Genomic DNA, 55,743 nt, shown 5'->3' with positions numbered 1-55,743 from the left:
CACGAGATCAATGGGCCAACCTATGCCCATTCGATTGTCACGACGCAGGAGTTGCTGGCGCTGCTTGGTTAAGCGATGCGGTCTATGTGATGAAGGAGCTTCTGTGGCGAGGGGGCTTGCCCCCGTACGGCTGCGAAGCAGTCGCAAGTCAGGCACCGCGGTTTGTCAGCCAGACGGTGTGCGCAGGTTTTGGGGCCGCTTCGCAGCCCAACGGGGGCAAGCCCCCTCGCCACAAAATGCTCTCTTTACCAAAAGGTTGTGTCTGGTCTTTGTTACCGGCTCACACCCGACGCCGCACAAACTTGCGCCACAACCAGACCCACAGCATCAACAGCGGGAAAGCCAGGATCAGGAACGGCAGCGCGTAACTGCCTTTCTCCAGCGCATCGACGGCGCCATCGGCCAGGTTATCCAGCAAGTTGCTGAACGCCTGGCTCAGGTGTGACGAGCGGCTGCTGGCGCCGGTCGGTTGGAACGACAGCGTGACCCGATTGGTGTCGAGTCGGCGCTGGTGCCCGGCGGCGACCTGGGCCAGGGCTTGCAGGTCGTTTTCGATGCCGGCCTGTTCTTTGCTCAGGGCGATCAGGTCGGTGACGCTGATGTCCCGGCGGCTTGCCAATTGGTCCAGGCGCTGTTGCTGGGCCTTGAGGCGTTCCTGGCGGCGGCGAGTGTCGTCCACCGCATCGGCGAGGTCTTCGGCGCTGGTGACGCGTTGGCCCATTTCCCCGCCCTCGGCGGCCATGGCGACCAACGGCTCCACACCGGCCGGAGCAATGCGCAAGGTGATCTCGGCGCGACCGGCGCCTTGCTCGATGCGCAACACGTTACAAGCGCCGAAACGCGCGGTTTCGCAGGCTTCGCGGGTGGCCTGCAAACGCGGCACGATTTGCGCCTGGGGCAGCAATAACTGCACATCATGCTCATAGGCGAGCATCGCGCCACCACGTCCTTGTTCACCGGCTAGACTGGCCGATGATGACCGGTCGCTCGGCGAGCAGCCGCTCAGGGCCAGGCAGGCCAGTACAAACCAATAGACGCGAGGCAGTGAGGCAGGTTTGCCATCCGGTTGGCGCATGTTCTTTCCTTGAAGTGTGCAGCGGGACGTCGGCAGTGCGCCCCGGGATGGCGCATCTTACCTGCATCAATCGGCCAAATGGCAGGGAACATGCTCCCGTGGCCGGCCGTCTACCGACTGACTGTTTGTTCGCCGGGAGGGCGCGACATGTATCAGCTTTACGGACACCCGAATTCCGGCGCGGCGGCGATCGAAGCGGCCCTTGAACTCTGCGCGATTCCTTATCGCTTCATCGATGTGGCCGCGTCCGCCGAAGCCGCCCACGCTTTGGAAAAACTCAACCCGCTGAAGCAGATTCCGGCCCTGGAATTGCCCGACGGCAGCCTTCTCACTGAAAGCGCGGCGATCCTGATTCACCTGGGCCTGACCTTTCCCTCGTCGGGCCTGTTGCCGGACGATCCGATAGAGCGGGACCAGGCCATTCGCGGCCTGGTGTACATCGTCAGCAATTGCTATTCGGCCATCGGCATCATCGACTACCCCGAGCGTTGGTTGATCACAGCGGACGAGGCGTCCAGGGAAAATCTCATGGCCGGCACCCGCAAGCGATTGCACTGGAGTTGGGAGGTGTTTGCCGATGAGTTTTCCGGCGAGCTGTACCTGGGCGAAGAGACGCCGGGGGCGCTGGATGTGCTGGCGGCGGTGGTGTCGCGCTGGGCCGGCAGCCGCGAGCATCTGCGCAATGCCCGGCCCGGGTTTTATGCGTGGCTGACGCGAATTGACCGGCATCCGACATTGGCGCCGGTCTTCGCGCGGCATTGGCCAACCTGAGCAACACCGCCGAACAACTGTCCTGATTGCCCTTGTGACCACTGAAGATTCAAATGTGGGAGCGGGCTTGCTCGCGAAGGCGGTGTGTCAGTCAACATCCTCATGGACTGACACACCGCCTTCGCGAGCAAGCCCGCTCCCACAGGGGATTTTCAGTGTCAGGGATTATTCCCCGCGAATGTACTGCTCCAACTGCCGAATCAATTCCGCCTGTTCGGCAATCGCTTCCTTGACCAGGTCACCAATCGACAGCAACCCCAGCAGCTTGCCGTTCTCCACCACCGGCAAGTGGCGCAGGCGTTTGTCGGACATGATGCCCATGCAGGTTTCGACGCTTTGATGGGTGTCCACGGTAATCACCGGCGACACCATGATTTCGCTGACCGGCGTGCCGACCGAGGAGCGGCCCTTGAGCACCAGTTTGCGCGCGTAATCCCGCTCACTGATGATGCCCACGACCTCGCCATTTGCCAGCACCGGCAGCGCACCGACGTTTTTCGCGGCCATGACCATCAGCGCTTCCAGCACCATTTGATGTGGCGCGATGGTATGGACTTCCTGGTTTTCGTTGGCCTTTAACTTGAGCAGTTGGGCGACGGTTTTCATGGCGGCTTCTCTGGTGTTGTCGTTGTCCTTGAAGAATCGTAGACGCAAGCGTTCAGGGCAAGGGAGAAAGCGGCAGATAACACGCAAAAAACGTCATTCGGCGGTTTTTCCGCCGTAAACCTCGCGAACCAGGTCGATAAACCCGCGCAAACCGGCGGGAACGTGGCGGTTGGCCGGGTAATACAGGCACAGGCCGGGGTAGGGCGGCAGCCAGTCTTGCAGCACCGGAATCAGCCGGCCGGCGGCCAAGTGCCCGGCAATCGAATGTTCGCTGGTACAGGCCAGCCCAATGCCTTGAAGTGCTGCGTCGACGATCAGTTGATGGCTGTCGAGGGTCAACGGGCCGTTGACGTCGATGATCTGCTGATGCCCGCGCTTTTCGAATTCCCAACGGTACAACGTGCCGCTGGCGAACCGCGTGCGAATGCAGTTGTGCGTGGCCAGGTCTGCGGGTGAACGGGGTTTGCCATGGCGGGCGAAATAGTCGGGTGAACCGACCACCGCAAATTGCAACGGCGGACTGCAGGGCACGGCAATCATGTCCAGAGGCACGCTGTCGGCCAGGCGGATGCCGGCGTCGAAGCCGTCGGCGACGATGTCCACCAGCGCGGTGTCGGTGACAATCTCCAGGCGCATGTCCGGGTAACGCTTGAGGAATTCCACCACCACCGGGGTCATGATCATCTGCACCGCGCCTTCGGTGGCGTTGAGGCGCAGGGTGCCGCTCGGGGTGTCGCGAAACTGGTTCACCGCTTCCATCGCCGCCGAGATCTCGTGCAGTGCCGGCCGCACCCGGGCCAGAAACTGCTCGCCGGCCTCGGACAGCGACACGCTGCGGGTGGTGCGATTGAACAGCCGCACGCCCATGCGTTGTTCCAGCGCGGCGATGGCATGGCTCATGGCCGAGGGCGATATGCCCAGCTCATCCGCTGCGCGGCGGAAACTGCGGTGGGTTGAAACGGCGACCACGGCGTTGAGTTCCAGCAAGCCCATCTTTTGCATTGTGCCGATTCCTGCATCAGTTCATCCCATATTAGCCCGATTGTTTGAAGGATGGTGGGGGCTTACTTTGATCCGTGTTCACCACAAAACCCCTGTGGGAGCGGGCTTGCTCGCGAATACGGTGTGTCAGTCGCCGCATGTATTGACTGACTCACCGTATTCGCGAGCAAGCCCGCTCCCACAGGGGGGATCTCCATTTAATCGGGAATATCGCAATGACCCAGACTGTTTTGATCACCGGCGCCTCTACCGGCTTCGGCCAATCCGCCGCGCAACGGTTCGCCGCCCTTGGCTGGAACGTCATCGCCACCATGCGCAACCCCTCGGCTGGCGCAGTGCTGGCGACCCTGGAAAACGTGCTGGTCACCCGCCTCGACGTGCAGGACCCCACCAGCATCGACACCGCGATTGCCGCGGCGATCGAACGTTTCGGGCAGATCGATGTGCTGGTCAACAACGCCGGTTTCGGCCTGTTCGGCGTGTTCGAAGGGACTTCCCGTGAAAAGATCCGCGAGCAGTTCGATGTCAATGTCTTCGGCGTGATGGACGTAACCCGGGCGATCCTGCCGCATTTTCGCCAGCGCCGGGCCGGGGTGATCATCAATGTCAGCTCCGGCGCCGGGGTGTTCGGCTTGCCGATGATTTCCGCCTACAACGCCAGCAAATTTGCGCTGGAAGGGTTTTCCGAGTCGCTGTCCTATGAACTGGCGTCGCAGAACATCACCGTGAAAATCGTCGAACCGGGCGGGGTGGTCAGCACCGGGTTTGGTTCGCGCTCGGCCACTGAGGCCGCGCAACTCTCCACGCCGAAGGATTACGACGGGTTTGTCGGCGCGGCGATGAAGGCTTTTGAAGGATTGCGCGGGGAACGCCTGGCGACTTCCGAGGACGTGGCGCAGGTGATTGTCGATGCGGCCAGCGACGGGACTGACCGCTTGCGCTATGTGGCGACGCAGGATATCGAGCCGTTGGTGAAGGCGCGGCGGGAAACCTCGGAAGTGGAATATATGGCGATGATGCGCGGGAAGTTCGGCGGTCTGTGACATCACACGGACCCTTGTGGGAGCGAGCCTGCTCGCGAAGAGGCCCTCACATTCAGCATCTTTGTTGACGGGTACACCGCTTTCGCGAGCAGGCTCGCTCCCACAGGTATGAGTCGGTCAGATCATTCTGCGCCTTGCCTCATTAATGACGCGTAGAATTGCGCCCTGAATCAGTTTCGAGGTTGCAGTGGTGGATTTACAGCAGGGCTTCGTCCTGACCCGGCATTGGCGCGATACCCCGGCCGGCACGGAAGTCGAGTTCTGGCTGGCGACCGATGCCGGTCCCCGGCGCATCCGCCTGCCTTATCAACCGTCGGTAGCGTTCATCCCGGCCGAGCAGCGCGAGCAGGCCGAAGGCGTGTTGCGCGGGGAAAAGAACGTCGAGTTGCGGCCGCTGGCTCTGCTGGACTTCGAACATCGTCCGGTACTCGGCCTGTATTGCCAGCAGCACGGTCAGTTGATGCGTCTGGAAACCGCGCTGCGCAAGGCCGGCGTCGAGATGTTCGAGGCCGACGTGCGCCCGCCGGAGCGCTACATGATGGAGCGCTTCATCACCGCCCCCGTGCAATTTGGTGGCACGCCCGGTGATGAAGGCCTGCTGCTCGACGCGCAAATGAAACCCGCCCCCGGTTACCGGCCCAACCTGCGGCTGGTGTCCCTCGACATCGAAACCACCGCCCAAGGCGAACTGTATTCCATCGCGCTGGAAGGCTGCGGCGAGCGGCAGGTGTATATGCTCGGTCCGCCCAACGGTGATGCCAGTGCCGTGGATTTCCAGCTCGAATACTGCGATTCCCGAACCCTGCTGCTGAAAAAACTCAACGAGTGGTTCGCCCGCCACGACCCCGACGCGATCATCGGCTGGAACGTCGTGCAGTTCGACCTGCGCGTCCTCCACGAACACGCCCGGCGCCTCGCGGTGCCGCTGAAACTCGGGCGTGGCGGCGAAGAGATGCAGTGGCGCGAACACGGCAGCCGCAACCATTATTTCGCCGCAGCCGCCGGGCGCCTGATCATCGACGGCATTGAATCCTTGCGCTCGGCGACCTGGAGTTTTCCGTCGTTCAGCCTGGAAAACGTCGCGCAAACCTTGCTCGGTGAAGGCAAGGCGATCAGCACGCCGTACCAGCGCATGGACGAAATCAACCGCATGTTCGCCGAGGACAAACCGGCCCTTGCCACGTACAACCTCAAGGACTGCGAACTGGTGACGCGGATCTTCGCCAAGACCGAGTTGCTGACCTTCCTGCTGGAACGTGCCAGCGTCACCGGTTTGCCGGCGGATCGCAGCGGCGGCTCGGTGGCGGCGTTCACGCATTTGTATATGCCGCTGATGCACCGCCAGGGTTTCGTCGCGCCGAACCTCGGCGGCAAGCCACCGGAGGCCAGCCCCGGCGGATTTGTCATGGATTCTCAACCGGGGCTCTACGAGTCGGTGCTGGTGCTCGACTACAAGAGTCTTTACCCGTCGATCATCCGCACCTTCCTGATCGACCCGGTGGGGCTGATCGAGGGCCTCAAACACCCCGACCACAGTGAATCAGTGCCGGGCTTCCGTGGCGCTCGGTTTTCCCGCACAAAGCATTGCCTTCCGGCCATCGTCGCCCGGGTCGCCGACGGCCGCGAAACTGCCAAACGTGAACACAACGCGCCGCTGTCCCAGGCGCTGAAAATCATCATGAACGCCTTCTACGGCGTGCTTGGCTCCAGCGGTTGCCGGTTTTTCGATACGCGGCTGGCGTCATCGATCACCCTGCGCGGCCACGAAATCATGTTGCGCACCCGGCAGTTGATCGAAGCCCAGGGCCACGCGGTGATTTACGGCGACACTGATTCGACCTTCGTCTGGCTGCGTCGCGCCCACGGTCAGGAAGAGGCGGCACAGATCGGCCGCGCCCTGGTGGATCACGTCAACCAGTGGTGGCGCGAGCATGTGCAGCAGCAATACGGTCTGGAAAGTGCGCTGGAGTTGCAGTTCGAAACCCACTACAAGCGCTTTCTGATGCCGACCATTCGCGGGGCCGAGGAGGGCAGCAAGAAGCGTTACGCCGGGCTGGTCAGCCGCGCCGATGGTACGGACGAAATGATCTACAAGGGCCTGGAAACCGTGCGTACCGACTGGTCGCTGCTGGCCCGGCAATTCCAGCAGGAGTTGTACTCGCGGATTTTCCATCGCCAGCCGTATCAAGACTATGTACGCGACTACGTACGCAAGACATTGGCCGGGGAGTTCGATGATCGGCTGGTCTACCGCAAGCGCCTGCGCCGCACCCTCGATGACTATGAACGCAACGTGCCGCCCCATGTGCGGGCGGCGCGGATGGCCGATGCCTACAACGATCAGCAGGGCCGGCCCCGGCAGTACCAGAACGGTGGCTGGATCAGCTACGTGATCACCGTTTCCGGACCCGAGCCACTGGAAATCCGCAGTGCGCCGATTGACTACGACCACTACGTCACCCGACAGCTGCAACCGGTGGCCGATGCGATCCTGCCGTTTGTCGATGACGACTTTTCAACCCTGATTGGTGGGCAACTGGGCCTGTTTTAAGTCCAGCAGCGACAGCGTCCAGTCATCCTGTATGCCATGGAAATAGTGGTCCAGCGCTTGATGGAACAGGCTGCCGTCAGGGGCGACCTGGGCGAACAAGGTCATGGAGGAGTGAAACTTGAGGTCATCGGGATGGCCGAAAATCTCGGCGATGGAGCGCTTTTTCAGGTTCAAGACCAATTGGGTGCAGGTGCGCAAACGTGGACCCAAGAGTGGGTGATTCAGGTACGCCGTCGCTTCTTCGGCGCAACTGATGGCGAAGTGACGGGACATCTCGCTGCCGCCGAGCCCGGCAATCTGCGGAAAGATGAACCACATCCAGTGCCGGCGCTTCTGGCCGGCGCGCAATTCCTCCTGGACCCTGTCGAACACGGGGTCTTGTGCCTGGACAAAGCGTGGCAGATTGAACGAATCGAGCGGATCGGTGCTTCTCATTCCGAAGCCCTCTACGGGCGCGATGGCTCAGACCATGGCCAGTCGCTGCTTTCGTTGTGGCGCGCGAAACGCTTGGTCCAGCGCCTCCAGATCCGTAGCTTCCAGCTGCAATTGCGCGGCTTGCGCATTGAGCGTCACGTGCTCGGGTCGGACCGCTTTGGGGATGGCGATGACACTGCCCTGACGCAGTATCCATGCCAGTGCTACTTGAGCCGGTGTCACCCCGTGACGGGCGGCCACCTGCTTGAGCGTCGAGTTGACCAGCATATGCCCACCTTGACCGATGGGACAGTAGGCCATGACCGGCATTTGCTGTTGCTGGCACCAGGGCAGCAGATCGAATTCGATGCCGCGTTCTTCCAGGTTATACAGCACCTGGTTGGTGGCGCAGGCCGGTGCAGCCAGTTCATGCAGGTCATCGACGTCGAAATTGGACACGCCCCAACGGCCGATCTTGCCCTCTGCGCGCAGGCGTTCGAAGGCTTCGACGGTTTCTTCCAGGGGATATTGGCCGCGCCAGTGCAGCAGGTACAAATCGATGTAATCGGTGTTCAAGCGCCGCAGGCTGCGCTCGCAGGCCTGGGGGATGCCTTTGCGGCTGGCGTTGTGCGGGTAGACCTTGCTGACCAGGAAGACCTGATCGCGCAGACCGGCGATGGCTTCCCCCACCACCTCTTCGGCCCCGCCCTCGGCGTACATTTCGGCGGTGTCGATCAGGGTCATGCCCAGCTCGACGCCCTGGCGCAGGGCCGCGACTTCATTACGGTGCGCCGAGCGATCCTCGCCCATGCGCCAAGTGCCCTGGCCGATGATCGGTACCTCAACGCCAGCCAGTTCAAGAGTCCGCATAAAACCTCCTTTCTTCAACGCGATCGATACTACTGTGGGCAGCAGAATAGCCGTTGGGTTCCCCTGTGGGAGCGAGCCGGGAATTTGTAAACGACGCGATCCCTTGTGGGAGCGGGCTTGCTCGCGAAAGCGGCCTGTCAGTCACCACATGCATGGGCTGACACACCGCCTTCGCGAGCAAGCCCGCTCCCACAGGGTTTTGCGTCAACCGGTTACTTGGCGGAGAACTTGAACACGGTGTGTTGGGTGTATGTTTTGCCTGGATCCAGCCGTGCGGAAGGGAAGTTCGGTTGATTCGGCGAATCAGGGTAATGCTGGGTCTCCAGGGTAAATGCGCCCCAGTGCGGGTAAACCTTGCCGCCCTTGCCCTTGACCGTGCCATCGAGGAAGTTGCTGGTGTAGAACTGCACGCCCGGCTCGGTGGTGTAGAGCTGCAAGCGGCGGCCGGACTGCGGATCGCTGACATCGGCGGCGAGTTTTTTCACGTCACCCTTGGCGTCCAGCGCCCAGTTGAAATCGAAACCACCTTGTTTCGGCTCGGCGAACTTCAACTGCGGGTGATCGACCTTGATGTTTTTGCCGATGGCGGTGGGTTGGGTGAAGTCCATCGGCGTGCCGGTGACCGGCGCCAGTTCACCGGTGGGGATCAACGTGCCGTCGATTGGCGTGTAATGGCTGGCGTGCAGGGTGGCGAGCTGTTGCAGCACATCGCCATTGCCGGCGCCGGCCAGGTTGAAATAGCTGTGGTTGGTCAGGTTCAGCACCGTGGGTTTGTCGGTGCTGGCCTTGTACTCGATGCGCAGCTCGTTGTTCTCGGTGAGGCTATAGGTGACCTCGGTTTTCATGTTGCCGGGGAAACCCATTTCACCGTCCTTCGACAGGTAGGTCAGGGTCACGCCTACCGAGTCCTTGCCTTTGCTCGGTTCAGCCTTCCACACATGTTTGTCGAAACCCTGGGTGCCGCCGTGCAGCGAGTTGGGGCCGTCATTCTTTGGCACTTGATAGCGTTTGCCGTCCAGTTCAAACGCACCGCCGGCCAGGCGATTGCCGAAGCGGCCGATGGTCGCGCCGAAATACGCGGTGCCGGCCTGATAACCCTGGACGTCATCGAAACCGAGGACGATGTCGTCGACCTTGCCGTTTTTGTCCGGCACTTTCAGCGACTGCAACGTGGCGCCGTAGGTAATGACCGTGGCTTGCAGGCCATGGCTGTTGCGCAGGATGTATTGCTCGACGGGCGTGCCGTCATTGGTCTTGCCAAAGGCTTTGTGTTCGCTGGACAGGCCAGCGGCGTGAGCGGGAAGGGTGGCGATCATCAGGGACAGTCCGAGGCCGGAGAGCAGGTAGCGGGATTGAAGCATGGTTGATCTTCCTTTTTGTTGTTTTGATCAGTAGTCATACTAAATATCGACTGAAATAAAATTTATAGCTGATTAATCGATTAATTCCAAAATAAAGTCCGACTAAATGCCGGCGACAGAAAAGCCGGTGATCGGTCCGGTGTCCTCGGCACTGCACTTTTTCGAATTCACCGGCTCTATCCATGGCCAGGCTGCGGCGACTCCCGCCGCGCAGGAACGTGTCAGCCCGAGAACCCATGGCTCGAGTGTTACCCCACCTCCAAACCCGAATTCGCCTGCTGTTGTGCCTGTCGCTGCTCTTTGCCAGCGGCTGCAGCCAGCAGCAAGGCAGTGACGTGATCAGCCAGTTTCGCGAAGGCAAACCCCAGGAATTCCTCCAGACCAGCGTCGATCGCATGGCCACGTTGTCGATGCACGACAACCTGGAAAGCCTCTATTTGTTGATGAGCAAACTCTACCTGCGCAATCCCCAAGAGCTGAAAAAATCCGGCTTCCTCGACGCCCGCACCGCCGAAAAGCAAGTGCGCGAAGCCATCGAAATGCAGCAACCGCTGCCGACCCTGGGCGGCAAGAAAGACCTGGCGGCGTTGAGCTATGCCATGAGCCCGGAGTTTCTCGGGGACCGGGTCGGCGCCTTCATCTATGCCATCGGCAGCATGCTGGTCACGGCCCACGGCAATCGGCTGGAGTTCTACATGACCGATGCGATCAACCCGGTGTTCGTCAGCAACGCCGCGCGCAACATCGAAAAAGCCACGTGGATCCTCAGCCAACGGCAAAACAAGAACGGCGAGCCGTTGCTGTTTTCCAACGAGATTTCGGAGGAGGGCAGCAACCTGAGTTTCGCGGTGGAGTTCGGCAAGATCGTCGCGCGCCTGGATTTACTGACACAGATGCTGGATGAGCGCTATCGGCGGATCGGGTTGAATTATGCGCAGAGCTTGTTGTTCCTGAATTTCCTGCCCGTCCAGTAACGCGCTCTCAATCTGTACTCCCACAAGGGGAATGTGGTGTGTCAGGGGGTGATCAAGGCATAACGATAGACCGTATCGATATAAGTAGTTATAAGAAAAATCGCTATGCTGCGGGCCAGTTTTTTCATGCGTTTTCTGTGGGCGTGTTAATGGATTTCGGTAATTTCGGGTTAGTCGTTGCTGGGCTGGTAGTGGGCTTTATCGTGGGGATGACCGGCGTAGGCGGCGGCTCGCTGATGACGCCGATCCTGTTGTGGTTCGGGGTCAACCCGGCGACGGCGGTGGGCACGGACCTGCTGTACGCGGCCATTACCAAATCCAGCGGCGTGCTGGTGCACCGCAAGAACAAGAACATCGATTGGGCGATTACCGGTTGGCTGACCCTCGGCAGCGTGCCGGCGGTGGCCATGACCCTGTGGTTCCTGAGCAGCCTGCACACAGCGCCCGAGGCGATGAACGCCATCATCAAACAAGCCCTGGGCTTCGTGTTGTTTGCCACGGCCATGGCGATTTTCTTCAAGAAACGCCTGCTCGACTTCGCGCACAAACGTGCCGGCGGCAACTACAACCCCAGTGGCACGCGTCTGAACGTGATGACCGTCATCACCGGCCTGATCCTCGGCACCATGGTCGCCCTGACGTCCATCGGCGCCGGCGCCTTGGGCACCGTGGCGCTGTTTATCCTTTATCCGCTGCTGCCGACCCGTCGCCTGGTCGGCACGGAAATCGCCCACGCCGTGCCCCTGACCCTGGTCGCCGGCCTTGGCCACGCGAGCATGGGCAACATGGATTGGCACGTGCTGGGTTTCCTGCTGGTCGGTTCGCTGCCGGGGATCTGGCTCGGCAGCCACCTGACCGGGCGCATCTCCGACGAACTGCTGCGCCCGTGCCTGGCGACGATGCTGTTGTTGATCGGCTATAAACTCGCGTTTTGATCCCCCCGATCTATCTGGTTGAAAACTCACCTGTGGGAGCGAGCCTGCTCGCGAAAGCGCTGGGTCAGTCAACATCATCGTTGAATGTGATGGACTCTTCGCGAGCAGGCTCGCTCCCACAGGGATTGTGTTAACACCGCGCCCCCCGCAAACAAACCACTTCTCGCCGTCTATAGATGCTACGGTGAAGAGCCACCCTTTCATTCGTCCGCGAATGACCTGTCGGCATCCCCCTGATGATCGACGACAAAGAGGTGACACGTGCACGGGTTAATCGACGTGGCTGAGCGTCAAATCCACACAGCCGGGTATTGCCTCGACGCCTTGTCGTGACTGTCCCGCCCAAGAGCCTGCCGCTGATTCTCAGTGAGCTGCGCATCGCGACCACTCAGCAACATCAGCTGCTGGAAAAACGCATCCCTTTTTTCACCGCCGATCAGGAACTGTATACGCGCCTGATCGAAGCCTATTTCGGGTTTTACCGGCCACTGGAAAACCTGCTATGCCAGACCGCCATGACGATTTCCGGCCTGGACTGGCTGATCCGCAGCAAAACCCCGTCTCTGGAAGCCGACCTGTATGCGTTGGGCCTGGACTCGGACGAGATTGCAAAGATTCCCCAGTGCCCGTTTTCCCTGAAAATCAACTCTGTTGCCGATGTATTGGGCGTGTTGTACGTCCTTGAGGGCGCGACGCTGGGCGGGCAGTCCTTGCGCAACGGTTTGTACTCGCGCCTGGGCATCGATGAACACCGGGGCGGGCGGTTTTTTGCGGTGTACGGCACCTCGACCCTGATGATGTGGCGCAGTTTTCTGATGTGTCTGTATGAGATGCGCGAGCCGGCGGAACGGGCGCAATCGGTGGTGGCTGCCGAGGCGACCTTCAAGGCTTTCGGAGACTGGCTTGAACGTCGCGGGGTGTTGCAATGATGCGTCTCAGCGCCGAACAACTGGACGCCGCGCTCGCCCAATGCGCCGATGAACCGATCCGCATTCCCGGTTCGATCCAGCCCCATGGCGTGCTGCTGACCCTGAGCGAGCCGGGGTTGATCATCGGCCAGATCAGCAGCAACTGCGCGGCGATGTTCGGGCATTCGGTAGAGGCGTTGTTGCGCCAACCGTTGTCGACGCTGACCGGCGCGACGGCGGTGGAGCAAGTCCGTGAGGCGCTGCTGCCGGCGGAACTGGAAGACGCCAATCCGCTGGTGCTGGAGATCGGCGGTCAACGCTTCAATGGCTCGCTCAGTCGCCATGACGCCGTGATCATTCTTGAGCTGGAACCGTGGCGGGAAGCCGCCCAGGACAACACCGTCATTCTGCTGCGCGCCTTGCGCCGGATGCAGGCGGCCACGACGTTGCAGGACCTGTACACCGTCAGTGTTGAAGAGATCCGCCACCTGACCGGTTTCGACCGCGTGATGATTTACCGCTTCGAACCGGCCGGTCACGGCCAGGTCATCGGTGAAGCCTTGGGCGGTCAGTTGCCGGGTTATCTTGGCCAGTGTTTTCCCGCCTCGGACATTCCGCCTCAGGCCCGAGAGTTGTATCGCCTGAACTGGATCCGGGTGATTCCCGATGCGCGTTATGTGCCGGTGCCGATCCTGCCGGTGCTGCGCCCCGACACCGGACAGTCCCTGGATCTTGGATTTTCGATGTTGCGCAGCGTGTCGCCGGTGCACTGCCAGTACCTCGACAACATGGGCGTGCGCGCGTCCATGAGCCTGTCGCTGCTGGAACAGGATCGGCTCTGGGGCCTGATCACCTGCGCGCATCACGAACCGCTGTTGGTCAGCCATCCGGTACGTACCATGTGCGCCGCGATTGCCCAGTTGCTCAGCGTGCAGATCACGGCCCTGCAAACCCGGGGCTTGCAGACGGAGCGCGAGCAAAAGGCGCTGCTGATCAACGAATTGACGGCGGCGATGCGCCAGGCCAAGCACGATGTGCTGGACGGTCTGGCCAATCATCCGCAACAACTGTTGAGCCTGACCGGGGCCAGTGGTGTGGCGGTGTTGATCGAGGATCGCTTGCAGCTGATCGGCGAGTGCCCGACGGAGGAACAAGTGCGCGCGTTGTACCTGTGGGTGCGCGAGCAATGCCTGGCCAGCGGCGAGTTGCTGGTGACCGATCATCTGCAAAGCCTGCATGGCGTCAGCGCCACGTACAGCGATGTTGCCAGCGGATTGTTGGCGTTCGTCCTGCCCAAACCCGTGGACAACGGGGTGATCTGGTTTGGCGCGCAACTGCGTTCCAGCATGAAATGGAGCGGCAATCCCGACGAGCATTTCGTGGCCGGGACCGACGCCAGCCAACGGCTGCAACCGCGCAAATCTTTCGAGGTGTGGGAGCAACAAGTGGAGGGCAGGGCGCGGCCATGGAGCGCCGCCGATGCCTACGCTGCCCTGCAATTGCGTCGCGGCGCCATCGAGGACGACTTGGCCCGCCAGGTGCGCCACATGAAGCGGTGCGGGTGCGCGATGAGCTGGTGGCAGTGGTGTCCCACGATCTGCGCAACCCGATGACGATCATCATCATGCAGTGCGGCATGATGCAGCGCCTGGTGTCCCGCGACGAAGGCAAGCACGCGTTACGCATGAGTGCCGCGCTGGGCACCATGGAGGAAGCCACTGATCGCATGAACGCGTTGATTGCCGATTTGCTCGACAAGTCGAGGCTGGATGCCGGGCAATACCCGCTGGATTGCAGGCCGCTGGATGTCGTCGAGTTGCTTGAACAAGCCTGCGGGTTGCTGGTGACCCTGACCTCGCACAAGGGCATCGAGCTCAATTGCAGCAGCGCCGCCGGCATGAGCATCGACGCTGACCCGCAGCGGCTGTTCCAGGTGTTGTCGAACCTGCTGGGCAACGCCATCAAATTCACCCCGGCCGGCGGGCGCATCGACCTGAATGCCTGGCAGGAGGGCGACACGGTGATGATTTCGGTGCGGGACAATGGCGGTGGGATTCATGCCGTGCAATTGCCGCATATCTTCGAACGCTACTGGTCGGTGCGCGAAGGCAATCCCAACGGCAGCGGTCTGGGCTTGTACATCTGCCGCAGCATCGTCCAGGCCCATGGCGGCGAGTTGTGGGCGGAAAGCGAGCCGGGTGTCGGCAGCGTATTTACCTTTTCCATCCCGGCGATGGTTGCCTAGGGCCGGGTCATGATTTCCAGCAGGTGACCGTCCGGGTCATCGAAATACACCCGCCGTCCGCCGCCGTAGTCGTTGATCTCATTGGCGCGCTGCTTGCCCGGATCGGCCCACCACGGCTGCTGGCGCGCTTGCAGGCGGGCGAAGGCCTGGTCGAAGTCGTCGTCGCTGATCAGAAACGCATAGTGCTGGGAAGCGATGGGCGGGTCGTTGTCGTAGAAGTCCAGGGACACGTCGTTGTCGAGCTTGACGATCAGCATCGGCCCGAATGGCTCGGGGGCGGGCAGGCCGAGGATCTCGGCGAGGTAATGGGCCGAGACCTGTTTGTCGCGGCACCAGACGATGGTGTGGTTCAGCTGAGCGCTCATTGAGAGGTCCTCATGGCGGATCAGCTGTAAAGACTAGCTCAACCTGTGCCCCGAATCTCCTGTGGGAGCGGGCTTGCTCGCGAAGGCGGTGTGTCAGTCACATTGATGTTGAATGTGCCGCCGCCTTCGCGAGCAAGCCCGCTCCCACAAGGGGTTATGCATTCGCCTGAAAGACTCATCATCTGTTGCGCAATGCCGACCCTGACCTAAGCTTTGGGCTAAGCGAAACATATTCGTGGATCGTCACCCGGAACGATCGTCGCGATGCGCAATCATTAGAGCGTGGATATCAAAAGGAGATGCGCATGCTCATCAGGTCTTTGACCCTGACAACCTTGCTGGCGCTTGCCGGCCCCTTGCTCGCCGCCGACGGCGATTCACCTCTGGATGTCGATAAGGGCAGGGCCCGACCGTTGATCGTGATCACGTCCAGTACCATTGACCCGGTCTGGCTGGGCTTGAAAAAGTCGTTCGAGGATCCCGCCAACAAGCAGGGCGTCGCCCAGCGCAATATCAAGGTCTACAGCGTGCTGAACATGTCCGGCCAACTCGACGGCAAGGACATGGGCCAGCAGGACACCATGGCCCTGATCCGCTCGCTGAAACTCGGCGCCGGTGCGTTGCCCAAAGTCATCTTGCTGGGCAAGGACGGCGAGAAGAAACTCGAAAGTTCGGGGGATGAATCGAAGGCGGTCGACCTGAAGAGAATCTTCGACACCATTGACGCCTTGCCGCCAGAGGAGAAAGAAGCCGCAGCGCCGACCCCTCCGCCAGTGGCCGCAGAGCCTGCACCGACCAAAGGGGCCAAGGGCACCAAACCGGCGAAACCGGCCAAACCACCTGAAATGCCGGATGACTAGGCAATCAAATCCCTGAACACTGCAACCCCTGTGGGAGCGGGCTTGCTCGCGAAGGCGGTGGGTCAGTCAACATTGAAATTGACTGATCCACCGCCTTCGCGAGCAAGCCCGCTCCCACAGGGGATTGGTTTTTAGCCTGGATATTGGGTTGGTTACCAGTTATAGCGATAACCCACCGTCACCGCCCAAGGCTGCTCAATGTCGCGGCCCTTGGTGTATTCCCCTTCGACGTAGATGTTGTGTTTGTCCGCCGTTGTCACGAGCACGCCACCACCGATCTCCGCACGTGAACCCGGCAGGCGACTGTCCAGCCGTGCGCCACTGACCTTCACATGGCTGTCGCCGGCATGCTCGGTCACCCAGGTGGCCGTGGCATACGGTTTCACCGTGACACCGTTATCGAGCGCCAGGTTGCGCCCGAACATCCCGCCGACACGGCTTTGCACCGACAGCATTGCATCCTGTTCGACGCTCAAACCGCTGCTGGCGGTGTAGCGCCCGCCGCTGATCCGCGACACCTGGACGCCCGCCTGAGGTTCGACAAACCAGCCCTTGCCCAGATCGATGGACTGGCCAACTTGCACGTCGGCGCTCACCGCGTGGTTCTTATATTTCGCCTTGACCTTGTCACCGACGTTGCTGGTGATGTTGATCTGGTTGTCCAGGCGGCTGTATTTCAGCGCGCCATCGACGTACACGCCGCTGTGATCCAGATAGCTGGCGTAACCGCCGACGGTGGCGCTGTCGATCGTGCCTTTGCTGGCCTCACCGAAGTGCTGGCGTCCCTGGCCTTTGCCGAGCAAACCACCGACGAACAGCGTGCCGTTGGCGAAGGACAGGGCTGTGTCGGCGCCAATCTCCATGCCGTTGAGTTGTTGCTGGAAACCCCGGCTGCTGCGGGTGTCCAGGTGTTGTTCGGCACCGTAGCCACGAGCCCACAAACCACCCTGATCCTTGCCCGAACGCAGTTCACCAAAATGCCCGGTGGTGGCGTTCATCTGCGCGCTGATCAGCGCTGCGCTGGCGGCTTGCTGGCCGACGGCCGCGTTGGCGCCTTTGCTCAGGGTTTCGGCCTGAGGGAGGCGCGGGGGTTGTACGGGTTTGGTCGGCTGCACAGGTTTGACGGGGTCAACCGGAGCAACTGGATCGGCCGGTACTACTGGATTGACCGGAGCAACTGGATCGGCTGGAACAACTGGATCGACGGGAGCAACTGGAACCACCGGATCAACAGGATCAACAGGATCAACCGGCGGCTGCGGCTCATCCGGTCCATTGGGCTCGTCGATCGGGTCGACCTCAGCGGAATTCGCCAGGTACCAATCCTCGCCGATTTGCTGCAACTGATACCGATACGCCCCGGCATCCACCGTCTCACCGTAAAGCTTGAAATCGCCGCTGCCACCGTTGCCATCCACCAGTGCCAACGCCCGTGCGCTGGTCGGGGTATTGCCCGAATCGGCAACCACCAGTGTGTGAGTGCCGCTGACCGGGCCGAGCACATTGATCAGGTCACCCTGGCGTGCCGCCAGGTCAGTGTTCATCAAAAACGTACCATTGCCGCTCAACGGACCTTTGATCAGCAGGGTATGAAAACCATTGATGGCCGGGTCGGCAAACGCGACCTGACCGTCCACATGGTTCACGCCACCAAGAATCCCATCGCCCTTGAGCTGCAGGAAACCACCCTGGTTGAGGGTGGTGTCACTCGCGTCGGCCCGGTCACCCAGCACCATCATGCCGCCCTGGTTGACGGTGGAGTCATACACGTGAGTGCCGGCCACGATGTCCATCACGCCACCCTGATTGACCTCCGTGTTGGTGGCCGTGGCTTCATCGAAGACCGACAACACACCACCTTCATTAACGGTGGTGCGGTCGGCGTTGCCGTGCTGATAAACCGTCATCTGGCTGTTGTTGACCGTGGTGTTCTTGGCCAATGCATCGAAGTACACGTACATCCTGCCGCCATTGAGCAGCGTGCTGCTGACCGCCGCGTTTTCGACGACCTCCAGGTCGCCACCGGTGACCCTGGTGTGCAGGGCCGTTGCCGAGCCGCTCACCAGCATCACGCCGTTTTCCATGACGGTGTCGTCGGCGTGGCTGTTGTCGTGAAGTGCCAGCCAGCCGTCGTCCTTGAGCGTGGTGCGGACCGCGACGCCCGAGTCCCAGAGGTGCAGTTGTCCGTTGCTGACCGTGCTGTTGGTCAGCCTGCCGCCGGTGCCGACGCCGAACCACGAACCATTGTCCAGCAACAGGTTGTCCTGCGCCGTGGTCAGGCAATTGGCAGGGTCGCACGCGGCATTGGCCAGCAGCGGTGCCGCGCCCAACAGCAACAAAGCGCCCGACATCGAAACTCGAGTTAACCGCACACCAAACGCAAACATAGTGACCCGCCGACTGCATGGAAATGAGTCGCGGATTTTCCGGGTGAAGCCTGGGCGGGTAACGCAGCGGGTTCCGAACTTTTTGTAGGAAGCGTCCTACAAAATCAGCCCTGAAGGCTGCTGCGAAGCTGCTGTTGCAGATGATTCATCTGGGTGACGAAGGCCTCCAGCGAACGGTTCAGTTCACCCATCCCGGCGTTGGCCTGGCAGTGCTGTTCCAGTTGCTCGCAAGCACTGATCAACGCCATCGCATGGATGATGCGCGCACTGCCCAGGATCTTGTGGCAGCGCCGACCCACGCCACTGTAATCGCCCGCGCTGTGCAGGCTTTGCAGGGCATCGAAGTCTTCCTGATTGGTGCGCAACACCGTGGCCAGTAACTGCCGGGTCATCGCCGCGTCGCCGGCGGTGATGGCATTGACCTTGGCAATGTCGAAACAACAGGCGCCGCCCTGGCGTGTCGCTTCCGCCTCGCGCAGATAGTGCTCCAGCACATTGCGAGTCACCGGTTTGAACAGGCAATCATTCATGCCCGCCTCAAGACAGCGCTGGACCTCTCCCGCCTGGGCGTTCGCGGTCAAGCCCAGCACATGGGCAGGTGCGCGTCCTTCGCTGGCTTCCAGCGCGCGCAGTTGGCGGGTCATCTGGTCGCCATTCATCTGCGGCATGTTGCAGTCGGTCAGCACATAGTCGAAGTCTTGCCGACCCCACACCCGCAAACCCTCCAGGCCGTTTTTGGCACAGGTGACCTGCATGCCCAGTGACTCCAGCTGTCGCTGCAAGACTACGCGGTTGAACTCGTGATCTTCGACGATCAACACGTTGCGCGCAGGCAGTGGCGGCAGGTCCTGGGTGTCGAAGGACGGTCCGGCGTCGTCGTCCGGCACGGTGGCAACGTCCAGCGTCAGGGTGAAACAGGAACCGCGTCCCGGCGCACTCTCGCAGGTCAACTGTCCACCCATCAGCTCGGTCAGTTGCTGACAGATCGCCAGGCCCAGGCCGGTGCCGATCTGCAACTCGGTGTCGCTGGCCTCGAACTGCGTGTAGGGCTGGAACAGGCGCTGGCGTTGCTGGTCGTCCATGCCGATGCCGGTGTCGCGAACGCTCAGGCGCAGATGCACGCGATCGCCCTCCGGCACCAGCGCGAGCTCAACCATCACCGTGCCTTCAGGCGTGAACTTGATCCCGTTGCTGATCAGGTTCGACACAATCTGCCGCAAGCGCAGGGAATCCAGGGCGACGGCGATGTCCGCGCCCTGGCTGATGAATTCCAGCGCCACGTTTTTCTGCCGGGCGAGGCTGGCGAACCCCTCGATCACCGTACTCACCAGCCGCTCGGGATGGCAGCGGCCGGTGCGCAGTTCGAACTTGCCGGACTCGATTTTCGACAGGTCGAGAATCTCGCCGATCAGCTCCATCATGCCGCTGGCCGATTTCTGCGCAATGTCCACCAACTCGGCGTCGGGACGGCCATTGCGCATCAGTTCCAGCACGCCGATCAGCGCACTCATGGGCGTGCGGATTTCATGGCTCATCACCGCCAGGAAGTGACTCTTGCCACGGTTAGCCGCTTCCGCCAGGTCTTTCGCCTGATGCAGCGCGTGTTGCAGATTGTGCTGCTCGGTCAGGTCAATCCAGCCGCCGATGACCCCGGTCATAGCGCCGTCGGAATCACGGTAGGGCAGGGCCCAGTGGTAAATCTGCGCGGTCTTGCCGTTGACGGTCATGGCAAAGTTGGCGAAGGACGGTTCGCCGCTTTCGAGGGTGGCGCGGTGGATGCGTTTGTAATGGTGGGCATCGTCGACGGGCAGGATATTCGCCTCGATCAAACCCTTGTTCAGCACCTGCTCGAGCTCGACTTCCATCGCTTGCAAGTAGGCGCGGTTGCAGGTCAGCAGCAGGCCTTTGGGGTCGCGCACGTAGATCGGGTGCGGCGTGCCGTCCACCAACACTTTCATGAACACCAGTTGGTCGTTCAAGGCTTTCTGCGCTTTCAAGCGTTCGGCAATTTGCCGGCGCAGCCCGAGGTTCCACGCCAGAATGGCCAACAGCACCATCAACAGCCCGGCCACGGCGCGGTAGAACCAGTTCTTGTAGACGTTCCAGCCCGCCGGACTCTCTTGCGGGCTCTGCCAGCGGTTGGCGAGGTCGCTGAACTCATCGGGCGGAATGTCCAGCAAGGCCTTGTTGAGGATCGACAGCAACTCGGTATTCTGCCGCCCGGTGGCAAAGCCGATCAGCGCTGGTTGCGAGCCGATCACCGAGTCGATTTGCAGGCGAGCACGGAAAAACCGGTCGATCAGGTAAGCCGCGCCCAGTTGCGGCTGGACAACCCCGTCGACCTTGCCCTCGGCGAGCAATTCATAGGTTTCAATCGGCCTGTCGACTTCCACCCGACGAATATCCGGCCATTCGCGATCCAGCCAGTTGGCCGCAGCCGAGCCTTTGATCAGGGCCACGGACTGCCCTTTAAGCCCGACCAGACCCGCATGCTCGGGTTGTGCACGCGTCACCAGCACAAACGGGTTAACCAGATAGGGCCGGGTAAACCCCAGGTTTTGCTCGCGGTCGGCACTGTAGGTCAGCGCCCCGATCATGCTCACCGGGTCGCGCTGTACGCGGCTGGTCATGGCATCGATCGAGGTCATGTTGGTGGGGCGAAACACCAGTCCGGTACGGTCGTTGATCATCTCCAGCAGGTCCGCCGCCATGCCGCGCAACTGACCTTCGGCATTGAAAAAGCTGTACGGCGAATAGAGGTCGTTGGCCAGCACTTCGACTTCGGGATGGGCCTTGATCCACTGCTGTTCGGCGACGGTCAGTTGCAAGCGGCCGTAACCCAGTTTCGGGTTGGCGCCGATGCCCCAGCGGCGCGCGATCACCGCCCGTTCCTGAGGGGAGATTTTCGCCAGGGTGCTATTGAGCAAGGTCAGCAGCAGCTGATCCTGGCGGCGCAGCGCAAAGCTGAAGCCCAACCCTTCGGAGTCTCGCTGGATCGTTTGTTTCAGGCTCTGCTGATAGCTGCGCTCCAACAGGTATTGCGCCGAAATCGCATCGGTCAGCAGCACCCGGTTTTCGCCATAGGCCACCAGACCCAGGCCCTGTTCCGTGGACAACACCGGCTCCACCGATTGTTCGCGAAACAGCGTGGCCACGCGCTCCTGTTGAATCCAGTCAGGATCAAACAGCACGGTGGTGCCGGGGGGAATCTGATCGTTGGGCCAGTGGGTGCCGAAGCGGCTGATCAGCACGGCCTGATCGTAGGCGTAGGGCGCACTCAGCACGATATCGTTGTAGATCGACTCCAGGTGATTGATGCGCGGCACCACGTCGATGTCCCCGTGTTGCAGGGCAGCCAGTGCCTGTTGCTGGCTGGGATAGCGGTTGACCTGCAAGCGCAGGCCCAGGCCACGGGCCAACACATCGAGGTAATCAGCGGACAGGCCTTCGTAGTCTTTTTGATTGGAGGTCATGTCCAGCGGCGGGCGGTCGGGCAGGTAGACACCAACCTTGACCACGCCTTTGTTTGCCAGCCATTGCCGTTGCGCGGTGCTGAGCGTCGGCGCCACGTTGCTGTCGGCGGCGCGGCTGAGTAGCGTCAGCGGTTCGGCGGATGCCATCAACGACGTCAGCATCAGCACGGCCAACAGGATTCGACGGATCATGATTCAGACCAGATCGTTGCGTTTGGCGAATTCGATCAGTTCCAGCAACGTGGAGGCGTTGAGTTTTTGCAGCAGTCGGGTTTTGTAAGTGCTGACAGTCTTGTTGCTGAGCAGCATGTCTTCGGCAATCTGCTTGTTGCTTTTGCCTTGGGCCAGACCATGCAACACCTTGAGTTCGCGCCGGGTGATGCCGCTCAACAGTTGCGCATCGTTTTGCGCGAAATCGCTTTTGCGCACCGAGGCGAACGTGCCGATGGGGAACCAGGTCTTGCCGCTGGCGACGGCTTTGAGGGCGGTGGCGATCTCCACCGGGTCATCGACTTTCGACAGAAACGCCGCCGCACCCGCCCGCATGCATTGCGCCGCGTAGGCCTGGCTTTTCAGCCCCGTGTGCACCAACACATGGGCCGGGCTGCCGCCGAGGCGCAAGCGGTCGATCACCGCCATGCCGTCGAGTTGCGGGATGTCGAGGTCCAGCACAATCGCATCCGGCTTGAGCTCGAACGCCTTGCTCACCGCATCCACGCCGTTGTCGCACTCACCGACAATCTCATGGCCTTCACGGGCCAGAATCATCCCGATCGCCATGCGCACCACCGCGTGATCATCGACCAACAGCACTTTCATCGATCAGCCCTCATGCCCAGATTCAGCATAGTCCCGGAGTTGAACAGCGGCTCTGTCGGGCTGATGCGTGGCGAGGCACAGTGAAAAAAGAGGGCGATCCTACGCGGTTTGTGGGGGTTAGGTCATCCATGTGGGGGCGAGCAAGTCGAATCGTCGCACCGCCGCTCCCACAGGATCGCGTAGTGCTGATAAAGCGATTGTCAGCGTCGTCACTTCACGCCAGTCTGGTGGCCGCTGATTTGTTACCGAGGCCTTTCATTCCCATGTCAGAAAAAACCGCCGACAGACACTCCACCCGAGCCGCCGCTGTATTGGCCCTGTGTTTACCTGGCGACGTGTTGTTGTACCTGCTCTTGCCGATGCAGCCCCAGGCATTTGGCATCAGTCTGGCCGAGGCGGGGATGTTGCTGGCGGCGAATCGGCTGGTGCGGATTTTCGGTTATCGCTATGTCATGAACTATTACACCCGCAATGGCGATCGCCCGGCGTTGCTGCTGGCCACCGGGACTGCGGCGTTGTGTGCGTTGGGTTATGCGACGTTGTCGGGGTTCTGGTGGTTGTTGATTTTGCGCCTGGGCTGGGGGCTGTCCTATGCGGCGCTGAATTTGTCCACGCAAGTAATGGCGACCGCCGAGCCCTCGGGCGCTGCGCGTCGCACCGGCCGTTCACGGGCGTTGATTGCGGCGGGGCCGATGCTGGCATTGCCGCTGGGGGCGTTGTTGAGTGTGGCGTTTGGGCCGCGGATGATTTTCTTCCTGATGTTCGCAACCTCGTTGATCGCGATGTGGCTGGCGCTGGGAATGCCATCGGCGGCGCATCCGATGTCGGCATCGACACGGCGTTTTCGACTGCCCGACAGCGTGGCGATGTGGTCATTTATCGAAGGGCTGACCCTCGACGGGCTGTTCATCATTGGCCTTTCGCTGTTGGCGCAGCATCTGCTGGAAGGCAACGCAGTGGTGGTCGCCGGGTCGCTGTTGGCGTTGCGTTATGTCTCGGAGTTGTTGCTCAGTCCCTTGGGCGGGATCGCGGCGCAGCGGTGGGGGGCGACGCGGATGTTGATTGTGTTTTCGCTGCTGACATCGATGGCGCTGATCGGCTTTGGCTTCCACTGGCTGATCGTCGGTGGGGCGTTGGTGCTGGTGTTGCGGGCGTTGCAATTGCCATTGGTGGTGACGGTCATTGCGCAACGTCATCCGGACAGCGGGCGTGTCCGGGCGTTGGCGGGGAACGCGGTGTGGCGGGATATCGGCGCGGGTGTGGGGCCGTTGTTGGCGGGGTTTCTACTGCCGGTGGCGCCGTCGGAGTGGGTGTATACGGGGGCGGCGGTGTGTCTGGCGGTGAGTGCGCTGGCGTGTCTGGAGCGGAAGAAGCCTGAGGCGCAAACGCCATAACCCTGTGGGAGCGGGCTTGCTCGCGAAGGCGGCGTGTCAGTCAACACCATTGCCGAATGACACACCGCCTTCGCGAGCAAGCCCGCTCCCACAGGGGAGGGTGGGGTGGCGGGTTACTTGGCCAACGCACTCAATATCTGATGAGCCGCCTTGACCCGCTCCGGGATCGGGTAGTTTTTGTTGGCCAGGATCACGATGCCGATGTCCTTCGCGGGCACGAACGCAACGTAGGCGCCGAAGCCACCGGTGGAGCCGGTTTTGTTGATCAGTACACTTTCCGGCTCAGGCTGCGGCGGGTTCAGCCATTGAACTGTGTGCGCCTCCATGGCCATCGGCGTCGAGTTGCCGCCCAGCAATTTATCGAGGCTGATCGGATAGCTGTAGCGTTCCCAACCCAGGCCTTGAGTCATGTCGCCAACCGTGTAGTAACCGGTGTGAGTCGTCGCGATGGCCTGCTGCAAAGGTTTTTCCAGTGAGGCCGGTTTCAGGTTCGCCTGAACATAGCGAATCATGTCTGCCGTACTGGTTTTAATGCCATAGGCTTCGGAATCCAGCGCCCCCGGATCGACCCGTACCGGCTTGTCGTTCTTGTCGTAGCCCTGGGCGTAAACGCTCATCTGATCTTGCGGCACTCGGAGGAAGGTGTGTGTCAGCCCGAGTTTGGGCAGCAGGGTTTTCTCCATGGCCTCGTCAAACGGCACGCCCAGGTTATGAGCAGCCAGATAACCGAACAACCCGATGCTGGGGTTCGAATACAGCCGATGGGTGCCCGCTGCATAGACAGGTTTCCACTGCTTGAAATAGCCGAGCATCTTGTCCGCGTGATCCGCTTCATCCGGGAACTGCAACGGCAAACCACCGGCGGTGTAGGTACCGAGTTGCAGCACGCTCACGTTGTCGAATGCACTGCCCTGCAAGGCGGGCAGGACTTTACTGGCCTTGTCGCTCAAGGACAGTTTGCCGGTCGCGTTGGCATAGGCGCCGAGGGTCGCGGTGAAGGTTTTACTTACCGAGCCGATTTCGAACAGGGTGTTTTCCGTCACCGCTTGGGCGCTTTCCCTGGAGGCAACGCCGTAGTTAAAGTAATGCGGCTTACCGTTGACGGTGACAGCCACGGCCATGCCGGGAACGCCTTGAGTTTGCAGAATGGGGCGGACGGCGGCGTCGACCGTGCTTTGAATCTGTTGGTCGGTCTGAGCCTGGGCCAGGCACGGGCCGGCGCCGAGCAATGCAACGCAAGCGCCTAAAACGGACAGTCTGGACATGTTGGTTTTGTTGGTCATTGTTTCTATTCCCTGCGAATGGTGGGCGCTACCCGGTAGACTGCCCGCTGAACGGCGAGGCAAATCTAGGCAGTCCGGCGCTGATCGACAACCGATGATATTTCGCATGAGCCATTAGAAAATTTTGGGAGTGGACATGATCCGGCCGCAATTACCGTTGAATGCACTGCGCGCTTTCGAGGCGTCGGCGCGGCATCTGAGCTTCACCCGGGCGGCGGTGGAGCTGTGCGTCACGCAAGCGGCGGTGAGTCACCAGGTCAAAGGCCTTGAAGCTCAGCTTAACGTAACCCTGTTCAAACGCTTGCCCCGTGGCCTGATGCTGACCAGCGAGGGCGAGACCCTGTTGCCGGTGTTGCGCGAATCCTTCGACCGAATCGCCGAAACACTGGAGCGACTCGAAGGCGGGCATTACCGGGAAGTACTGGCGGTGGGTGCCGTCGGCACGTTTGCCGTGGGTTGGCTGTTGCCGCGTCTGGCGGACTTCCAGGCGAAACATCCGTTCATAGATTTGCGCCTGTCGACCAACAACAATCGGGTGGACGTGGCGGCTGAAGGGCTGGATTACGCAATCCGTTTTGGCGCCGGGGCGTGGCACGGGATTGAAGCGGTAAGGCTGATCGAGGCGCCGCTGTCGGTGTTGTGCGTGCCTGAGATTGCCCGGCAGTTGCGCGAACCGGCCGATGTGCTGGGGCAAACCCTGCTGCGTTCCTACCGCTCGGATGAATGGCCGGACTGGTTTCAGGCGTCAGGTCTTTCAACCCACGTCGCACCGCCGCAAAGCATCGTCTTCGACTCGTCGCTGGCGATGATGGAAGCGGCGATGCAAGGCGCGGGCGTGGCGTTGGCACCGCCTCTGATGTTTGCGAGGCAACTGGCGGCGGGGGCGATTGAGCAACCGTTCGCCATCCACATCACCACGGGGAGTTACTGGTTGACGCGGTTGCAGTCGCGGGCGGAAACGGCGGCGATGGTGGCGTTCAAGCAGTGGTTGCTACAGATATCTCAGGGTTAACCACAAAACCTGTGGGAGCGGGCTTGCTCGCGAAGGCGGCGTGTCAGGCAATACAAATATCGACTGACACACCGCCTTCGCGAGCAAGCCCGCTCCCACAGGGGATTGTGGCGAATTGAAGTCAGCGCACCAAACACGGCCGCTTGTTATCGAACTTCCACCCCGGAATCAGAAACTGCATCGCCACGCTGTCATCCCGCGCGCCCAGTCCCATGCCTTTGTACAACTCATGGGCTTTCGCCAACTGATCCAGATCCAGCTCAACCCCCAGCCCCGGCTTCTTCGGCACCTGCACGCAACCACCGACAATTTGCAGCGGCGCTTTAGTCAGGCGCTGGCCGTCCTGCCAGATCCAGTGCGTATCGATGGCGGTGATTTCACCCGGCGCCGCCGCTGCGACATGGGTGAACATCGCCAAGGAAATATCGAAGTGATTGTTGGAATGTGAGCCCCAGGTCAGGCCCCACTCATGGCACATCTGCGCCACGCGCACCGAACCCTGCATGGTCCAGAAGTGTGGGTCGGCCAGTGGAATATCCACCGATTGCAGCTGGATCGCGTGGCCCATTTCCCGCCAGTCGGTGGCGATCATGTTGGTCGCGGTTTTCAGCCCCGTGGCGCGGCGGAATTCAGCCATGACTTCACGGCCCGAATAGCCGTTTTCCGCACCGCACGGGTCTTCGGCGTAGGCCAGCACGCGGTGTTGATCGCGGCATAGGCGGATCGCTTCTTTGAGTGACCACGCGCCATTCGGGTCGAGGGTGATGCGCGCATCGGGGAAGCGTTCGGCCAGGGCGGTGACCGCTTCGATTTCTGCGTCGCCACTGAGCACACCGCCCTTGAGCTTGAAGTCCTTGAAACCGTAGCGGGCGTGGGCGGCTTCGGCGAGGCGTACCACGGCGTCGGCGGTCATGGCTTTTTCGTGCCGGACGCGGAACCAGTCGTTGTCGGCCTCCGGTTCACTGCGATAGGCCAGGTTGGTTTCGTTGCGATCACCCACATAAAACAGATAGCCGAGCATTTTCACTTCATCACGCTGCTGGCCCTCGCCGAGCAGGGCCGCGACCGGCGCGTCCAGATGCTGGCCGAGCAAGTCGAGGAGGGCGGCTTCCAGGCCGGTGACCGCGTGAATGGTGATGCGCAGGTCGAAGGTCTGCAAACCACGGCCACCGGCATCGCGGTCGGCGAAGGTCTGGCGCACTTGGTTGAGGATCTTCTGGTAGGTGCCAATCGGACTGCCGACCACCAGCGAGCGTGCGTCTTCCAGGGTCTGGCGAATGCGCTCGCCGCCCGGTACTTCACCGACGCCGGTGTGCCCGGCGTTGTCGGTGAGGATCACAATGTTGCGGGTGAAAAACGGCCCGTGGGCGCCGCTCAGGTTGAGCAGCATGCCGTCATGCCCAGCCACCGGAACCACTTGCATGCTGGTGATGATCGGTGCTTTTGCGGTGTCATGTGAGTTCATGGTCGTGTCCTTCAAAACAGAAATTCAGGCGTGGCTGGAAGCGGGTTTGCCGACGGCAGCGGCGGGTGCGGTTTTCGGTGTGTTGCGGGCGGCGAAGACGATGATCGCGGCGATGATCGACGTCGCGGCCAAACCGTAGAGCCCGCCCTGGATAGAACCGGTGTGTTCTTCCAGCAGGCCGAACGTGGTCGGCGCGACGAAGCCACCGAGGTTGCCGACGGAGTTGATCAGCGCGATCACGCCCGCAGCGATCCGCGCATCCAGGTATGCCTGGGGAATCGGCCAGAACAGCGACGACGCGGATTTGAAACCCAGCGCCGCAAAGCAGATCGCGACAAAGGCGAAGATCGGCCCGCCCGTGGTGGACATGAACATCCCGGCCGCCGCGATCAGCAGCGCAGCGGCAACCCAGGCTTGCTGATGTTTCCATTTCGCCGAGAACGCGGCGAAGGCGTACATGCCGACAATCGACAGCAACCACGGGATCGAGTTGAACAACCCGACCTGGATGTCGCTGAGGTCGCCCATCTTCTTGATGATGCTCGGCAGCCAGAAGGTCGCGGCGTAAATGGTCAGCTGGATAAAGAAGTAGATCAGGCAGAACAGGATGATCTGGCGATCCTTGAGCAGTTTGCCCAGGGACGGTTTGATCGGCGTCGCAGCTTCGCGGGCCAGTTGTTCGTCGTCGATGGCTTTGACCAGCGCATCTTGCTCGTCGCGGCTCAGCCATTTGGCGTCGTGGGGTTTGGAGTCGAGCCAGAACCAGACAAACACGCACAACCCGACCGAGAACATGCCTTCAATGAAGTACATCCACTGCCAACCGTGCAGGCCGAAACCGTTGAGTTGCAGCAACAGTCCGGACAACGGACCGGAGATCAGCGACGCAACCGCCGAGCCGCTGAGGAAGATCGCAATCGCCTTGCCGCGTTCGACCCCAGGCAACCAACGGGTGAAGTAGTAGATCACCCCGGGAAAGAACCCGGCTTCGGCCACGCCCAAGAGGAAACGCAGGATGTAGAAGTGGGTTTCGTTCTGGATGAACGCCATGCCGGCGGCGACCAGGCCCCAGGTCAGCATGATGCGGGTCAGCCAGATACGCGCGCCGACTTTTTGCAAAAGCATGTTGGAGGGGACTTCGAACAGGGCGTAACCGATGAAGAACAGGCCGGCACCGAGGCCGTAGGCGGCAGCGCCTATTCCCAGGTCCTGCTCCATGTGGGCGCGGACGAAGCCGATGTTCACGCGATCGATGTAGTTGACGATGAACATGATCACGAACAGCGGCAGGACATGGCGTTTGACTTTCGAGATGGCGGACTTGAGGACCGAATCGGCGCCGTCGTTCATCCCGGATATGGATGTATTCACTTGCGTTTCTCCCACTGATTATTTTTATGCGGGGTGTGACTGGGTGTCGCGTTGTTGATAGACATCATACAACTAGGTTTTTTCGTTCTGCAAGCGGCTTTGTCCAACAAAATAAGGATGTTTTGGTCGGTTGTTATTCTTTTAACGATATTTTATGGGCTGGATTCGAGGATTTATCGTGTGTTTGTTGAGTGTTGTCATACAAGATAGGCGCTGTTTTCTCCCGCCTGCGGTGCTACGATCTCGATAGCCCTGCTTTTCGGATAACCGCCATGCAAGAAGACCTCGACGCACCCGCCCGCAAGCGCAGCCATAACCTGGCCCATGACCTGGTGGCCAAGCTGACCCAAAGCATCCTCCTCGGCCAGATGTTGCCGGGGGACAAACTGCCGTCGGAAAACACCATCGTTCAGGAACACGGCGTCAGCCGCACGGTGGTGCGCGAGGCGATCTCGAAGTTGCAGGCGTCAGGGCTGGTGGAAACCCGGCATGGCATCGGTACGTTTGTCATTGAGCGCGCGGCGGAGCAGGGGCTGCGGCTGAACGTCGATACTGCGCTGGGGGTGCGCAGCATTCTGGAGTTGCGCATGGGCCTGGAAACCCAGGCGGCGGCATTGGCGGCGGTGCGCCGTACCGATCAGCAACTGGCGCAGATGCGTGAAGCGCTGGATGACTATCAACGCCTGCTGGCCAACAACGACAGCTGCGTGGAAGCCGACAAGCGCTTTCACCTGTTGATCGCCGCAGCCACCGGCAATGTGTGTTTCACCGAAATCATGCAGCACCTGGGCAACGCGATGATCCCTCGGACCCGGGTGAATGCCGTCGAGCGCGGCGCGACGGACTTGAGCAAGCTCGGGCAACTGGCCAATCAGGAACATGAGGCGATCCTCAACGCCATCAAACGCCAGGACGCGGATGCGGCGCGGGCGGCGATGTGGCTGCACCTCACCAACAGCCGCGACCGGTTTCTGGCCCAGGGCTGACAACCGTTGGTCTACTCGATAGCACGCCTTTCATGCGCCCGCTTCCAAACTGTACGGCCCAGATTAACTGGACCTCATCAGTGAGGTGCATCATGGCTAATGATTCAATGTTCCAAGGCGGAACACCCAACACCGACCCGACCAGACCCATGCCCGGCACAGACGAGCCAACGCTGGATCAGGATGCACCGTCCGACATGGACCCTACCCGTGAACCGGCCGAAGCCGACGCGGATCGACCTGAAGACTGGAAAGACCCGACCGCCGACGAAGACGTGCCGACGGCGGATGAAGAGACGCCGCTGTCCGATGACATGCGGTAAATGAAACCCGGCCATTGCGCCGGGTTTTTTGTATTCGCAGAACCAGGTGGGAAAGATCAGTGTGGAGATCCATGTGGGAGCGAGCCTGCTCGCGAAAGCGTCAGTAGCCCCAACACCCGCCGCTCCAGATTCAACGCCAGCACACTCACCAACACCACCATCGCCCCGACGATCACCATCAACGCCGGCCGCTCGCCCAGCGCAACAGACGCAATCCCCATCGCCGTCGGCGGCACCAGATACAAGGTCATCGCCGCCCGGCTCAAATCCACATGGGCCAGCACATACGCCCAGGCCAGGTACGCCAAGGCACTCGGTAAAACCCCCAGCCCGATCACCGCCATCTGCACCGCGACCGGCGCCCGCACCACCTGATCCAGCAACCCAGGCAGATAAACCAGCAACAGCAGCGTCCCGGACCAGACCGTGTAACAGGTCAGGGTCAAACCGTTATAACGCCCGGTGTGATGCTTTTGCAGGGCGAAGTAAACACTCCACGACACCGCCGCCCCCAGGATCAATAAGCCGTGGGCATCAATGCTGCCCAGCCCTTTATCGCCGGCCACCACAATCACCACGCCGATCAACCCCAGCAACACACAACCCCAACGCCAGACGCTTACACGATCCTTGAACACAAAACGTGCGAGCAAGGTGCTGAACAACGGCGTCGATTGCGCCAGCACACTGGACGCCCCGGCGCTGACCCCTTGCTGGCCGAAATTCAGCAACACGTGGTGCAGGCTCACGGCAAAGAAACCGAGGGCGATCAGGAACGGCAAGTCCCGCAGTTTCGGCAGGCTGATGCCTTTGAATGCCGCGATCACTGCCATAAACATCGATGCCACCAGAAACCGCAGCAGTGCCAAATGGCCAGGATCGTAAGCCTGCAAACCGATATGAATGCCGGTCGGTGAATAACCCCAGCACGCCACGACAAACGCCATGGCCAGGATGATTTTGAGGGGAGGGGACAGTGACAGCATGGTCGGGCACCTGTGGGTTGATACCTTCAGTATCAGAAGCCTGATCATTCGCCACAACTGACTTATACTGCGTTAACTCTTCACTTTAGGTGATGTATGGAATTGGCCCAGATTCGCATGTTCAAGACCGTTGCCGACGTCGGCAGCATCGCTCGGGCGGCCGAGCTGTTGCATTGCGTGCCGTCGAATATCACCGCGCGGATCAAGGCGCTGGAGGCCGAGTTAGGCGTGGCGCTGTTCCTGCGCGAAGGCCGGGGGCTGCGGATCAGTCCGTCGGGGCAAACCTTTCTGGCCTACGCCTCGAAAATCCTCGCGCTGACGGCGGAAGCCAAGCGCGCCCTGGACCCGTCCGCCGATCCTTCCGGGCCGCTGCGCATCGGCGCCATCGAGTCCTCGGCCACCGGTCGCTTGCCACGCTTGCTGGCCAAGTTCCACAAGCGCTATCCCGGCGTGGCGTTGGAACTGACCACCGGCACCTGGAGCCAATTGCTCGACGACACCGCCAATCACCGCCTCGACGGCGCCATTGTTGCGGTGGATGTCGAGCGCTCGCAGCTCAAGCGCACGCCGATGTACCGCGAAGAGTTGTTGCTGATTGCATCGACGTCCTTCGGCCCGGTGCGCGACATCGCCGATTTGCAGGACAAAACCGTATTCATGTGGCCCCAGGGCTGTCCGTATCGCGCGGCGCTGGAACATTGGCTGTTGCGCAAGGGCCAGGCGCTGCCGATTGTCAGCCTGGCCAGTTACGGGGCGATTGTCGGTTGCGTCAGTGCCGGGGCCGGGGTGGCGCTGGTGCCCAAAGGGATATTCGATCAGTACGCCAAGGGCGCGGGTTGCGCGGGGTATGAGTTCCCGGAGCTGACGGCGGTGGAAAATTTGTTCTACTGGCATGAAAACGCCGGGGTGCACCCGGCGCGGGAGGCGTTTGTGGGGATGTTGCGCGAGGAATTCGCTTGACCCTTGGCCTCCCACAGGGGATTTGTGTTGTTTGATAGATATCAGCGTTCGCCGACATCCCGCATCAACAACCCAAACCGCAAATCCACCGCGTCCGGAATCGGCAGGTACACCGTGTGCCCATCCCCCGGCGCGACTTCAATCGGCTCGCCTTTGACGTTCTGCAACTGATGCAAATCGAAGTGAAAGTTGCCCTTGGGCGTCATCAGTTCCATGTGATCCCCCAGGCCAAAGCGATTCTTCACCTTCACCTCCGCCAGTCGATCCCGTCGTTCACCCGTCAGTTCGCCGACAAACTGCTGGCGCTCCGACACCGAGCTGCCGTTCTGGTAATTCTGGTACTCATCATGCACATGCCGGCGCAGGAAGCCTTCGGTGTAGCCGCGCTGGGCCAGGGATTCCAGGTCGGTCATCAAGCTGCGGTCGAAGCCGCGCCCGGCCACCGCATCGTCGATGGCCCGGCGATACACTTGGGTGGTGCGGGCGCAATAGAAGTGGGATTTGGTCCGGCCTTCGATCTTCAGTGAATGCACGCCCATTTGCGTCAGATGTTCGACGTGCTGCACGGCGCGCAGATCCTTGGCGTTCATGATGTACGTGCCGTGCTCGTCCTCGAAGGCCGGCATCAACTCATCCGGGCGATTGGCCTCTTGCAACAGGAACACCCGGTCGGTCGGCGCGCCGATGCCGAGGGTCGGTTGAAACTGCTGAACAATTTCGCCGAGTTGGTTTTCCGTGGCTTGCGCAGCCGAGTACTTCCAGCGGCAAGCGTTGGTGCAACTGCCCTGATTGGCATCGCGCTTGTTCATATAGCCCGACAACAAGCAGCGTCCGGAGTAGGCCATGCACAACGCACCGTGGACGAACACCTCCAGCTCCATGGCCGGCACCTGCTGGCGGATCTCGGCGATTTCTTCCAGGGACAGTTCCCGGGACAGGATGATCCGGCTCAGGCCCTGTTGCTGCCAGAACTCGACACTCGCCCAGTTCACCGTATTGGCCTGCACCGACAAGTGAATCGGCATCTGCGGGTAGTGTCGGCGCACCAGCATGATCAGGCCGGGGTCGGACATGATCAGCGCGTCCGGCGCCATGGCGATCACCGGTTCCAGGTCTTTGAGGAAGGTCTTGAGCTTGGCGTTGTGCGGCGCGATGTTGATCACCACGTAGAAACGCTTGCCCTGTTCCTGGGCTTCGCGAATGCCTAGGGCCAGGTTGGCGTGGTCGAATTCGTTGTTGCGCACCCGCAGGCTGTAGCGAGGCTGGCCGGCGTACACCGCGTCGGCGCCGTAGGCGAAGGCATAACGCATGTTTTTCAGGGTGCCGGCGGGGGCCAGCAGTTCGGGAGCGATGAGGGACATGGGGGCTTCGACCACAAAAGCCCGGCAGGGTAAACGGCTTGGCCCGAGGGTTTGTTGATCTGGATCTATGCTTGATGAACAAACGGATGGCACTCACGCGAACCGTGGCGGACTAAGCATCAGGAGACGAGTTTCGCGCTCCTTTTTGCGCACTGACATGGATCGGACATGAAAGCAACCACGCTACAAAACAGATCGCTGCTCGTCTTACTGCTGGCGGTCACCGTCGCGTTTATCGGGATCCTGCTGCCGTTCTATGGCGCGGTGTTCTGGGCCGTCATCCTCGGCATCGTTTTCGCGCCGTTGCAGCGGCGATTGCAAATGAAATTCGGCTGGCCACGCAACCTGACATCCCTGTGCACCTTGAGCATCTGTCTGGTGATCGCGATTTTACCGGTGATCATCATCAGTATTTTGCTGGTTCAGGAAGGCGCGTCGCTGTACAGCCGCATCGAAAGCGGCGAACTGGACATTGCGGCGTATGTGGCGCAGTTCAAGCACGGCTTGCCACCTTATTTCCAGCATTTGCTCGATCGCTTCGGTGTCGGCGAGTTGAAGGGCCTGCAGGACAAAATCGTCAAGGGCGCGATGCAGGGCAGTCAGTTTGTGGCTGCGCAGGTTGTGACGTTTGGCCAGGGCACATTCGAATTCATCGTCAGCTTCTTCATCATGCTGTACCTGCTGTTTTTCTTTCTGCGGGACGGCGCCGAACTGGCGCGTAAAGTGCGCACGGCGGTGCCGTTGCAGGAGCACCAGAAACGCCGCTTGCAGCTCAAGTTCAACCGCGTGGTGCGGGCCACCGTCAAAGGCAACCTGCTGGTGGCGATCACACAGGGTGCGTTGGGCGGTTTGATTTTCTGGTTCCTGGATATCCCGAGCGCGTTGCTCTGGGCGGTGCTGATGGCGTTTCTGTCGCTGTTGCCGGCGGTGGGGGCGGGGATTGTCTGGGCGCCGGTGGCAGTGTATTTCCTGCTCAGCGGGGCTATCTGGCAGGGCGTGGTGCTGGGGCTGTTCGGTGTGTTTGTGATTGGCCTGGTGGACAACGTGCTGCGTCCGATCCTGGTGGGCAAGGACACAAAAATGCCCGATTACATGATCCTGATCTCGACCTTGGGCGGCATGGCCGTCTTCGGTCTCAATGGCTTTGTAATCGGGCCGTTGATCGCCGCGCTGTTTATGTCGAGCTGGGCGATCTTCATCGACACCAAGCCGCGGGTTCAGCTGCCTTAGGCCCTGAGCTGCCCGGTGCCGATACGTTGCGACAAGGCCTGTGCGGCGGGAAGCGAAGTGAGCGGGCCGCTGATCGGTTCGCCGTCGCGCATCAGGTACCAACAGGCGAGCAATCCTAGCTCTCTGAGCGATGCGGGAACGGCGCTACCGATTACGGACATGATCTGAACCTGGGACATCATAAGTACCTCCATCAATCTATGGAGCTACCTTACGGACCGCGTGGTTCAACGGACAATCAACGTTTTCGATAGTGGTCATTGATGCCAACGAGGGGTGGCGATCAATCCACGACCAGATCGAGCATATGAACCACTTCCTGCTCGTTGAGAACGCCTTTGCGCACCAGGTTTTCGGCCAGCAGCGAGAGAAACTTGGCGCTGCGATGGCCTTCCAGGTGCTTGAGTTCGGTCAGTGCGTTGTACACCTTGCTGGAAGTGCACAAGCCGACATTGCGGTGCGGGTTTTGCGTGGGCATGAGGTCGTCCTTGTTTTTATCAACCTGTTGTTTACGGACAGATCCCAGCTTGCGGACCTGACATGACATAAATATGACCGTATTTCCCAAAGTGGGGGAAGGGCGGCCCCGTCAATCTTGCCTACTTTACCCGCCAACACTGTCCCGACAGCGACCTTGACGAGATTTATCCAGACCTTGCCCGACTGGCGGGCATAAAAAAGGCCCCGCTTTTAAGGCGGGGCCTGATGAACCTGTTACCAGCGTGGGCCACCATAGTAACCATGGGGGTGACCGTAGTAACCGCGTGGCGGGCCGTAATAAACCGGTGCCGGGCGGTAGTAGACCGGTTGTTGCACATACACCGGGGCCGGTTGGTAGTAGACCGGTGGTGGCGGTTGTTGCACGTAGACCGGTTGTGGCTGAACGTAAACCGGCGCCTGTTCTACATAGACCGGCCGATTGGCGTTAATGAGGGCCGAGCCGACGATGGCCGAGCCAACGATCGCACCAAACACCGCTGGACCTTGCCAACCGCCACCGCCATGGGCTTCTGCCTGCCCTGCGACAGCCAGTACACCAATCAACAAGGCTACTGTGGGGATTTTACGGATCATGATAATTCCTCGGTTCTTCGACCCGGCGCTTGAATCTGCAATAGACCCAAGGATTGTCGCGGGGATACTTCTAAGACAGCGCTTTTTTGAAAAACTGCACAGCCGTTAGGTAAATTTTGTGTAAGGTCTGTACCGGCTTCCTTACGCTGCTGCAAAGCCGCGTGCGGACAGGCCTAATGATCGAACAGAACAGGATGGAATGGCTAATCCCGTCTATCTGAAAGTGCAATCGAAGGAGATATTTCATGCAGATGAACCCCAACAAAGACACCCAGCTGTGCATGTCCCTCTCAGGACGCCCCGGGAACTTTGGCCTGCGATTCCACAATCATCTGTACGAACAACTGGGGCTGAATTTTTATTACAAGGCATTCAGCAGTAAAGACCTGACCGGCGCTGTCGGCGGGATTCGTGCCTTGGGTATTCGCGGTTGTGGCGTGTCGATGCCGTTCAAGGAAGCCTGCATCGCGCTGGTGGATGAACTGGACGCGTCTGCCGCCGCCATTCAGTCGATTAACACCATCGTCAATACTGACGGCCATCTCAAGGCTTACAACACCGATTACATCGCCATCGCCCAGTTGCTGGAAACCCATCAGGTGCCGAAGGAGTCGACCTTTGCCCTGCGCGGCAGCGGCGGGATGGCCAAGGCGGTGGCCAGTGCCTTGCGCGACGGCGGTTACAAAAATGGCCTGATCGTGGCCCGGAATGAACGCGCCGGGCGAGCCCTGGCCGACGCACTGGGCTATGAGTGGCAAGCAGAATTGGGCGCGCACCGCCTGCAGATGCTGATCAACGTCACGCCCATCGGCATGACCGGCGGGCCGGAGGCTGATCAATTGGCGTTTGACGCTGAGGCCATCGTTGCCGCGGAGACGGTGTTCGATGTGGTGGCGATCCCCTCGGAAACACCGCTGATCGTGCGGGGAAGGGCGGAAGGCAAGCGCGTGATTACCGGGCTGGAAGTGATTGCGATCCAGGCGCTGGAGCAGTTTGTGCTTTATACCGGCGTGCGGCCGACGGACGAGCAGTTTCAGGCTGCGGTGGCGTTCGCCCGAAGCTGATCCATTCACAAAACCCCTGTGGGATCGGGCTTGCTCGCGAAGGCGGTGTGTCATTCAACATTGATGGTGACTGATACACCGCCTTCGCGAGCAAGCCCGCTCCCACATTGGAATCTGTGTGTTCGGGCTATTCGAGGCGCGCCAGGCGTTCTTCCAGCGCCGCAATTCGCGCTTCCAGCTCTTCGATCCGCTCCACCGACACGCCGCCAGCCCCACGTTCCGCCGGGTTCTGCCGTGCCGCCAGAATCACTTCGATATCCGCCGGATCGCCCAGTGCATGCATGTAACGGTCTTCCCGCTGCCCGGCCTGACGTGGAATCAATAATGCCAAACCCCGCGCAATCAAACGCTCCAGCTGATGCACCACCTGCTCGGCATCTTCGAACTCGTGCATGCGGCCGCTGCGGGTCAGCAGTTCATTGACGGTTTGCGGGCCGCGCAGAAACAACAGCCCGGTCAGGATCACCTGGGCCGGCACCAGTTCCAGCGCCTTGTCCACCTTGTGTTCCCAGCGATCGGCACGGCTGCCCATCACCAGTTTGGTGAAGCCGCGGCCTTCGAGGGCGCGCAGGCTCTGGCCGACCTGGCCCTGGGTCAGGTTCATCACCGGTTCGCGGCTGGTTTTCTGGTTGCAGGCAATCACCAGCGCATTAAGGGTCAGCGGATAGGTTTCCGGGCTGGTGGCCTGTTTCTCGATCAAGGAACCCAGAATGCGGATTTCCGTGCTGTTGAGGCGCGGCTCGTCGAAGGATGTCTCTTGCTCAGTGCTCATTCGCGCTTTTCCCTTTGCTGTCGATGCGTGCAGTCGAAGCCGCCTAGCCTAATCCTTGCGATACAAAAGGCAAGCCGCCCGGTCATCAAGCATGGCTATAATCGCCCCACGTTTTCACACCCGCCACAAACACGAGACTGCCATGACCATTTCTTTGTATGCCGCTTCCGTCCCGGTTTTCCAGCAAATGCTCAACGCCCTGAGCGATGTGCTGAACAAGGCTGAAGCCCACGCCACCGCCAAGAACATCGACCCGAACGCGTTCCTGCAAGCCCGCCTGTACCCGGACATGTTCCCGCTGGTCCGCCAAGTGCAGATCGCCGTTGATTTCGCCAAGGGCGTTTCCTCGCGTCTGGCCGAAGTTGAAGTGCCGAAGTACGAAGACACCGAAACCACCTTCGCCGAGCTGCAAGCACTGATCGCAAAGGTTCTGGCCTACATCGGCGAGATCAAGCCTGAGCAGATCGACGGCAAGGAAGGCATCGAAATCATCACCCGCCCAGGCACGCCGAAAGAGAAGCGCTTCAGCGGCCAGGCTTACCTGCTGAGCTACGGCTTGCCGCAGTTCTTCTTCCACGTCACCACCACTTACGCTTTGCTGCGTCACAACGGTGTGGAAGTGGGCAAGCGCGATTACATGGGCGCGTTCTAAGCCGTCCAGGCAATAAAAAGCCCCCGCAGCCTCAGGTTGCGGGGGCTTTTTCATGGCCAAGAATTTTTCAATTGCACCGCAGATCCTGTGGGAGCGGGCTTGCTCGCGAAGGCGGCGGCACATTCAACATCAATGTGCCTGACACACCGCCTTCGCGAGCAAGCCCGCTCCCACAGGGGGAGGCGTGTTATGCCAGGCTTTTCTGTTCTTCACCCATGCACGCGGCGGCGGTGAACAACACATCGGTGGACGAATTCAACGCCGTCTCCGCTGAATCCTGCAGCACACCAATAATGAAACCCACCGCCACCACCTGCATCGCAATCTCGCTTGGAATGCCAAACAGGCTGCACGCCAGCGGAATCAGCAATAACGAACCGCCCGCCACACCCGAAGCGCCACACGCGCAAATCGCCGCGACGACGCTGAGCAAAATCGCCGTAGGAATGTCCACGGCAATTCCCAGCGTATGCACGGCCGCCAGGGTCAACACGGTGATGGTGATCGCCGCGCCGGCCATGTTGATGGTCGCCCCCAGCGGGATCGATACCGAATAGGTGTCTTCATGCAGGCCCAGGCGCTTGCTCAATTCCAGATTGACCGGAATGTTCGCCGCCGAACTGCGGGTGAAGAACGCGGTGATGCCGCTTTCCCGCAGGCACATCAGCACCAGCGGATACGGGTTGCGGCGCAGTTTCCAGAACACAATCACCGGGTTCATGACCAGCGCCACGAACAGCATGCAGCCCAGCAACACCGCCAGCAGGTGCGCATAGCCGATCAACGCACCGAACCCCGAAGTGGCCAGCGTCGACGCCACCAGCCCGAAAATCCCCAGCGGCGCAAAGCGGATCACCAGGCGCACGATCAAGGTCACGCCATTCGACAAGTCACCGAGCACCTCGCGGGTGGTATCGCCGGCATGGCGAATCGCAACGCCCATGCCGATCGCCCACGCCAGAATGCCGATGAAGTTGGCGTTCATCAGCGCGCTGACCGGGTTGTCGACCACGCTCAGCAGCAGACTTTGCAACACTTCACCAATACCGCCCGGCGCCGTCACCGCGACATCCTGGGTCGACAGCACCAGGCTCGACGGGAACAACGTGCTGGCCACCACCGCGACCACGGCCGCAGCAAAAGTGCCCAGTAAATACAGAAACAGGATCGGCCGGATATGGGTTTCCTGACCGTGCTTATGGTTGGCAATCGAAGCCATGACCAGCACGAACACCAGGATCGGTGCGACGGCTTTCAGGGCCGCGACAAAGACCTTGCCGATGAATGCAGTGGACTTCGCCACGTCGGGTGCAAACAAGGCCAGGGCAATGCCGGCGATCAGGCCAATGATGATTTGCGTGACCAGGCTGGTGCGTTTCAAGCGGTGAAACAGGGACGGGGATGAAGCGCTCATAACGGTATCTCTGATTTTTTTAGGTGCAGGGTTCCGCGGGTCACGCAGCAAAAAGCAGGGCAGGCCACATGGAGGAACCAAGGGGTATCGCGACATCAATGCCAGCAACTGGCCGATGAATAGGGTGTACGAATCGCAGGGCGCGGACTTTATCACAGGGTCGTCCCGATCCTTCAGACCTGTGACGATCTGCCACCCGGCTGTTCCACGGGATATGCAGGTTCGTGCAACCTGGTTTGGAAACACTCTGTTAAGCTTCGCCCCCTTCATTTTCAATTTCTGCCAGCGGGCCTCCGGGCTATCGCTGCTGTCGGCGTTTTCTGGAGTTCTGCATGCTGTTGTTGCCTATTCTTCTGTTGTCTGCCGCCGGTTTCACGGTGCTGACCACGGAGTTCATCATCGTCGGCCTGTTGCCGGCGATCGCCCGGGACCTTGAGGTCACGATTCCTCAGGCCGGTCTGCTGGTGACGCTGTTCGCGTTTACCGTGGCCGCGTTCGGCCCTTTCCTCACTGCGTATTTCGCCCGGTTCGAGCGGCGCAAACTGTTCATTTCGGTGCTGATCATGTTTGGCGTGGCCAACACGGTCGCGGCGTTGGCGCCGAATATCTGGGTCATGGCCGCCGCGCGGTTGATCCCGGCGCTAGGGTTGCCGGTGTTCTGGGCCCTGGCCAGCGAGACGGCGGTGGACATCGTCGGGCCGGATCATGCCGGTCGCGCGATTTCCAAGATCGGCTTCGGGATTGTGTGCGCGATGGTGTTCGGCATTCCGGTCGGCACGCTGATTTCCGACGCGTTCGGCTGGCGCAGTGCCTTCGGCATTCTGGCGGTGATCGCATTTGCCAAGGCGTTGCTGCTGTTTATCTACTTGCCGAAAACCATCCTGCATCAGCAGCAGGCGAGCTTTCGCTCCCAGTTCAAGATTCTGCGCAGCCCGTTGATGATCGGGCATGTACTGCTGTCGATCCTGGTGTTTACCGGCATGTTCACCGCGTATACCTACCTGGCGGACATTCTTGAACGCTTGGCCGGTTTCAACGGCACGTTGGTTGGCTGGTGCCTGATGGGCTTCGGTGCGGTGGGGTTGATCGGCAACTGGTGGGGCGGCCGTGCGGTGGATCGTCATCCGCTGATTGCGTCGATGATGTTCTGCGCGTTTCTGATTGCCGGACTGATTGCGCTGGTGCCGAACATTCAGTCGCCGCTCGGTCTGGCAGCAGCGATGGGCATTTGGGGGATCACTCAGGCCGCGTTGTTTTTGGTCAGCCATGTGCGCTTGATGAAGGCTGCGCCTGAGGCGCCGGCGTTTGCCGCGTCACTGAACATCGCCGGGGCCAACCTCGGGATCGGCCTTGGCGCGATGGTGGGCGGCCGGGTGATCAATGCCTTTGGCCTGGGTGGCCTGGGGTTCGCGGCGGCGGCGTTTATCCTGGCCTCGATCCTGCTGGCCATGGCGCTGATGACCATGGCACCCCGGGAGCCGGTCATAGCTCAGTAAACAACTCGCGTCGGGCACCTTCGGTAATGGCGACAATGCCGGGGTGCTTGACCTTGCGTTCCACGGAAATGGCATAGAACGACTCGGTCACCGCGTCGGTCTGGCCGATCAACTCCACGCCGTATTGGCGTTTCACCTCGTCGGCAATCACGCTCGGGCCAATGAAAATCCCGCTGCCGGATTGGCCGAACGCCTGCATCAATGCACTGTCATCGAACTCGCCGACGATGCGGGGCTGAATCTGCTGCTCGGCAAACCAGCGTTGCAAACGACTGCGCACCACGGTTTCCGGCCCGGGAATCAGCAGCGGTGCGCCATGCAGGCTGCGCGGGAAGTCCTGGCCGTACTGCTCCGCCAATGCTTTTGTCGCAAAAAAACTGATCCCGCACTCACCGAGTTTCTGGCTGTAGCCCTTGATATCGAGGTGCGACGGCATCGGGCTGTCGGAAATCACCAGGTCCAGGCGCTGGATCGCCAGGTCGGCGAGCAAACGTTCGAGTTTGTCCTCGCGACAGGTGATACGCAGCGGCTCGCTCAATTCCATGGTTGGCGCGATCAGGCGATAGACGATGGATTTGGGCACGACGTCCGCCACGCCGACCCGGAACAGGATTTGTTGCTCATTGGGTTGGGCGCGGAGCATCAATTCCAGTTCGCCGCCGAGCTGGAACATCTGTTCGGCGTAGGGCAGGGTCTGGCGCCCGGCCTCGGTGAGTTCCAGGTTGCGCCCGACCCGGCGAAACAACTCGATGCCGTAGGTTTGTTCCAGCAGGGAAATCTGCCCGCTGATGGTCTGCGGCGTCAGGTTCAACTGCTCGCAGGCGCGCACGATGCTGCCGGTTTTGGCCACGACCCAGAAGTAGTGCAGCTGTCGATAATTCAGCAAATAGGAAACCCCTGTTCAAATCACCCGTAGGAGCTGACGAGTGAAACGAGGCTGCGATCTTTTGATCTGGCTCTTAAAAATCAAAAGATCGCAGCCTCGTTTCACTCGACAGCTCCTACAGGGGCAACGTGGCGATATCGGCTTTTGGCCTGGATTCGTAATGGCCGAAGTATAACCGCTAAAAATACGAATTTTCCTGAAGTGTTTGGCTCCCTAGAATGCCTCGCTATCGACGGGGTGCCTATTCGCACCTGTCCGTTCTATCGAGGAAAGCCCCATGAAACTTACCGCCACGGCGCTGTTGATCACGTCTTTACTGGTATTGACCGGTTGCGACCAAGCCGAGAAGAGCGCCCAGCAACTGATGGGCAAGGCCACCGAAACCGCCAAGCAGGCCATCGACGACACCCACAAGGCTGCCGAAAAGGCGCTCAGCGATGCCACTGGTGGGTTGATCAGCAAGAAAGAACAGCCGACCGAAGATAAAGAAAAGCGCGAATCTTCGTCCCAGGAAATCTAAACCGTCTTACAGCGAGTCAGGACTGACCCATGGAATACCTTGTAGAACTAGCCGCCAGCCCCACCGCCTGGATTGCCCTGGCCACGTTGATCGTCATGGAAATCGTGCTCGGCATCGATAACCTGATCTTCATCTCGATCCTGACCAATAAACTGCCGGAACAGCATCGGCAGAAGGCACGCCGCATCGGTATCGGCATGGCGCTGATCCTGCGCCTGGCGCTGTTGAGCACCATCGCGTTCATTGTTCAGTTGACCGAGCCGGTGATCGATATCCTCGGCCAGACGTTCTCCTGGAAGGACATGATCCTGATCGCCGGTGGCCTGTTCCTGTTGTGGAAGGCGACCACCGAAATCCATCACAGCATGGACCCGGCTCCGGACGATCCGAAGTCGGCCACCTCCGGCGTGAGCCTGGGCTTCGCCGCGGCAATTGGGCAGATCCTGATGCTCGACATGGTGTTCTCCATCGACAGCATCATCACCGCTGTCGGCATGACCGAGCATTTGCCGATCATGATCATCGCGGTAGTAGTGTCGGTGCTGGTGATGTTGCTGGCGGCTGACCCGCTGGCCAAGTTCATCAACGACAACCCGACCGTGGTGATGCTGGCCCTGGGCTTCCTGATCATGATCGGCATGACGCTGATCGCCGAAGGCTTCGGCGCCCACGTACCGAAAGGCTACGTCTACGCCGCCATGGCGTTCTCGGCGACGATCGAGGGGTTGAACATGATGTCGCGGCGGGCCAAGCAGAAGCGCGTCGCTGCTGAAGCTTAAACGGCGCTGAAACAAGCGGCCGCCTGCACTCGAAAGAGTCCAGGCGGCCGTTTTTGTTTGGCTGGCCGAAAAATGTCGGTCAGTGGGCGGTGGCGGGGCGGGGCGCTGGCTGATCGGGTTTAGTCTCGGGCAGCGATTGCACGGGGTGATGATGGTGCCGGCGAGTGATGCGCAGGACCCCCCATAACATGGCGGCGGCCACGGCCAGCCAGCCGGAAATCAGCATTACGATTGTCATTGTCAGGCTCATCGGCGCCTCCTCTTTGCCCTGCATCGGGCACACGCTCTCTGCAAATGACAGTCTAGTCGCTGCTGTGTTTCAGGCTATTGACCAAAGGTCGCCTGTCACCAACCCGTTCGCTCTATCGAATGCAGACAACTGCCGGTTTAGGCTATACCGCTGCGGCGCGGCATCCTATGATCAGTGGCCAAGCCGGGGGCACGATTGCCTGGCGTCTGAACAAGAGAGTGATGATGGTGCGGGTATTTTCTCGAATTCGAACGGCTGCGTTGGTGGCTGGCTGTGTTGCTGTGTTGGCCGGTTGCGCCGGCAGTGTGGCGCCGGAGGTCCAGCGCCTGCCGGAGCGCGTTGAGCTCAGCGGTACGTTCTACCGTGGCCAGGCCAATCAAAGTGGACCGCAGGTGTTGGCCAGCATGCTGTCCCAGCAAGGCGTGGTGATTACGCCGGGGTTGCTGGAAAAACCCCTGCATTTGCCGGGCGCCGAGGCACAGTTGCAACAAAACATGCAGAACCTCGCCCGCGAGTACGGCATGGTGGTGTATCCCCTTGACAGCAATCTGCCGGCGTTGTTGACCCAGGTCGCGGCCGGTTATCCGGTGATGCTGCGCTTCACCGAAGGTTCGGCGTTCTGGGCCGAGCCGCGCTACGCCATTCTCGCCGGGTACAACCGGCAGAAGCAGACGGTGCTGTTGCGTTCCGGGATGAACCGCCGGTTGTTGATGAGCTTCAGTTCGTTTGAGTCGTCGTTCAAGGATGCGGGCGGCTGGGCCGTGCTGATCCAGAAGCCGAACCAGATCCCGGCCAAGGTCGATGAGCAGCGCTGGCTCAAGGCCGCGAATGATCTGGGGCAGGCCGGTCAGGAACAGGCAGCAGCGCGGGCGACCAAGGCGTTGAAGGCTCAGTAACGGTTTCCCTTGTAGACGCTCCGTTCGTCATCTCCCGGGCACCGTCGCGTGCCCCAGGCCTCTTATGAGTAGGGCCCGGATTTCTCCGGGCCAGACCCAAGGAGGCGTCCATGGCACATTCCAAGACTTCAGACGGCCCGCATTCGTCCGAGCATTCGTCCGGCGATGAGTTGGGCTTCGATCCCGATTCGCCCGACCTTGCCGACCCACAGGTCGATCCTGTCGGGCCCGCCAAGGCGCCCCTGGATATAAAGCCGGGTGAGGATGACAAGAAACCCGCAAAGCCCTACGACCCGCTGGGCGATCTCAAACCCTGACGTGCAATGAGGTGGCTTATGTCTACCGATTCGAGTTTTGACGACAAACGTCCGGACAGCGTGCCGACCACACCCGAGGACGACATCGATCCAGTGCTGGACCCGGACAGCCCGCTGCGCGATCCACTTGCGCGACCAATGGTAGCGCCCGAGGAACATCCGCACGGCTGGAAAGATCCGAGTGCCGGCGACGGTATTCCAGATGACGACCAGATGCCGCTGCCCAACGATTAATCCATTCTCCCTGAATGAAAAAAGCCCCGACTGATCGGGGCTTTGCTTTTGCTGTCGCTGGACTATTTCGAAGCTTCAACCACACCGCTCTGGCGCTGTTTCAGGTTCTTCGCGGCTTTGTACTGCAGGGCCACCGACGGCGCGTTAGTGCTCTTGCCAGTTTCGACCCAACTGCGGATTCGCGTGGCGTCGGCAAAGTGCGTGTACTTGCCGAAGGCATCGAGAATTACCAAAGCCACCGGACGATTGCCCATGCTGGTCACCAGCACCAGGCAATGGCCGGCTTCGTTGGTGAAACCAGTCTTGGTGATTTTGATATCCCAATTGGGTTTGTTCACCAAATGATCGGTGTTGTGAAAACCCAGGGTGTAGTTGGGTTTACGGAACGCGACGGTGGTTTCCTTGGTGGTGGTCAATTCGGTCAACAGTGGATATTTGTGCGCGGCGATCAGCAGTTTGCTCAGGTCTCGTGCGGTGGAGACGTTACGCGGGGAAAGCCCGGTCGGTTCGACGAAGTGGGTGTTGCTCATGCCCAGCGCCTTGGCCTTGGCGTTCATCGCCGCGATAAACGCGACGTAACCGCCCGGGTAGTGATGGGCGAGGGTGGCGGCGGCACGGTTTTCCGAGGACATCAGTGCGATCAGCAGCATTTTCTTGCGCGGCAGTTCGCTGTTGAGCTTGACCCGGGAGAACACACCTTTCATTTCCGGCGTGTGGCTGATGTCGACGTTGATGTATTCATCCATGTTCTGGTGCGCTTCAACCACCACCAGGCCGGTCATCAATTTGCTGACCGACGCGATGGGCACGACCACGTCCGGGTTGTTGGCATAAATCACTTTGTTGGTCTGCAAATCCATCAACAAAGCGCTGCCGGAAGCGATCTTCAGTTGTGACGCGTCTCGCGGTGCCGCGGTGGTTTCCGCGGCATGGGTCATTGGCGTGATAACAGTCCCTGTAAATGCAAAAAATAGACTCAGGATGGAAAGACGGATTTTCACGCGGGCGAACTCATAAGGGTGGATATGCCGTTTTGTTACGGGCTGTTTCTTAAAAACGACGCATTCTAGGAGTATGAGCCACGAAAGCGCTAGGCGCCCGTATGACGAGCGCTTTATATGAAGAAAATTTAATGTTTTTAGTGCTGGATCGGCTCGCCTTTATTCGTCTTGCTTACGGTCGGGTTTGCGCTTGATCAAGGGCACCAGCATGGCGACGTTCTGTTGATAGCGTCGGTAGCGCTCGCCGAACATCTCTGCCAGGTCTTTCTCTTCAAGATGAGCGCCGATCAGGACGTAGATCGTGTTAAGCAGCGCAAACAAAAGATGCCCGACCGTCATGTCGGGTGTCGCCCAGAACACGATCAGAAATCCCAGGTACAAGGGGTGGCGGACCAGCTTATAGAGTAAAGGGGTTTTGAACGTGGGGTTGTCGGGCCTGGCCGAGTGCCAGGCGCTGAGTGCCTGGGTAATGCCAAGCAATTCGAAATGACTGATCAGGAAAGTGGAAAGCACCACCACCCCGCAGCCCAGCCAGAACAGCGCCATGAGCAATCCGTGGCCCCATGTGGAGGTCACGCTCCAGATGGGCGTTGCCATGGGTTGCCACAGCCAGAACAGCAATATGAGCACCAGGCATGTCGACAAGACATAGGTCGCGCGCTCGATGGGGGCGGGGATGTGTGCGGTCCACCAGCGCTTGAAACGCTGGCGCGCCATGCCGCTGTGCTGCAGGGCAAACAGCGTAATCAGCAAGGTGTCGACGATGACGGCCAACGGCCAACTAAGGCCGGGACCGGAATTAATATCCTTGGGTACGCCAAGGCCGGAGAGAAAACCGATCAGGTACAGCGCGGTGAGCAGGAACAGCAGATAACTGCAGAGGCTATACAGCAGGCCCGCCAGTTTTCCCGTGAAGGTGCTCAAGCGATGTTCGGGTGTGGTGTCTGGCTTCATGGACGACTCCTGGCGAGCATGCCATTGGTATCCGGTTGCCCTGTTGGCGTCTGTAGGACGTTTATTCTTCTGCCTGTCTTTTATTCTGATAGTTCGCGGGCTGTTTGTCCGGTATTCAGAAACAAAAAAGCCCCGCAAAGGCGGGGCTCTGTTTGTGCAGCAAGCGAACTCAGCTGTGCAGGGTTTCCGCTGCGTACAGGGTGTTCTCCAGCAGGCACGCGCGGGTCATCGGGCCGACGCCGCCCGGAACCGGAGTGATCCAGCCGGCGCGGGGCAGGGCGGTTTCGTAAATCACGTCACCCACCAGCTTGCCGTCTTCCTGGCGGTTGATGCCGACGTCGATCACGATCGCGCCTTCCTTGATCCACTCGCCCTTGACCAGGCCCGGCTTGCCGGCGGCCACGACCACCAGATCGGCACGGCCGACGTGGCCGGCCAGGTCCTTGGTGAAGCGGTGGGTGACGGTGACGGTGCAGCCGGCCAGCAACAGTTCCATCGCCATCGGGCGGCCGACAATGTTGGAGGCGCCGACAATCACCGCGTCCATCCCGTAGAGATCAGCCCCGGTGCTTTCCAGCAGGGTCATGATGCCTTTGGGTGTGCAAGGGCGCAGCAGTGGAATGCGTTGCGCCAGGCGACCGACGTTATAAGGGTGGAAACCGTCGACGTCTTTATCCGGACGAATGCGCTCCAGCAATTTGGAGGCGTCCAGGTGGGCTGGCAAAGGCAACTGAAGCAGAACGCCGTCAATGGACGGGTCGTCATTCAGGCGATCGATCAGATCGGTCAGCGCTTCTTGAGTGGTTTCAGAAGGCAGGTCGTAGGCTTGCGACAGGAAGCCGACCTCTTCACAGTCTTTACGCTTGTGCGAGACATAAACCTGAGAGGCAGGATCGCTGCCGACCAGGATCACCGCGAGGCCGGGCGTGCGCAGACCTTGCTGGCGACGTTCGGCAACTCGTTTGGCGATCTGCTGGCGCAGGCTGGCGGCGATTGACTTGCCGTCGATTAGTTGTGCAGTCATTGCGCGTGATTAACCATCGAGAGGGGAAAAAAAGAGGGCGCATTCTCGCATGTCAGGCGGCAAGGGCAAAGGCGCTTGGTCTGCAAATTCCTCTAAGCCCTTTAATTAAATGAATTTTTTTTAAAAAGGATTTGACGGCCTCTGGGGCGCTCTATACTATTCGTCGCACTTGTCGGGCACAGCCTAGCACTGGATGAGAAGGTCAAGCGGGATTACGGTTCTGCAAGACTGGAAAGCTCTTAGTTTGTAGTCCTCCAAGAGTACAGCTAATAAGGCGCCCGTAGCTCAGCTGGATAGAGCATCCGCCTTCTAAGCGGATGGTCGCAGGTTCGAGTCCTGCCGGGTGCGCCATTAGGCAGCTTTGGCACAAGTAGCGCAATATGGTGGGCGTAGCTCAGTTGGTAGAGCACGGGATTGTGACTCCCGTTGTCGAGGGTTCGATCCCCTTCGTCCACCCCATATTTCGAAAGGCGCCAGATTAACAGTCTGGCGCCTTTGCTTTAACAGCTTCAAGCGCGGATGTGGTGGAATTGGTAGACACACTGGATTTAGGTTCCAGCGCCGCAAGGTGTAAGAGTTCGAGTCTCTTCATCCGCACCAAATAAAGCTTCACCCAGGCCAATTGGCCTGGCTGGGGTAAAGCAAGGAAGTAGTTTGGTTTCTTTGCAATGCAATATGGTGGGCGTAGCTCAGTTGGTAGAGCACGGGATTGTGACTCCCGTTGTCGAGGGTTCGATCCCCTTCGTCCACCCCATATTTCGAGAGGCGCCAGATTTTACAGTCTGGCGCCTTTTTTGTTTTAGCGGTTCGAGTGTTCAGCGACTGCATGTCCTGGGTCGCAGCGGTGGGGTGTTTCGTCGTATTTTTGTTTCTCGATGATGCCGCGCCGTCCGCCGGCCTTGCTCGCAAGATCGGCTGTCAGGGAGGTGATTGGCAACTTCTTCTATATATAGAAGGGGTGGTGCAGGGCCCTGGCTTGATTGGCTGTATTTGCTAACAGGGCGAGGCACAACCGTTTGTCCCTCGCCTATAAATTGCCTGCTGCTTTTTTACCCGTTTTCAGTAGGGTGACTTCTTGAGTTTGACCCACTAGAATGCATGCCCTTGATTCTGGGGTCGGAAACGGCCGGCTAACGTCTGTGCAACGAGGAATATCCATGCAAGTTTCTGTTGAAAATACTTCTGCTCTTGAGCGCCGCATGAGCATCACCGTGCCGGCTGAGCGCATCGAGACTCAGGTCAACAAGCGTCTGCAGCAGACCGCCCAAAAGGCCAAGATTGCTGGCTTCCGTCCAGGCAAAGTGCCAATGAGTGAAATCAAGCGCCGTTTCGGTGCTGATGCACGTCAGGAAGCTGTAGGCGACGTGATCCAGTCCTCCTTCTACGAAGCTGTCGTTGAGCAGAAGCTGAACCCGGCTGGCGCGCCTTCGATCGAGCCTAAGTCGATCGAAGCTGGCAAGGATCTGGAATACGTCGCTATTTTCGAAGTGTTCCCGGAGTTCACTGTCGCCGGTTTCGACGGCATCACTGTTGAGCGCCTGAGCGCTGACGTGGCTGACGCTGACCTGGACAAGATGCTGGACGTGCTGCGCAAGCAGAACACCCGTTTTGAAGAAGCCGATCGCGCTGCCCAGAACGAAGACCAACTGAACATCGATTTCGTTGGCAAGGTTGACGGTGAAGTGTTCGCTGGCGGTTCCGCCAAAGGCACCCAGCTGGTTCTGGGTTCCGGCCGCATGATCCCTGGTTTCGAAGACGGTCTGGTTGGCGCTAAAGCCGGCGAAGAGCGCGTTCTGAACCTGACCTTCCCAGAGGACTACCAGAACCTCGACCTGGCGGGCAAAACCGCTGAGTTCACCGTGACTGTGAACACTGTTTCCGAGCCAAAACTGCCAGAGCTGAACGAAGAGTTCTTCGCTCAATTCGGCATCAAGGAAACCGGTCTGGAAGGCTTCCGCACCGAAGTTCGCAAGAACATGGAGCGCGAGCTGCGTCAGGCGATCAAATCCAAGGTCAAGAATCAGGTAATGGACGGTCTGCTGGCCACCAACCCGATCGAAGTGCCTAAGGCCCTGCTGTCCAACGAAGTTGACCGTCTGCGCGTGCCGGCTGTTCAGCAGTTCGGCGGCAACATCAAGCCTGATCAACTGCCGGCCGAGCTGTTCGAAGAACAAGCCAAGCGCCGCGTTGTACTGGGTCTGATCGTGGCTGAAGTGGTCAAGCAATTCGACCTCAAGCCAGACGAAGCCCGCGTTCGCGAAATGATTCAGGAAATGGCTTCGGCCTACCAAGAGCCTGAGGCTGTTGTGTCCTGGTACTACAAGAACGACCAGCAACTGAACGAAGTCCGTTCGGTTGTGCTGGAAGAACAAGTTGTGGATACTGTTCTGCAGAAAGCTAGCGTGACCGACAAGTCGGTCTCTTACGAAGAAGCAGTCAAGCCGGTAGAAGCTCCACAAGCCGACTGATCGTTTCTGTAGTAAGAAGTAATCACCATAAGCCAGCCTTCGTGCTGGCTTATGCGTATTCAAGACATAACTATTTGGGAGTGACTGCAGAGCATGTTCCGTAATTCGTATATTCAGCAGAACTCTGATATCCAGGCCGCAGGCGGCCTGGTCCCGATGGTTGTCGAGCAGTCCGCTCGTGGCGAGCGCGCCTACGACATCTATTCGCGCCTTCTCAAGGAGCGAGTGATCTTTCTGGTTGGCCCGGTAGAGGACTACATGGCTAACCTGATTTGTGCGCAACTGCTGTTCCTTGAAGCGGAAAACCCGGACAAGGACATCCATCTCTATATCAACTCCCCGGGCGGTTCGGTGACAGCAGGCATGTCGATCTACGACACCATGCAGTTCATCAAACCCAACGTATCGACCACCTGTATCGGCCAGGCGTGCAGCATGGGCGCTTTCCTGCTGACGGCCGGTGCCGCCGGCAAGCGTTTCTGCCTGCCGAACTCGCGTGTGATGATTCACCAGCCATTGGGCGGTTTCCAGGGCCAGGCGTCGGATATCGAAATCCATGCCAAGGAAATCCTCTTCATTCGTGAGCGTCTCAACACGCTGATGGCCAAGCATAGCGGGCACACCCTTGAAGAAATCGAGCGCGACACCAACCGCGATAACTTCATGAGTGCAGAAGCCGCGCGTGAATACGGCTTGATCGATGAAGTGATCAGCCAGCGCCCCGCTTAAAATAAGCAGCTCAAAATAGGCGTGGTCGGCTGCTCCGATCACCAGCGGGCTTGAAAAAGCCCGCAATAGCCTTCATCTTGTGTTGCAAGCCTATCGGATTTGGATCGAACGAATGACTGACACCCGCAACGGCGAGGACAACGGCAAGCTGCTCTATTGCTCCTTCTGTGGCAATAGCCAGCATGAAGTGCGCAAATTGATTGCCGGCCCCTCGGTCTTTATTTGCGACGAGTGCGTTGACCTGTGCAATGACATCATCCGTGAGGAGGTGCAGGAAGCCCAGGCCGAGAGCAGCGCGCATAAATTGCCATCGCCGAAAGAAATCAGCGGCATCCTTGATCAGTATGTGATTGGTCAGGAGCGTGCGAAAAAGGTTCTGGCCGTAGCGGTGTACAACCACTACAAGCGCCTGAATCAGCGTGACAAAAAGAATGACGACGTCGAACTCGGCAAAAGTAACATTTTGCTGATCGGCCCGACAGGCTCGGGTAAAACCCTGCTTGCCGAAACACTGGCCCGCTTGCTGAACGTTCCGTTCACCATCGCCGACGCAACCACCCTCACCGAGGCGGGTTACGTAGGTGAAGATGTCGAGAACATCATTCAGAAGCTGCTGCAGAAGTGCGATTACGACGTAGAGAAAGCCCAGATGGGCATTGTCTACATCGATGAGATCGACAAGATCTCGCGCAAGTCTGACAACCCGTCGATCACCCGGGACGTTTCCGGTGAAGGCGTGCAGCAGGCCCTGCTCAAGTTGATCGAAGGCACGGTCGCTTCCGTTCCGCCGCAAGGTGGGCGCAAGCATCCGCAGCAGGAATTCCTTCAGGTCGACACCCGTAACATCCTGTTCATCTGCGGTGGTGCTTTCTCCGGTCTGGAAAAAGTTATTCAAAACCGTTCCACCAAAGGTGGTATCGGTTTCAACGCAGAAGTGCGCAGCAAGGAAGAAGGCAAGAAAGTTGGTGAGTCCCTGCGTGAAGTCGAGCCTGACGATCTGGTCAAGTTCGGTCTGATCCCGGAATTCGTCGGTCGTCTGCCGGTCCTCGCGACGCTGGACGAGCTTGATGAAGCTGCTTTGATGCAGATCCTCACCGAGCCGAAAAATGCTCTGACCAAGCAGTACGCCAAGTTGTTCGAGATGGAAGGCGTGGACCTGGAATTCCGGGCCGACGCACTGAAATCGGTCGCCAAACGTGCCCTGGAACGCAAGACCGGTGCCCGTGGACTGCGTTCGATTCTCGAAGGTGTATTGCTCGACACTATGTATGAAATCCCCTCGCAGTCCGAGGTGAGCAAAGTAGTGATCGATGAAAGTGTTATCGAAGGCAAGTCCAAGCCACTGTATATCTACGAAAACAGTGAGCCGACAGCCAAGGCCGCGCCAGACGCTTAAGCGTCACGCTGCTGGAACAAAGAAGGGGCCTTCGGGCCCCTTTTCTTTTAAAGCGTTTTTAACACCCTCTTTGCGCTTGTTTTTTTTGAAAGCAGCCCCCATCTTGGTTTCAAGCTTACTTCCATCTGTTTACGGCCTTATGGCCGCCGTAGAGGCAAAATCATGAAGACAACCATCGAATTGCCTCTCCTGCCATTGCGTGATGTCGTGGTTTATCCGCACATGGTTATCCCGCTGTTCGTGGGGCGCGAGAAATCCATCGAAGCCCTCGAGGCTGCGATGACGGGCGACAAGCAGATCCTTCTGCTGGCTCAGAGAAACCCTGCTGACGACGATCCCGGTGAAGAAGCACTTTATCGCGTAGGTACCATTGCAACTGTCCTGCAACTGCTCAAGCTGCCCGACGGCACCGTCAAGGTTCTGGTCGAGGGCGAGCAGCGGGGCGCCGTGGAGCGCTTCAGCGAAGTGGACGGCCACCTTCGTGCCGAAGTCTCGCTGATCGACGAAGTTGACGCGCCTGAGCGCGAGTCGGAAGTCTTCGTGCGCAGCCTGCTGGCTCAGTTCGAACAATATGTGCAGCTGGGCAAGAAAGTCCCGGCTGAAGTCCTGTCGTCGCTCAACAGCATCGACGAGCCAGGCCGCCTGGTCGACACCATGGCCGCGCACATGGCCCTGAAGATCGAGCAGAAGCAGGAAATCCTCGAAATTATCGATTTGTCGGCCCGGGTCGAGCACGTCCTGGCGTTGCTGGATGCCGAGATCGATCTGCTGCAAGTCGAAAAACGCATTCGCGGTCGCGTCAAGAAACAAATGGAGCGCAGTCAGCGCGAGTACTACCTGAATGAGCAGATGAAGGCCATTCAGAAAGAACTCGGCGACAGCGAGGAAGGCCACAACGAAATCGAAGAGCTGAAAAAGCGCATCGATGCTGCCGGCCTGCCGAAAGATGCCTTGGCCAAGGCCCAGGGCGAACTGAACAAGCTGAAACAAATGTCGCCAATGTCCGCGGAAGCGACGGTGGTGCGTTCGTACATCGACTGGCTGGTTCAGGTGCCGTGGAAGGCTCAAAGCAAAGTGCGTCTGGACCTGGCTCGTGCCGAAGACATCCTCGACGCCGACCACTACGGTCTGGACGAAGTCAAAGAACGCATCCTCGAATACCTCGCCGTGCAAAAGCGCGTGAAGAAGATTCGTGGTCCGGTGTTGTGCCTGGTCGGTCCTCCAGGGGTGGGTAAAACCTCTCTGGCGGAGTCGATTGCTCACGCCACCAACCGCAAATTCGTGCGCATGGCCCTCGGTGGCGTGCGTGATGAAGCGGAAATCCGTGGTCATCGCCGTACTTACATCGGTTCGATGCCAGGAAGATTGATTCAAAAGATGACAAAGGTGGGCGTCCGTAACCCGCTGTTCCTGCTCGATGAAATCGACAAGATGGGCAGCGACATGCGTGGTGATCCGGCGTCGGCGTTGCTGGAAGTGCTCGATCCGGAGCAGAACCACAACTTCAACGATCACTATCTGGAAGTCGACTACGACCTGTCCGATGTGATGTTCCTTTGCACCTCCAACTCCATGAACATCCCACCGGCGCTGCTGGACCGGATGGAAGTGATTCGTCTGCCGGGCTACACCGAAGACGAGAAGATCAACATTGCTGTCAAATACCTCTCGCCGAAGCAGATTGCTGCCAACGGCTTGAAGAAAGGCGAGCTGGAATTCGACGCCGAAGCGATCCGCGACATCATCCGCTACTACACCCGCGAAGCCGGTGTACGGGGGCTTGAGCGCCAGATTGCCAAGGTTTGCCGCAAGACGGTCAAAGAGCACGCACTGGAAAAACGCTTCTCGGTGAAGGTCACCGCAGACATGCTGGAACACTTCCTCGGTGTGCGTAAATTCCGTTACGGCCTGGCGGAATCCCAGGATCAGATCGGTCAGGTGACCGGCCTGGCGTGGACTCAAGTGGGCGGCGAACTGCTGACCATCGAAGCCGCCGTCGTACCGGGCAAAGGCCAGTTGATCAAGACCGGTTCTCTGGGGGATGTGATGGTCGAATCGATCACCGCCGCCCTGACCGTGGTCCGCAGCCGTGCCAAGAGCCTGGGGATCCCCCTGGACTTCCACGAGAAGCGCGACACGCACATCCATATGCCGGAAGGGGCGACCCCGAAGGACGGCCCTAGCGCCGGTGTAGGCATGTGCACGGCCTTGGTGTCAGCATTGACCGGAATTCCTGTACGCGCAGACGTCGCCATGACCGGCGAAATTACCCTGCGTGGCCAAGTGCTGGCGATCGGTGGTTTGAAGGAAAAACTGCTGGCTGCTCACCGTGGCGGGATCAAGACTGTGATCATTCCTGAAGAGAACGTACGCGATCTGAAGGAAATTCCTGACAATATTAAGCAAGATCTGCAGATTAAACCGGTTAAATGGATTGACGAGGTCCTGCAAATTGCGCTGCAATACGCGCCGGAGCCCTTGCCGGATGTGGCTCCGGAGATAGTTGCAAAGGATGAAAAACGCGAGTCTGACTCTAAGGAAAGAATTAGCACGCATTAGTACGCATTTGCCTGGGGGGCTTCCTTGACAGTTTTTTAGAGCCCTTGTTATAAAGCGGCTCTTAAGTGTCTGTAGGCCATTCAGCACTCGTTTTTGCTTTCACCAAAAAACTTAGAATCATACTCAAATAGAAATAAGGGGACTTAGAGAGAACAACACCAAACAGAAACAAAAAAACACAACAAACACAAATAAACACAAAACAAAAAAATACAAAACAAAAGACAC

General features: G+C 59.8%; 53 protein-coding genes and 4 tRNA genes (1 of these 57 only partly in view). 32 read left to right on the top strand and 25 right to left on the bottom strand.

The window, feature by feature from the left end:
- On the top strand, positions 1-72 hold the final stretch of the coding sequence (locus tag ACIQY3_RS14225; RefSeq protein WP_403020328.1) for an isochorismatase family cysteine hydrolase. It extends 549 nt beyond the left edge of the window; 72 of the gene's 621 nt are visible here — the last part of the coding sequence; its start codon lies beyond the left edge, outside the window; the stop codon is at positions 70-72.
- A 208-nt stretch (positions 73-280) separates the two neighbouring features.
- Here ACIQY3_RS14225 and ACIQY3_RS14220 read toward each other — a convergent pair whose 3' ends face one another.
- Positions 281-1,075 carry a DUF4349 domain-containing protein gene (locus ACIQY3_RS14220; RefSeq protein WP_403020325.1) on the bottom strand — a complete coding sequence of 265 codons (795 nt, stop codon included), beginning with the start codon at positions 1,073-1,075 and terminating at the stop codon, positions 281-283.
- A gap of 147 nt (positions 1,076-1,222) precedes the next feature.
- Between ACIQY3_RS14220 and ACIQY3_RS14215 the strand changes: the two genes are divergently transcribed.
- Positions 1,223-1,846 carry a glutathione S-transferase N-terminal domain-containing protein gene (locus ACIQY3_RS14215; protein ID WP_403020322.1) on the top strand — a complete coding sequence of 208 codons (624 nt, stop codon included), beginning with the start codon at positions 1,223-1,225 and terminating at the stop codon, positions 1,844-1,846.
- 165 nt (positions 1,847-2,011) lie between these two features.
- Here the strand turns inward: ACIQY3_RS14215 and ACIQY3_RS14210 are convergent, their stop codons facing one another.
- On the bottom strand, positions 2,012-2,452 hold the full coding sequence (locus ACIQY3_RS14210) for a CBS domain-containing protein (RefSeq protein WP_403020319.1): 441 nt from the start codon (positions 2,450-2,452) through the stop codon (positions 2,012-2,014).
- A 93-nt stretch (positions 2,453-2,545) separates the two neighbouring features.
- Positions 2,546-3,454, bottom strand: a complete 909-nt coding sequence (locus ACIQY3_RS14205; protein ID WP_403020316.1) for a LysR family transcriptional regulator — start codon at positions 3,452-3,454, stop codon at positions 2,546-2,548.
- 215 nt (positions 3,455-3,669) lie between these two features.
- Between ACIQY3_RS14205 and ACIQY3_RS14200 the strand changes: the two genes are divergently transcribed.
- Positions 3,670-4,497, top strand: coding sequence for an SDR family oxidoreductase (locus ACIQY3_RS14200; RefSeq protein WP_403020314.1), 828 nt, complete (start codon positions 3,670-3,672; stop codon positions 4,495-4,497).
- A gap of 190 nt (positions 4,498-4,687) precedes the next feature.
- Positions 4,688-7,048 carry a DNA polymerase II gene (locus ACIQY3_RS14195; RefSeq protein WP_403020311.1) on the top strand — a complete coding sequence of 787 codons (2,361 nt, stop codon included), beginning with the start codon at positions 4,688-4,690 and terminating at the stop codon, positions 7,046-7,048.
- Here the strand turns inward: ACIQY3_RS14195 and ACIQY3_RS14190 are convergent.
- The 3 genes from ACIQY3_RS14190 to ACIQY3_RS14180 form a co-directional block, all read right to left on the bottom strand.
- Positions 7,013-7,483 (bottom strand): DUF1810 domain-containing protein, encoded by a 471-nt coding sequence (locus tag ACIQY3_RS14190; RefSeq protein WP_403020309.1) that lies wholly within the window; start codon positions 7,481-7,483, stop codon positions 7,013-7,015. The genes ACIQY3_RS14195 and ACIQY3_RS14190 overlap by 36 nt on opposite strands.
- Before the next feature lie 27 nt (positions 7,484-7,510).
- On the bottom strand, positions 7,511-8,332 hold the full coding sequence (locus ACIQY3_RS14185) for an aldo/keto reductase (RefSeq protein WP_403020306.1): 822 nt from the start codon (positions 8,330-8,332) through the stop codon (positions 7,511-7,513).
- Between the two features lie 212 nt (positions 8,333-8,544).
- Positions 8,545-9,693, bottom strand: coding sequence for an aldose epimerase family protein (locus tag ACIQY3_RS14180; RefSeq protein WP_403020304.1), 1,149 nt, complete (start codon positions 9,691-9,693; stop codon positions 8,545-8,547).
- Between the two features lie 236 nt (positions 9,694-9,929).
- Here ACIQY3_RS14180 and ACIQY3_RS14175 point away from each other — a divergent pair, with 236 nt between their 5' ends.
- From ACIQY3_RS14175 to ACIQY3_RS14155, 5 genes are all read left to right on the top strand, one after another.
- Positions 9,930-10,667, top strand: coding sequence for a hypothetical protein (locus ACIQY3_RS14175; protein WP_403020302.1), 738 nt, complete (start codon positions 9,930-9,932; stop codon positions 10,665-10,667).
- Between the two features lie 149 nt (positions 10,668-10,816).
- Positions 10,817-11,602: a sulfite exporter TauE/SafE family protein gene (locus ACIQY3_RS14170; RefSeq protein ID WP_403020300.1), complete on the top strand. Its 786-nt coding sequence runs from the start codon at positions 10,817-10,819 to the stop codon at positions 11,600-11,602.
- Positions 11,603-11,931: 329 nt separating this feature from the next.
- Positions 11,932-12,531, top strand: a complete 600-nt coding sequence (locus ACIQY3_RS14165) for a biliverdin-producing heme oxygenase (RefSeq protein ID WP_403020298.1) — start codon at positions 11,932-11,934, stop codon at positions 12,529-12,531.
- Positions 12,528-14,123, top strand: coding sequence for a GAF domain-containing protein (locus ACIQY3_RS14160; protein ID WP_403020296.1), 1,596 nt, complete (start codon positions 12,528-12,530; stop codon positions 14,121-14,123). The genes ACIQY3_RS14165 and ACIQY3_RS14160 overlap by 4 nt, the downstream gene beginning before the upstream one ends.
- The gene (locus ACIQY3_RS14155; protein WP_403020294.1) at positions 14,096-14,755 is read left to right on the top strand and encodes a sensor histidine kinase; all 660 of its coding nucleotides are present in this window, start codon (positions 14,096-14,098) and stop codon (positions 14,753-14,755) included. The genes ACIQY3_RS14160 and ACIQY3_RS14155 overlap by 28 nt, the downstream gene beginning before the upstream one ends.
- Here ACIQY3_RS14155 and ACIQY3_RS14150 read toward each other — a convergent pair.
- Positions 14,752-15,120 (bottom strand): VOC family protein, encoded by a 369-nt coding sequence (locus ACIQY3_RS14150; RefSeq protein WP_403020291.1) that lies wholly within the window; start codon positions 15,118-15,120, stop codon positions 14,752-14,754. The two genes, ACIQY3_RS14155 and ACIQY3_RS14150, sit on opposite strands and share 4 nt — an antisense overlap.
- Positions 15,121-15,425: 305 nt before the next feature.
- Between ACIQY3_RS14150 and ACIQY3_RS14145 the strand changes: the two genes are divergently transcribed.
- The gene (locus ACIQY3_RS14145) at positions 15,426-15,980 is read left to right on the top strand and encodes a DUF4174 domain-containing protein (RefSeq protein ID WP_403020289.1); all 555 of its coding nucleotides are present in this window, start codon (positions 15,426-15,428) and stop codon (positions 15,978-15,980) included.
- 152 nt (positions 15,981-16,132) lie between these two features.
- On the opposite strand, the gene ACIQY3_RS14140 is transcribed toward ACIQY3_RS14145, so the two are convergent.
- From ACIQY3_RS14140 to ACIQY3_RS14130, 3 genes are all read right to left on the bottom strand, one after another.
- On the bottom strand, positions 16,133-18,331 hold the full coding sequence (locus ACIQY3_RS14140; RefSeq protein ID WP_403020286.1) for an autotransporter outer membrane beta-barrel domain-containing protein: 2,199 nt from the start codon (positions 18,329-18,331) through the stop codon (positions 16,133-16,135).
- Between the two features lie 140 nt (positions 18,332-18,471).
- Positions 18,472-22,032, bottom strand: coding sequence for an ATP-binding protein (locus tag ACIQY3_RS14135; RefSeq protein WP_403020284.1), 3,561 nt, complete (start codon positions 22,030-22,032; stop codon positions 18,472-18,474).
- A gap of 3 nt (positions 22,033-22,035) precedes the next feature.
- Positions 22,036-22,659 carry a response regulator gene (locus ACIQY3_RS14130; RefSeq protein ID WP_403020281.1) on the bottom strand — a complete coding sequence of 208 codons (624 nt, stop codon included), beginning with the start codon at positions 22,657-22,659 and terminating at the stop codon, positions 22,036-22,038.
- A gap of 263 nt (positions 22,660-22,922) precedes the next feature.
- Between ACIQY3_RS14130 and ACIQY3_RS14125 the strand changes: the two genes are divergently transcribed.
- Entirely contained in the window at positions 22,923-24,053 is a 1,131-nt protein-coding gene (locus ACIQY3_RS14125; RefSeq protein ID WP_403020279.1) for an MFS transporter, read from the top strand.
- 113 nt (positions 24,054-24,166) lie between these two features.
- Here ACIQY3_RS14125 and ampC read toward each other — a convergent pair whose 3' ends face one another.
- A complete protein-coding gene (gene ampC, locus ACIQY3_RS14120; protein ID WP_403020490.1) occupies positions 24,167-25,318 on the bottom strand; it encodes a class C beta-lactamase in 1,152 nt (383 codons plus the stop codon).
- Positions 25,319-25,472: 154 nt separating this feature from the next.
- Here ampC and ACIQY3_RS14115 point away from each other — a divergent pair, with 154 nt between their 5' ends.
- On the top strand, positions 25,473-26,348 hold the full coding sequence (locus ACIQY3_RS14115; protein WP_403020277.1) for a LysR family transcriptional regulator: 876 nt from the start codon (positions 25,473-25,475) through the stop codon (positions 26,346-26,348).
- Positions 26,349-26,469: 121 nt separating this feature from the next.
- Here the strand turns inward: ACIQY3_RS14115 and gudD are convergent, their stop codons facing one another.
- A complete protein-coding gene (gene gudD, locus ACIQY3_RS14110; protein WP_403020275.1) occupies positions 26,470-27,813 on the bottom strand; it encodes a glucarate dehydratase in 1,344 nt (447 codons plus the stop codon).
- Between the two features lie 24 nt (positions 27,814-27,837).
- Positions 27,838-29,184 carry an MFS transporter gene (locus ACIQY3_RS14105; protein WP_403020273.1) on the bottom strand — a complete coding sequence of 449 codons (1,347 nt, stop codon included), beginning with the start codon at positions 29,182-29,184 and terminating at the stop codon, positions 27,838-27,840.
- 272 nt (positions 29,185-29,456) lie between these two features.
- Here ACIQY3_RS14105 and ACIQY3_RS14100 point away from each other — a divergent pair, with 272 nt between their 5' ends.
- On the top strand, positions 29,457-30,170 hold the full coding sequence (locus ACIQY3_RS14100) for a FadR/GntR family transcriptional regulator (RefSeq protein WP_403020271.1): 714 nt from the start codon (positions 29,457-29,459) through the stop codon (positions 30,168-30,170).
- Between the two features lie 92 nt (positions 30,171-30,262).
- Positions 30,263-30,493 carry a hypothetical protein gene (locus ACIQY3_RS14095; RefSeq protein ID WP_403020269.1) on the top strand — a complete coding sequence of 77 codons (231 nt, stop codon included), beginning with the start codon at positions 30,263-30,265 and terminating at the stop codon, positions 30,491-30,493.
- A gap of 56 nt (positions 30,494-30,549) precedes the next feature.
- On the opposite strand, the gene ACIQY3_RS14090 is transcribed toward ACIQY3_RS14095, so the two are convergent.
- On the bottom strand, positions 30,550-31,479 hold the full coding sequence (locus ACIQY3_RS14090; RefSeq protein ID WP_403020267.1) for a DMT family transporter: 930 nt from the start codon (positions 31,477-31,479) through the stop codon (positions 30,550-30,552).
- A gap of 96 nt (positions 31,480-31,575) precedes the next feature.
- Here ACIQY3_RS14090 and ACIQY3_RS14085 point away from each other — a divergent pair, with 96 nt between their 5' ends.
- A complete protein-coding gene (locus ACIQY3_RS14085; RefSeq protein WP_403020265.1) occupies positions 31,576-32,439 on the top strand; it encodes a LysR family transcriptional regulator in 864 nt (287 codons plus the stop codon).
- A gap of 41 nt (positions 32,440-32,480) precedes the next feature.
- Here the strand turns inward: ACIQY3_RS14085 and yegQ are convergent, their stop codons facing one another.
- Complete coding sequence (yegQ, locus tag ACIQY3_RS14080; RefSeq protein ID WP_403020263.1) at positions 32,481-33,800, bottom strand: tRNA 5-hydroxyuridine modification protein YegQ; 1,320 nt, start codon at positions 33,798-33,800, stop codon at positions 32,481-32,483.
- 168 nt (positions 33,801-33,968) lie between these two features.
- Between yegQ and ACIQY3_RS14075 the strand changes: the two genes are divergently transcribed.
- Positions 33,969-35,030 carry an AI-2E family transporter gene (locus tag ACIQY3_RS14075; protein ID WP_403020261.1) on the top strand — a complete coding sequence of 354 codons (1,062 nt, stop codon included), beginning with the start codon at positions 33,969-33,971 and terminating at the stop codon, positions 35,028-35,030.
- Here ACIQY3_RS14075 and ACIQY3_RS14070 read toward each other — a convergent pair.
- From ACIQY3_RS14070 to ACIQY3_RS14060, 3 genes are all read right to left on the bottom strand, one after another.
- Positions 35,027-35,209, bottom strand: a complete 183-nt coding sequence (locus tag ACIQY3_RS14070) for a hypothetical protein (protein WP_403020487.1) — start codon at positions 35,207-35,209, stop codon at positions 35,027-35,029. The two genes, ACIQY3_RS14075 and ACIQY3_RS14070, sit on opposite strands and share 4 nt — an antisense overlap.
- Before the next feature lie 104 nt (positions 35,210-35,313).
- A complete protein-coding gene (locus ACIQY3_RS14065; RefSeq protein WP_322216511.1) occupies positions 35,314-35,508 on the bottom strand; it encodes a hypothetical protein in 195 nt (64 codons plus the stop codon).
- A gap of 236 nt (positions 35,509-35,744) precedes the next feature.
- A complete protein-coding gene (locus ACIQY3_RS14060) occupies positions 35,745-36,104 on the bottom strand; it encodes a hypothetical protein (RefSeq protein ID WP_123513639.1) in 360 nt (119 codons plus the stop codon).
- 245 nt (positions 36,105-36,349) lie between these two features.
- Here ACIQY3_RS14060 and ACIQY3_RS14055 point away from each other — a divergent pair, with 245 nt between their 5' ends.
- Entirely contained in the window at positions 36,350-37,168 is an 819-nt protein-coding gene (locus ACIQY3_RS14055; protein ID WP_403020257.1) for a shikimate 5-dehydrogenase, read from the top strand.
- A gap of 127 nt (positions 37,169-37,295) precedes the next feature.
- Here the strand turns inward: ACIQY3_RS14055 and ACIQY3_RS14050 are convergent, their stop codons facing one another.
- Complete coding sequence (locus ACIQY3_RS14050) at positions 37,296-37,940, bottom strand: YceH family protein (RefSeq protein WP_403020255.1); 645 nt, start codon at positions 37,938-37,940, stop codon at positions 37,296-37,298.
- A 142-nt stretch (positions 37,941-38,082) separates the two neighbouring features.
- Between ACIQY3_RS14050 and ACIQY3_RS14045 the strand changes: the two genes are divergently transcribed.
- Entirely contained in the window at positions 38,083-38,592 is a 510-nt protein-coding gene (locus ACIQY3_RS14045) for a DUF1993 family protein (protein ID WP_403020253.1), read from the top strand.
- 187 nt (positions 38,593-38,779) lie between these two features.
- On the opposite strand, the gene sstT is transcribed toward ACIQY3_RS14045, so the two are convergent.
- Positions 38,780-40,006 carry a serine/threonine transporter SstT gene (sstT, locus tag ACIQY3_RS14040; protein ID WP_403020251.1) on the bottom strand — a complete coding sequence of 409 codons (1,227 nt, stop codon included), beginning with the start codon at positions 40,004-40,006 and terminating at the stop codon, positions 38,780-38,782.
- Between the two features lie 335 nt (positions 40,007-40,341).
- On the opposite strand from sstT, the gene ACIQY3_RS14035 reads away from it, so the two are divergent.
- A complete protein-coding gene (locus tag ACIQY3_RS14035) occupies positions 40,342-41,502 on the top strand; it encodes an MFS transporter (RefSeq protein ID WP_403020485.1) in 1,161 nt (386 codons plus the stop codon).
- On the opposite strand, the gene nhaR is transcribed toward ACIQY3_RS14035, so the two are convergent.
- On the bottom strand, positions 41,489-42,388 hold the full coding sequence (gene nhaR, locus ACIQY3_RS14030) for a transcriptional activator NhaR (RefSeq protein WP_403020249.1): 900 nt from the start codon (positions 42,386-42,388) through the stop codon (positions 41,489-41,491). The genes ACIQY3_RS14035 and nhaR overlap by 14 nt on opposite strands.
- A 277-nt stretch (positions 42,389-42,665) precedes the next feature.
- Between nhaR and ACIQY3_RS14025 the strand changes: the two genes are divergently transcribed.
- Complete coding sequence (locus tag ACIQY3_RS14025) at positions 42,666-42,908, top strand: hypothetical protein (protein ID WP_403020247.1); 243 nt, start codon at positions 42,666-42,668, stop codon at positions 42,906-42,908.
- 29 nt (positions 42,909-42,937) lie between these two features.
- Positions 42,938-43,687, top strand: a complete 750-nt coding sequence (locus ACIQY3_RS14020; RefSeq protein ID WP_403020245.1) for a TerC family protein — start codon at positions 42,938-42,940, stop codon at positions 43,685-43,687.
- A 79-nt stretch (positions 43,688-43,766) separates the two neighbouring features.
- On the opposite strand, the gene ACIQY3_RS14015 is transcribed toward ACIQY3_RS14020, so the two are convergent.
- Entirely contained in the window at positions 43,767-43,937 is a 171-nt protein-coding gene (locus tag ACIQY3_RS14015; RefSeq protein WP_403020243.1) for a hypothetical protein, read from the bottom strand.
- A gap of 167 nt (positions 43,938-44,104) precedes the next feature.
- Between ACIQY3_RS14015 and ACIQY3_RS14010 the strand changes: the two genes are divergently transcribed.
- From ACIQY3_RS14010 to ACIQY3_RS14000, 3 genes are all read left to right on the top strand, one after another.
- A complete protein-coding gene (locus ACIQY3_RS14010) occupies positions 44,105-44,833 on the top strand; it encodes a peptidase C39 family protein (protein WP_403020241.1) in 729 nt (242 codons plus the stop codon).
- Positions 44,834-44,943: 110 nt separating this feature from the next.
- Positions 44,944-45,150: a DUF6021 family protein gene (locus ACIQY3_RS14005; RefSeq protein ID WP_403020239.1), complete on the top strand. Its 207-nt coding sequence runs from the start codon at positions 44,944-44,946 to the stop codon at positions 45,148-45,150.
- 18 nt (positions 45,151-45,168) lie between these two features.
- On the top strand, positions 45,169-45,384 hold the full coding sequence (locus tag ACIQY3_RS14000) for a hypothetical protein (RefSeq protein ID WP_403020237.1): 216 nt from the start codon (positions 45,169-45,171) through the stop codon (positions 45,382-45,384).
- Positions 45,385-45,446: 62 nt separating this feature from the next.
- Here ACIQY3_RS14000 and pbpG read toward each other — a convergent pair whose 3' ends face one another.
- The 3 genes from pbpG to folD all read right to left on the bottom strand — a co-directional run bounded on the left by pbpG (position 45,447) and on the right by folD (position 48,363).
- Positions 45,447-46,385 carry a D-alanyl-D-alanine endopeptidase gene (gene pbpG / locus ACIQY3_RS13995; RefSeq protein WP_403020235.1) on the bottom strand — a complete coding sequence of 313 codons (939 nt, stop codon included), beginning with the start codon at positions 46,383-46,385 and terminating at the stop codon, positions 45,447-45,449.
- A 159-nt stretch (positions 46,386-46,544) separates the two neighbouring features.
- Positions 46,545-47,339, bottom strand: a complete 795-nt coding sequence (gene mddA / locus ACIQY3_RS13990; RefSeq protein ID WP_403020232.1) for a methanethiol S-methyltransferase — start codon at positions 47,337-47,339, stop codon at positions 46,545-46,547.
- A 169-nt stretch (positions 47,340-47,508) separates the two neighbouring features.
- Entirely contained in the window at positions 47,509-48,363 is an 855-nt protein-coding gene (gene folD, locus ACIQY3_RS13985) for a bifunctional methylenetetrahydrofolate dehydrogenase/methenyltetrahydrofolate cyclohydrolase FolD (protein WP_403020229.1), read from the bottom strand.
- A 274-nt stretch (positions 48,364-48,637) separates the two neighbouring features.
- On the opposite strand from folD, the gene ACIQY3_RS13980 reads away from it, so the two are divergent.
- The 8 genes from ACIQY3_RS13980 (at position 48,638) to lon (ending at position 55,515) form a co-directional block, all read left to right on the top strand.
- Positions 48,638-48,714, top strand: a tRNA-Arg gene (locus tag ACIQY3_RS13980).
- A gap of 32 nt (positions 48,715-48,746) precedes the next feature.
- Positions 48,747-48,822, top strand: a tRNA-His gene (locus tag ACIQY3_RS13975).
- A 56-nt stretch (positions 48,823-48,878) separates the two neighbouring features.
- Positions 48,879-48,963: transfer RNA gene (locus tag ACIQY3_RS13970), tRNA-Leu, on the top strand.
- Between the two features lie 78 nt (positions 48,964-49,041).
- Positions 49,042-49,117 (top strand) — tRNA-His (locus tag ACIQY3_RS13965).
- Positions 49,118-49,520: 403 nt separating this feature from the next.
- A complete protein-coding gene (tig, locus tag ACIQY3_RS13960) occupies positions 49,521-50,831 on the top strand; it encodes a trigger factor (RefSeq protein ID WP_403020226.1) in 1,311 nt (436 codons plus the stop codon).
- Between the two features lie 93 nt (positions 50,832-50,924).
- Positions 50,925-51,560: an ATP-dependent Clp endopeptidase proteolytic subunit ClpP gene (gene clpP / locus ACIQY3_RS13955; protein ID WP_008148423.1), complete on the top strand. Its 636-nt coding sequence runs from the start codon at positions 50,925-50,927 to the stop codon at positions 51,558-51,560.
- A 112-nt stretch (positions 51,561-51,672) separates the two neighbouring features.
- Positions 51,673-52,956 (top strand): ATP-dependent Clp protease ATP-binding subunit ClpX, encoded by a 1,284-nt coding sequence (gene clpX, locus ACIQY3_RS13950; protein WP_403020223.1) that lies wholly within the window; start codon positions 51,673-51,675, stop codon positions 52,954-52,956.
- A gap of 162 nt (positions 52,957-53,118) precedes the next feature.
- Positions 53,119-55,515: an endopeptidase La gene (gene lon, locus ACIQY3_RS13945; RefSeq protein ID WP_054053842.1), complete on the top strand. Its 2,397-nt coding sequence runs from the start codon at positions 53,119-53,121 to the stop codon at positions 55,513-55,515.
- Positions 55,516-55,743: the final 228 nt, after the last annotated feature.

Origin of the sequence: Pseudomonas sp. NPDC096950 (genome assembly GCF_044762525.1) — a bacterium.
Lineage (GTDB): Bacteria > Pseudomonadota > Gammaproteobacteria > Pseudomonadales > Pseudomonadaceae > Aquipseudomonas.
This window is presented reverse-complemented; position numbering and strand designations above follow the sequence as displayed.

Excerpts from the sequence above, each read along its gene's own strand:
- sstT (WP_403020251.1), bottom strand. The coding sequence starts at position 40,006 with ATGAGCGCTTCATCCCCGTCCCTGTTTCACCGCTTGAAACGCACCAGC.
- ACIQY3_RS14150 (WP_403020291.1), bottom strand. The coding sequence starts at position 15,120 with ATGAGCGCTCAGCTGAACCACACCATCGTCTGGTGCCGCGACAAACAG.
- ACIQY3_RS14100 (WP_403020271.1), top strand. The coding sequence starts at position 29,457 with ATGCAAGAAGACCTCGACGCACCCGCCCGCAAGCGCAGCCATAACCTG.
- ampC (WP_403020490.1), bottom strand. The coding sequence starts at position 25,318 with ATGTCCAGACTGTCCGTTTTAGGCGCTTGCGTTGCATTGCTCGGCGCC.
- ACIQY3_RS14000 (WP_403020237.1), top strand. The coding sequence starts at position 45,169 with ATGTCTACCGATTCGAGTTTTGACGACAAACGTCCGGACAGCGTGCCG.
- ACIQY3_RS14065 (WP_322216511.1), bottom strand. The coding sequence starts at position 35,508 with ATGCCCACGCAAAACCCGCACCGCAATGTCGGCTTGTGCACTTCCAGC.
- ACIQY3_RS14045 (WP_403020253.1), top strand. The coding sequence starts at position 38,083 with ATGACCATTTCTTTGTATGCCGCTTCCGTCCCGGTTTTCCAGCAAATG.
- ACIQY3_RS14145 (WP_403020289.1), top strand. The coding sequence starts at position 15,426 with ATGCTCATCAGGTCTTTGACCCTGACAACCTTGCTGGCGCTTGCCGGC.
- clpP (WP_008148423.1), top strand. The coding sequence starts at position 50,925 with ATGTTCCGTAATTCGTATATTCAGCAGAACTCTGATATCCAGGCCGCA.
- ACIQY3_RS14090 (WP_403020267.1), bottom strand. The coding sequence starts at position 31,479 with ATGCTGTCACTGTCCCCTCCCCTCAAAATCATCCTGGCCATGGCGTTT.
- mddA (WP_403020232.1), bottom strand. The coding sequence starts at position 47,339 with ATGAAGCCAGACACCACACCCGAACATCGCTTGAGCACCTTCACGGGA.
- ACIQY3_RS14220 (WP_403020325.1), bottom strand. The coding sequence starts at position 1,075 with ATGCGCCAACCGGATGGCAAACCTGCCTCACTGCCTCGCGTCTATTGG.
- ACIQY3_RS14010 (WP_403020241.1), top strand. The coding sequence starts at position 44,105 with ATGATCAGTGGCCAAGCCGGGGGCACGATTGCCTGGCGTCTGAACAAG.
- lon (WP_054053842.1), top strand. The coding sequence starts at position 53,119 with ATGAAGACAACCATCGAATTGCCTCTCCTGCCATTGCGTGATGTCGTG.
- ACIQY3_RS14125 (WP_403020279.1), top strand. The coding sequence starts at position 22,923 with ATGTCAGAAAAAACCGCCGACAGACACTCCACCCGAGCCGCCGCTGTA.
- tig (WP_403020226.1), top strand. The coding sequence starts at position 49,521 with ATGCAAGTTTCTGTTGAAAATACTTCTGCTCTTGAGCGCCGCATGAGC.
- ACIQY3_RS14085 (WP_403020265.1), top strand. The coding sequence starts at position 31,576 with ATGGAATTGGCCCAGATTCGCATGTTCAAGACCGTTGCCGACGTCGGC.
- ACIQY3_RS14205 (WP_403020316.1), bottom strand. The coding sequence starts at position 3,454 with ATGCAAAAGATGGGCTTGCTGGAACTCAACGCCGTGGTCGCCGTTTCA.
- ACIQY3_RS14020 (WP_403020245.1), top strand. The coding sequence starts at position 42,938 with ATGGAATACCTTGTAGAACTAGCCGCCAGCCCCACCGCCTGGATTGCC.
- ACIQY3_RS14190 (WP_403020309.1), bottom strand. The coding sequence starts at position 7,483 with ATGAGAAGCACCGATCCGCTCGATTCGTTCAATCTGCCACGCTTTGTC.
- ACIQY3_RS14180 (WP_403020304.1), bottom strand. The coding sequence starts at position 9,693 with ATGCTTCAATCCCGCTACCTGCTCTCCGGCCTCGGACTGTCCCTGATG.
- ACIQY3_RS14210 (WP_403020319.1), bottom strand. The coding sequence starts at position 2,452 with ATGAAAACCGTCGCCCAACTGCTCAAGTTAAAGGCCAACGAAAACCAG.
- ACIQY3_RS14185 (WP_403020306.1), bottom strand. The coding sequence starts at position 8,332 with ATGCGGACTCTTGAACTGGCTGGCGTTGAGGTACCGATCATCGGCCAG.
- gudD (WP_403020275.1), bottom strand. The coding sequence starts at position 27,813 with ATGAACTCACATGACACCGCAAAAGCACCGATCATCACCAGCATGCAA.
- ACIQY3_RS14005 (WP_403020239.1), top strand. The coding sequence starts at position 44,944 with ATGGCACATTCCAAGACTTCAGACGGCCCGCATTCGTCCGAGCATTCG.
- folD (WP_403020229.1), bottom strand. The coding sequence starts at position 48,363 with ATGACTGCACAACTAATCGACGGCAAGTCAATCGCCGCCAGCCTGCGC.
- ACIQY3_RS14160 (WP_403020296.1), top strand. The coding sequence starts at position 12,528 with ATGATGCGTCTCAGCGCCGAACAACTGGACGCCGCGCTCGCCCAATGC.
- yegQ (WP_403020263.1), bottom strand. The coding sequence starts at position 33,800 with ATGTCCCTCATCGCTCCCGAACTGCTGGCCCCCGCCGGCACCCTGAAA.
- ACIQY3_RS14200 (WP_403020314.1), top strand. The coding sequence starts at position 3,670 with ATGACCCAGACTGTTTTGATCACCGGCGCCTCTACCGGCTTCGGCCAA.
- ACIQY3_RS14140 (WP_403020286.1), bottom strand. The coding sequence starts at position 18,331 with ATGTCGGGCGCTTTGTTGCTGTTGGGCGCGGCACCGCTGCTGGCCAAT.
- ACIQY3_RS14135 (WP_403020284.1), bottom strand. The coding sequence starts at position 22,032 with ATGATCCGTCGAATCCTGTTGGCCGTGCTGATGCTGACGTCGTTGATG.
- ACIQY3_RS14215 (WP_403020322.1), top strand. The coding sequence starts at position 1,223 with ATGTATCAGCTTTACGGACACCCGAATTCCGGCGCGGCGGCGATCGAA.
- ACIQY3_RS14095 (WP_403020269.1), top strand. The coding sequence starts at position 30,263 with ATGGCTAATGATTCAATGTTCCAAGGCGGAACACCCAACACCGACCCG.
- clpX (WP_403020223.1), top strand. The coding sequence starts at position 51,673 with ATGACTGACACCCGCAACGGCGAGGACAACGGCAAGCTGCTCTATTGC.
- ACIQY3_RS14075 (WP_403020261.1), top strand. The coding sequence starts at position 33,969 with ATGAAAGCAACCACGCTACAAAACAGATCGCTGCTCGTCTTACTGCTG.
- ACIQY3_RS14055 (WP_403020257.1), top strand. The coding sequence starts at position 36,350 with ATGCAGATGAACCCCAACAAAGACACCCAGCTGTGCATGTCCCTCTCA.
- ACIQY3_RS14025 (WP_403020247.1), top strand. The coding sequence starts at position 42,666 with ATGAAACTTACCGCCACGGCGCTGTTGATCACGTCTTTACTGGTATTG.
- ACIQY3_RS14070 (WP_403020487.1), bottom strand. The coding sequence starts at position 35,209 with ATGTCCCAGGTTCAGATCATGTCCGTAATCGGTAGCGCCGTTCCCGCA.
- ACIQY3_RS14175 (WP_403020302.1), top strand. The coding sequence starts at position 9,930 with ATGGCTCGAGTGTTACCCCACCTCCAAACCCGAATTCGCCTGCTGTTG.
- ACIQY3_RS14170 (WP_403020300.1), top strand. The coding sequence starts at position 10,817 with ATGGATTTCGGTAATTTCGGGTTAGTCGTTGCTGGGCTGGTAGTGGGC.
- ACIQY3_RS14115 (WP_403020277.1), top strand. The coding sequence starts at position 25,473 with ATGATCCGGCCGCAATTACCGTTGAATGCACTGCGCGCTTTCGAGGCG.
- ACIQY3_RS14050 (WP_403020255.1), bottom strand. The coding sequence starts at position 37,940 with ATGAGCACTGAGCAAGAGACATCCTTCGACGAGCCGCGCCTCAACAGC.
- ACIQY3_RS14015 (WP_403020243.1), bottom strand. The coding sequence starts at position 43,937 with ATGAGCCTGACAATGACAATCGTAATGCTGATTTCCGGCTGGCTGGCC.
- ACIQY3_RS14130 (WP_403020281.1), bottom strand. The coding sequence starts at position 22,659 with ATGAAAGTGCTGTTGGTCGATGATCACGCGGTGGTGCGCATGGCGATC.
- ACIQY3_RS14060 (WP_123513639.1), bottom strand. The coding sequence starts at position 36,104 with ATGATCCGTAAAATCCCCACAGTAGCCTTGTTGATTGGTGTACTGGCT.